The organism is Pseudoalteromonas shioyasakiensis (assembly GCF_024518675.1).
Lineage (GTDB): Bacteria > Pseudomonadota > Gammaproteobacteria > Enterobacterales > Alteromonadaceae > Pseudoalteromonas > Pseudoalteromonas shioyasakiensis_B.
The window spans coordinates 403,700-461,370 of the sequence record NZ_JANIGL010000001.1; the positions used below are offsets into that span (position 1 = coordinate 403,700).

The 57,671-nt window shown below is 37.8% G+C and carries 57 protein-coding genes (2 of these 57 running past the window's edge); 13 read left to right on the plus strand and 44 right to left on the minus strand.

Annotated features, from left to right (window positions below; genetic code table 11):
• Both NQT69_RS01765 and NQT69_RS01770 read right to left on the minus strand, forming a co-directional pair.
• Positions 1 to 836 carry the 5' portion of an ATP-binding protein gene (locus tag NQT69_RS01765; RefSeq protein ID WP_256825991.1) on the minus strand. Its footprint begins 2,221 nt before the window's first position, so 836 of the gene's 3,057 nt are visible here — the first part of the coding sequence; it begins with the start codon at positions 834 to 836; its stop codon lies off the left edge, out of view.
• A gap of 173 nt (positions 837 to 1,009) precedes the next feature.
• Entirely contained in the window at positions 1,010 to 1,789 is a 780-nt protein-coding gene (locus NQT69_RS01770) for a hypothetical protein (protein WP_256825992.1), read from the minus strand.
• Positions 1,790 to 2,986: 1,197 nt separating this feature from the next.
• Here NQT69_RS01770 and NQT69_RS01775 point away from each other — a divergent pair.
• Positions 2,987 to 6,067: a VWA domain-containing protein gene (locus NQT69_RS01775; RefSeq protein WP_256825993.1), complete on the plus strand. Its 3,081-nt coding sequence runs from the start codon at positions 2,987 to 2,989 to the stop codon at positions 6,065 to 6,067.
• A gap of 171 nt (positions 6,068 to 6,238) precedes the next feature.
• On the opposite strand, the gene NQT69_RS01780 is transcribed toward NQT69_RS01775, so the two are convergent.
• Together NQT69_RS01780 and NQT69_RS01785 are read right to left on the minus strand one after the other, a co-directional pair.
• Positions 6,239 to 6,679: a hypothetical protein gene (locus NQT69_RS01780; RefSeq protein ID WP_256825994.1), complete on the minus strand. Its 441-nt coding sequence runs from the start codon at positions 6,677 to 6,679 to the stop codon at positions 6,239 to 6,241.
• A gap of 25 nt (positions 6,680 to 6,704) precedes the next feature.
• Positions 6,705 to 7,010: a hypothetical protein gene (locus NQT69_RS01785; RefSeq protein WP_256825995.1), complete on the minus strand. Its 306-nt coding sequence runs from the start codon at positions 7,008 to 7,010 to the stop codon at positions 6,705 to 6,707.
• A gap of 357 nt (positions 7,011 to 7,367) precedes the next feature.
• Here NQT69_RS01785 and NQT69_RS01790 point away from each other — a divergent pair, with 357 nt between their 5' ends.
• Complete coding sequence (locus NQT69_RS01790; protein WP_256825996.1) at positions 7,368 to 8,576, plus strand: IS256 family transposase; 1,209 nt, start codon at positions 7,368 to 7,370, stop codon at positions 8,574 to 8,576.
• Positions 8,577 to 8,632: 56 nt separating this feature from the next.
• Here the strand turns inward: NQT69_RS01790 and NQT69_RS01795 are convergent, their stop codons facing one another.
• The 23 genes from NQT69_RS01795 to NQT69_RS19565 all read right to left on the minus strand — a co-directional run bounded on the left by NQT69_RS01795 (position 8,633) and on the right by NQT69_RS19565 (position 30,420).
• Positions 8,633 to 9,052: a hypothetical protein gene (locus NQT69_RS01795; protein WP_256825997.1), complete on the minus strand. Its 420-nt coding sequence runs from the start codon at positions 9,050 to 9,052 to the stop codon at positions 8,633 to 8,635.
• A 253-nt stretch (positions 9,053 to 9,305) separates the two neighbouring features.
• A complete protein-coding gene (locus NQT69_RS01800; RefSeq protein ID WP_256825998.1) occupies positions 9,306 to 10,280 on the minus strand; it encodes a transposase in 975 nt (324 codons plus the stop codon).
• 798 nt (positions 10,281 to 11,078) lie between these two features.
• Positions 11,079 to 11,600 (minus strand): hypothetical protein, encoded by a 522-nt coding sequence (locus tag NQT69_RS01805; RefSeq protein WP_256825999.1) that lies wholly within the window; start codon positions 11,598 to 11,600, stop codon positions 11,079 to 11,081.
• A 4-nt stretch (positions 11,601 to 11,604) separates the two neighbouring features.
• Positions 11,605 to 11,979: a tetratricopeptide repeat protein gene (locus NQT69_RS01810; protein ID WP_256826000.1), complete on the minus strand. Its 375-nt coding sequence runs from the start codon at positions 11,977 to 11,979 to the stop codon at positions 11,605 to 11,607.
• A gap of 353 nt (positions 11,980 to 12,332) precedes the next feature.
• On the minus strand, positions 12,333 to 13,511 hold the full coding sequence (locus tag NQT69_RS01815) for a hypothetical protein (RefSeq protein ID WP_256826001.1): 1,179 nt from the start codon (positions 13,509 to 13,511) through the stop codon (positions 12,333 to 12,335).
• An 80-nt stretch (positions 13,512 to 13,591) separates the two neighbouring features.
• Entirely contained in the window at positions 13,592 to 14,029 is a 438-nt protein-coding gene (locus NQT69_RS01820) for a hypothetical protein (protein ID WP_256826002.1), read from the minus strand.
• Positions 14,026 to 14,451 (minus strand): hypothetical protein, encoded by a 426-nt coding sequence (locus NQT69_RS01825; protein ID WP_256826003.1) that lies wholly within the window; start codon positions 14,449 to 14,451, stop codon positions 14,026 to 14,028. The genes NQT69_RS01820 and NQT69_RS01825 overlap by 4 nt, the downstream gene beginning before the upstream one ends.
• A 50-nt stretch (positions 14,452 to 14,501) precedes the next feature.
• On the minus strand, positions 14,502 to 18,704 hold the full coding sequence (locus NQT69_RS01830; protein ID WP_256826004.1) for an IPT/TIG domain-containing protein: 4,203 nt from the start codon (positions 18,702 to 18,704) through the stop codon (positions 14,502 to 14,504).
• Between the two features lie 29 nt (positions 18,705 to 18,733).
• Positions 18,734 to 19,501: a TadE/TadG family type IV pilus assembly protein gene (locus NQT69_RS01835; protein WP_256826005.1), complete on the minus strand. Its 768-nt coding sequence runs from the start codon at positions 19,499 to 19,501 to the stop codon at positions 18,734 to 18,736.
• Positions 19,502 to 19,513: 12 nt separating this feature from the next.
• The gene (locus NQT69_RS01840; protein WP_256826006.1) at positions 19,514 to 19,963 is read right to left on the minus strand and encodes a tetratricopeptide repeat protein; all 450 of its coding nucleotides are present in this window, start codon (positions 19,961 to 19,963) and stop codon (positions 19,514 to 19,516) included.
• Between the two features lie 11 nt (positions 19,964 to 19,974).
• Complete coding sequence (locus tag NQT69_RS01845; protein ID WP_256826007.1) at positions 19,975 to 20,325, minus strand: DUF192 domain-containing protein; 351 nt, start codon at positions 20,323 to 20,325, stop codon at positions 19,975 to 19,977.
• Positions 20,315 to 21,175 (minus strand): type II secretion system F family protein, encoded by an 861-nt coding sequence (locus NQT69_RS01850; RefSeq protein ID WP_256826008.1) that lies wholly within the window; start codon positions 21,173 to 21,175, stop codon positions 20,315 to 20,317. The genes NQT69_RS01845 and NQT69_RS01850 overlap by 11 nt, the downstream gene beginning before the upstream one ends.
• Before the next feature lie 8 nt (positions 21,176 to 21,183).
• A complete protein-coding gene (locus NQT69_RS01855) occupies positions 21,184 to 22,032 on the minus strand; it encodes a type II secretion system F family protein (RefSeq protein ID WP_256826009.1) in 849 nt (282 codons plus the stop codon).
• Complete coding sequence (locus NQT69_RS01860; protein WP_256826010.1) at positions 22,025 to 23,746, minus strand: ATPase, T2SS/T4P/T4SS family; 1,722 nt, start codon at positions 23,744 to 23,746, stop codon at positions 22,025 to 22,027. The genes NQT69_RS01855 and NQT69_RS01860 overlap by 8 nt, the downstream gene beginning before the upstream one ends.
• Before the next feature lie 10 nt (positions 23,747 to 23,756).
• On the minus strand, positions 23,757 to 25,052 hold the full coding sequence (locus tag NQT69_RS01865; RefSeq protein ID WP_256826011.1) for a type II and III secretion system protein family protein: 1,296 nt from the start codon (positions 25,050 to 25,052) through the stop codon (positions 23,757 to 23,759).
• A 24-nt stretch (positions 25,053 to 25,076) separates the two neighbouring features.
• The gene (gene cpaB / locus NQT69_RS01870; protein WP_256826012.1) at positions 25,077 to 25,958 is read right to left on the minus strand and encodes a Flp pilus assembly protein CpaB; all 882 of its coding nucleotides are present in this window, start codon (positions 25,956 to 25,958) and stop codon (positions 25,077 to 25,079) included.
• Between the two features lie 15 nt (positions 25,959 to 25,973).
• Entirely contained in the window at positions 25,974 to 26,213 is a 240-nt protein-coding gene (locus tag NQT69_RS01875; protein WP_256826013.1) for a hypothetical protein, read from the minus strand.
• On the minus strand, positions 26,203 to 26,877 hold the full coding sequence (locus NQT69_RS01880) for a hypothetical protein (protein ID WP_256826014.1): 675 nt from the start codon (positions 26,875 to 26,877) through the stop codon (positions 26,203 to 26,205). Before NQT69_RS01880 ends, NQT69_RS01875 begins: the two co-directional genes overlap by 11 nt.
• A complete protein-coding gene (locus NQT69_RS01885) occupies positions 26,874 to 27,791 on the minus strand; it encodes a hypothetical protein (protein WP_256826015.1) in 918 nt (305 codons plus the stop codon). Before NQT69_RS01885 ends, NQT69_RS01880 begins: the two co-directional genes overlap by 4 nt.
• A 6-nt stretch (positions 27,792 to 27,797) precedes the next feature.
• Positions 27,798 to 29,177 (minus strand): Tad domain-containing protein, encoded by a 1,380-nt coding sequence (locus tag NQT69_RS01890; RefSeq protein WP_256826016.1) that lies wholly within the window; start codon positions 29,175 to 29,177, stop codon positions 27,798 to 27,800.
• Positions 29,178 to 29,227: 50 nt separating this feature from the next.
• Complete coding sequence (locus NQT69_RS01895; RefSeq protein ID WP_256826017.1) at positions 29,228 to 29,521, minus strand: Flp family type IVb pilin; 294 nt, start codon at positions 29,519 to 29,521, stop codon at positions 29,228 to 29,230.
• Between the two features lie 17 nt (positions 29,522 to 29,538).
• Positions 29,539 to 29,817: a Flp family type IVb pilin gene (locus NQT69_RS01900; protein ID WP_256826018.1), complete on the minus strand. Its 279-nt coding sequence runs from the start codon at positions 29,815 to 29,817 to the stop codon at positions 29,539 to 29,541.
• 84 nt (positions 29,818 to 29,901) lie between these two features.
• A complete protein-coding gene (locus NQT69_RS19565) occupies positions 29,902 to 30,420 on the minus strand; it encodes a response regulator transcription factor (protein ID WP_256826019.1) in 519 nt (172 codons plus the stop codon).
• A gap of 146 nt (positions 30,421 to 30,566) precedes the next feature.
• Between NQT69_RS19565 and NQT69_RS01910 the strand changes: the two genes are divergently transcribed.
• Positions 30,567 to 31,391 carry an OmpA family protein gene (locus NQT69_RS01910; RefSeq protein WP_256826020.1) on the plus strand — a complete coding sequence of 275 codons (825 nt, stop codon included), beginning with the start codon at positions 30,567 to 30,569 and terminating at the stop codon, positions 31,389 to 31,391.
• A 23-nt stretch (positions 31,392 to 31,414) separates the two neighbouring features.
• Here the strand turns inward: NQT69_RS01910 and NQT69_RS01915 are convergent, their stop codons facing one another.
• The 3 genes from NQT69_RS01915 to NQT69_RS01925 are packed head-to-tail and all read right to left on the minus strand — an operon-like array spanning position 31,415 to position 34,210.
• The gene (locus NQT69_RS01915) at positions 31,415 to 32,620 is read right to left on the minus strand and encodes an ABC transporter permease (RefSeq protein WP_256826717.1); all 1,206 of its coding nucleotides are present in this window, start codon (positions 32,618 to 32,620) and stop codon (positions 31,415 to 31,417) included.
• Entirely contained in the window at positions 32,613 to 33,401 is a 789-nt protein-coding gene (locus NQT69_RS01920; protein WP_256826021.1) for an ABC transporter ATP-binding protein, read from the minus strand. The genes NQT69_RS01915 and NQT69_RS01920 overlap by 8 nt, the downstream gene beginning before the upstream one ends.
• Entirely contained in the window at positions 33,398 to 34,210 is an 813-nt protein-coding gene (locus NQT69_RS01925; RefSeq protein ID WP_256826022.1) for a DUF3025 domain-containing protein, read from the minus strand. Before NQT69_RS01925 ends, NQT69_RS01920 begins: the two co-directional genes overlap by 4 nt.
• Before the next feature lie 108 nt (positions 34,211 to 34,318).
• On the opposite strand from NQT69_RS01925, the gene NQT69_RS01930 reads away from it, so the two are divergent.
• Together NQT69_RS01930 and NQT69_RS01935 are read left to right on the plus strand one after the other, a co-directional pair.
• The gene (locus NQT69_RS01930) at positions 34,319 to 35,944 is read left to right on the plus strand and encodes a M28 family metallopeptidase (RefSeq protein ID WP_256826023.1); all 1,626 of its coding nucleotides are present in this window, start codon (positions 34,319 to 34,321) and stop codon (positions 35,942 to 35,944) included.
• Between the two features lie 69 nt (positions 35,945 to 36,013).
• On the plus strand, positions 36,014 to 37,186 hold the full coding sequence (locus NQT69_RS01935; protein WP_256826024.1) for a putative manganese transporter: 1,173 nt from the start codon (positions 36,014 to 36,016) through the stop codon (positions 37,184 to 37,186).
• A gap of 58 nt (positions 37,187 to 37,244) precedes the next feature.
• Here NQT69_RS01935 and NQT69_RS01940 read toward each other — a convergent pair whose 3' ends face one another.
• The 6 genes from NQT69_RS01940 to seqA all read right to left on the minus strand — a co-directional run bounded on the left by NQT69_RS01940 (position 37,245) and on the right by seqA (position 44,632).
• Positions 37,245 to 38,795 (minus strand): dihydrolipoyllysine-residue acetyltransferase, encoded by a 1,551-nt coding sequence (locus NQT69_RS01940; RefSeq protein ID WP_256826025.1) that lies wholly within the window; start codon positions 38,793 to 38,795, stop codon positions 37,245 to 37,247.
• An 8-nt stretch (positions 38,796 to 38,803) separates the two neighbouring features.
• A complete protein-coding gene (locus NQT69_RS01945; RefSeq protein WP_256826026.1) occupies positions 38,804 to 39,781 on the minus strand; it encodes an alpha-ketoacid dehydrogenase subunit beta in 978 nt (325 codons plus the stop codon).
• The gene (locus NQT69_RS01950) at positions 39,781 to 40,995 is read right to left on the minus strand and encodes a thiamine pyrophosphate-dependent dehydrogenase E1 component subunit alpha (RefSeq protein ID WP_256826027.1); all 1,215 of its coding nucleotides are present in this window, start codon (positions 40,993 to 40,995) and stop codon (positions 39,781 to 39,783) included. Before NQT69_RS01950 ends, NQT69_RS01945 begins: the two co-directional genes overlap by 1 nt.
• Positions 40,996 to 41,270: 275 nt before the next feature.
• Entirely contained in the window at positions 41,271 to 42,323 is a 1,053-nt protein-coding gene (gene astE / locus NQT69_RS01955; protein ID WP_256826028.1) for a succinylglutamate desuccinylase, read from the minus strand.
• Positions 42,324 to 42,398: 75 nt separating this feature from the next.
• On the minus strand, positions 42,399 to 44,036 hold the full coding sequence (gene pgm, locus NQT69_RS01960) for a phosphoglucomutase (alpha-D-glucose-1,6-bisphosphate-dependent) (RefSeq protein WP_256826029.1): 1,638 nt from the start codon (positions 44,034 to 44,036) through the stop codon (positions 42,399 to 42,401).
• Positions 44,037 to 44,053: 17 nt separating this feature from the next.
• Positions 44,054 to 44,632 carry a replication initiation negative regulator SeqA gene (gene seqA / locus NQT69_RS01965; protein WP_256826030.1) on the minus strand — a complete coding sequence of 193 codons (579 nt, stop codon included), beginning with the start codon at positions 44,630 to 44,632 and terminating at the stop codon, positions 44,054 to 44,056.
• A gap of 129 nt (positions 44,633 to 44,761) precedes the next feature.
• Here seqA and NQT69_RS01970 point away from each other — a divergent pair, with 129 nt between their 5' ends.
• The 5 genes from NQT69_RS01970 (at position 44,762) to fur (ending at position 47,301) form a co-directional block, all read left to right on the plus strand.
• Positions 44,762 to 45,529 carry an alpha/beta fold hydrolase gene (locus NQT69_RS01970; RefSeq protein WP_256826031.1) on the plus strand — a complete coding sequence of 256 codons (768 nt, stop codon included), beginning with the start codon at positions 44,762 to 44,764 and terminating at the stop codon, positions 45,527 to 45,529.
• Between the two features lie 95 nt (positions 45,530 to 45,624).
• Positions 45,625 to 45,846: a DUF2788 domain-containing protein gene (locus NQT69_RS01975; protein WP_256826032.1), complete on the plus strand. Its 222-nt coding sequence runs from the start codon at positions 45,625 to 45,627 to the stop codon at positions 45,844 to 45,846.
• Between the two features lie 6 nt (positions 45,847 to 45,852).
• Positions 45,853 to 46,131 carry a LexA regulated protein gene (ybfE, locus tag NQT69_RS01980; RefSeq protein ID WP_058558703.1) on the plus strand — a complete coding sequence of 93 codons (279 nt, stop codon included), beginning with the start codon at positions 45,853 to 45,855 and terminating at the stop codon, positions 46,129 to 46,131.
• Positions 46,132 to 46,145: 14 nt separating this feature from the next.
• Positions 46,146 to 46,673 carry a flavodoxin FldA gene (gene fldA, locus NQT69_RS01985; RefSeq protein ID WP_256826033.1) on the plus strand — a complete coding sequence of 176 codons (528 nt, stop codon included), beginning with the start codon at positions 46,146 to 46,148 and terminating at the stop codon, positions 46,671 to 46,673.
• Between the two features lie 187 nt (positions 46,674 to 46,860).
• The gene (gene fur / locus NQT69_RS01990; protein WP_256826034.1) at positions 46,861 to 47,301 is read left to right on the plus strand and encodes a ferric iron uptake transcriptional regulator; all 441 of its coding nucleotides are present in this window, start codon (positions 46,861 to 46,863) and stop codon (positions 47,299 to 47,301) included.
• A 71-nt stretch (positions 47,302 to 47,372) separates the two neighbouring features.
• Here the strand turns inward: fur and glnS are convergent, their stop codons facing one another.
• On the minus strand, positions 47,373 to 49,034 hold the full coding sequence (gene glnS / locus NQT69_RS01995) for a glutamine--tRNA ligase (protein ID WP_256826035.1): 1,662 nt from the start codon (positions 49,032 to 49,034) through the stop codon (positions 47,373 to 47,375).
• Positions 49,035 to 49,386: 352 nt separating this feature from the next.
• On the opposite strand from glnS, the gene NQT69_RS02000 reads away from it, so the two are divergent.
• Positions 49,387 to 50,457, plus strand: coding sequence for a DUF3083 family protein (locus NQT69_RS02000; RefSeq protein WP_256826036.1), 1,071 nt, complete (start codon positions 49,387 to 49,389; stop codon positions 50,455 to 50,457).
• Positions 50,458 to 50,545: 88 nt separating this feature from the next.
• Here the strand turns inward: NQT69_RS02000 and trhO are convergent, their stop codons facing one another.
• Complete coding sequence (gene trhO, locus NQT69_RS02005; protein ID WP_256826037.1) at positions 50,546 to 51,553, minus strand: oxygen-dependent tRNA uridine(34) hydroxylase TrhO; 1,008 nt, start codon at positions 51,551 to 51,553, stop codon at positions 50,546 to 50,548.
• Between the two features lie 196 nt (positions 51,554 to 51,749).
• Here trhO and NQT69_RS02010 point away from each other — a divergent pair, with 196 nt between their 5' ends.
• Positions 51,750 to 53,075 carry a DEAD/DEAH box helicase gene (locus NQT69_RS02010; protein ID WP_256826038.1) on the plus strand — a complete coding sequence of 442 codons (1,326 nt, stop codon included), beginning with the start codon at positions 51,750 to 51,752 and terminating at the stop codon, positions 53,073 to 53,075.
• 2 nt (positions 53,076 to 53,077) lie between these two features.
• Complete coding sequence (locus NQT69_RS02015) at positions 53,078 to 53,914, plus strand: CvfB family protein (protein ID WP_256826039.1); 837 nt, start codon at positions 53,078 to 53,080, stop codon at positions 53,912 to 53,914.
• A 9-nt stretch (positions 53,915 to 53,923) separates the two neighbouring features.
• On the opposite strand, the gene NQT69_RS02020 is transcribed toward NQT69_RS02015, so the two are convergent.
• The 6 genes from NQT69_RS02020 to rpsA form a co-directional block, all read right to left on the minus strand.
• A complete protein-coding gene (locus tag NQT69_RS02020) occupies positions 53,924 to 54,298 on the minus strand; it encodes a hypothetical protein (RefSeq protein WP_256826040.1) in 375 nt (124 codons plus the stop codon).
• 83 nt (positions 54,299 to 54,381) lie between these two features.
• A complete protein-coding gene (pyrF, locus tag NQT69_RS02025) occupies positions 54,382 to 55,089 on the minus strand; it encodes an orotidine-5'-phosphate decarboxylase (protein WP_256826041.1) in 708 nt (235 codons plus the stop codon).
• Between the two features lie 34 nt (positions 55,090 to 55,123).
• Positions 55,124 to 56,260, minus strand: coding sequence for a lipopolysaccharide assembly protein LapB (gene lapB / locus NQT69_RS02030; RefSeq protein WP_256826042.1), 1,137 nt, complete (start codon positions 56,258 to 56,260; stop codon positions 55,124 to 55,126).
• A gap of 2 nt (positions 56,261 to 56,262) precedes the next feature.
• Positions 56,263 to 56,544 carry a lipopolysaccharide assembly protein LapA domain-containing protein gene (locus NQT69_RS02035; protein WP_256826043.1) on the minus strand — a complete coding sequence of 94 codons (282 nt, stop codon included), beginning with the start codon at positions 56,542 to 56,544 and terminating at the stop codon, positions 56,263 to 56,265.
• 20 nt (positions 56,545 to 56,564) lie between these two features.
• Positions 56,565 to 56,852: an integration host factor subunit beta gene (ihfB, locus tag NQT69_RS02040; RefSeq protein ID WP_256826044.1), complete on the minus strand. Its 288-nt coding sequence runs from the start codon at positions 56,850 to 56,852 to the stop codon at positions 56,565 to 56,567.
• Positions 56,853 to 56,914: 62 nt separating this feature from the next.
• Positions 56,915 to 57,671 carry the final stretch of a 30S ribosomal protein S1 gene (gene rpsA / locus NQT69_RS02045; protein ID WP_256826045.1) on the minus strand. 911 nt of this gene lie beyond the right edge of the window, so only the last 757 of its 1,668 coding nucleotides appear in the window; its start codon lies off the right edge, out of view — the gene reads right to left on this strand; its stop codon occupies positions 56,915 to 56,917.

A 57,671-nucleotide genomic window follows, 5' to 3' on the forward strand; every position in this document is an offset into this window, starting at 1 on the left:
GATGATATCTCTTGGCTTTGTAAAAATAACTTTGACCATGTTACATCTTGACCAAATTCAAAGCCAAATTGCATACTCTCATCCGGATGATAAAGAAACTGGCTTTTGTTATTTAATAAATAAACGCTGACTCCATTAGCAGTATTTTTAGGCAAATTTTCCAATAAAGGCTGGGCAAAATAGTTAGTCACTAATACTGCAAAAACGAAACCTTGAGAGTCAAACACAGGTTTTGCCACCCGGTAAGTACTGGTATAAGGCTGCTGAATTTCACCATTTTCTCGGTTGTAGTTAATTGGCGAGATATAAACGCTATTTACACCCAACATGCTTGCTTTAAGCATATAATCGCGTTGGCCTTTTTGCTGCAGCGCATCACCTTCAATACGTGTTATCTCATTAGCAACCCGATCTACCCTGATAAATTCTTGGCCTTGATTGGCTAATGTAATATAACGGGCTTGAAATAGGCTTTCATCAGTACGCATGAAACCGCTAAAAATCCCTGCCAAACGGGTTTGCCAAACAAAAACAGGAATATCAAATTCAGGGTCTACACCATTATTATCATTAGCACGGCGAATGCCAGCAACAGGAGGGGTTGAATCCAAAAAATGAACAGATGAAACACTATTATGTAACTGTACTTTGAGGTACTGCTTTTTAGTTTCAAGTGTATGTTTAAGACCAACTTTGGCATTATTATAAACGTCACTGCGGGTTTTTAATTCAAATACATATAGACTGGGTAGCGCTAGCAAAACAGAAATGAGTAATGCTAATAAAAAAATTTTGTTGCTTTTAAACAAACTCGTCAGTGAGCGTGGGCTTTGCATGAAATCAATGCCATATCATTAATTTTGTTATCAACGAGTATAGATCATTTATCCATTTAATTAATCGAAATTTGTAAATTATTTTTCTTATATATTTCCTTTATCAATTCTACAGCAAGTAAATATCATATTGAATAGGCTCAAATTAGCTTATGACGTAATAGCTCTATATTTTATTGCGTTGAGTGTTTTGAAATATTATTAAGAAACTGAATAGAAGAGTGAGTTATATCAGTTTGTAAAATACCCTTTGCTATTTCGAGCTCACTTTGCTCAATAAAATTAGCATCGACAGACTTTAAGTTTATTATATATTCATTGCTTTTTAAATGAACTGGGAAAACAGCATGTTGATAATTTAACCTACGCATCATCTCACTAAGAGGCTGCTCTAAGATAGCTACAAAGCCTTGCCCGAACTTACGATCTTCTTTTGTTCTTTCCATCAACCAATCATACTGCTTCTTGTTTATATATTTATTAGGTAATTCAAGATACTCAATTTCATGCACAACATCACCATCATGTTTGCCAACAAGCATATTATTACCTACTTTTTCATAGCTAATAAATTCGTTTTCATCGTTAATAGGGTCAATACTCATTTCAAAAATTTGCCCAGCAGTTATATTAGGTACCTGATCCGCCATTTTTTTTAACGCTTTTTCCGTCCTTTCGCTAGTTACCTTGTAATCAAGTAAGTATGCACGCTGCTCATTATGCTTAATAATGTATTGCCCTTTCCACTTAACCGTCATCTCGGTAAGCTTTTCACCTTTAAGCAGGTAATCAGTGCGTAAGTAGGTGTCGTTAATTTTAATGGTAATATCAGCAAAGTGATCAGCCTCTTTTATAACTTCATATTTTAACGTTAAATTGTTATATGACGCTAGCGCCTGGCCCGCTGTAAGAACAGCAGCTAATAATCCAATTGACTTTATTATTATGTTCATCGATATCCTTATTGTGAATAATGTATGAGTTTAATTTAAAGGGTACTACTGACTAAAGGCTTTCTCAACAAACAAATTGTTATCAATATATTTATTTCTAACACTGAGCATTGTTCCTTCGAGCAATAAGTGCGAGTATTAAATACATGAAGCTATCTACACCTAAGTTACAGTCATCTGATTGCTAGAGTGTAAAAGTGATAGTTTGACCTACTTTAGCGACATACTTAATACTTTTTGTCGGTACACTAGATTTTTTGTATCTAACAAACTTACGCCATATAAGGGTGCGCTTTAATGATAGAGTGCCAATATGTAACGATAAATAGACAGCAGTGTAACTAAATCGGTTGTAAATAATAACTCCACTGTAAAAGACAAAGGATAGAAAAGACCTAATAAAGGAAAATCAACTTCACTAGTAGAGTTTATGGTAGTTCCCGCTTTAGAATAGTCACCCAATGTTATTACACATCTAAAAATAACTTGTAAGTTAATGACTTACCACCAAACTCATTTGTATTACTTCTAAACAAACCACCTCCAACTTGATTGCTACTTATAATGCAATATTTAATAGGCTATTTTATTTTAAATTAATTTTTGCTAGAGTGAATGTATTTAAAGGCGGGAATTAGTCATGGATGATGAATGACATACTAAGTTTTAAATTTTTTATGAATTTCAAAGTTATTTCAGATTCTACATCTATTTTTCGTAGATTTTTTACCCTCAACGCTACTTTTTATGCAGATAATAAATGAACTTCCTAATATAAGTTTAAAATGATTGAGTTTAATTCAAAATCTCATAGTTTATTACACTATTACACTATTACACTATTACACTATTACACTATTACACTATTACACTATTACACTATTACAGTGAGTATATTACATGATAAAGCAATGTACCAAAAACCTATCATTTAAGCCTAGCGCACAATATCATAATACATATAAATAATGGGCAAATGAGTTTCCATTTGCATCTTTCAGAATATTTGTTAAGACCTTTTCGATAATTAAAAACAATATAAAAAAGGTCTCTAAGCCCAACGTGACAATTTTGCCAAATTTAGCAGCATAAAAAACGGATTTATATAGATAAGAGTAGAACTTCAACACATTCATCACATTAGCATGTTTAATGATGAAAATACCACCCGATTATTTTTTAAAAAAGGAATTGATAGTGCAAAAAAGTAAATTAACTAAAAGTGCAATTTGTATAGGGCTAGTTTTAGCTTCGAGTCCAGCCATTTCGGCTAACAGCTGGTTGTCAGGTGTAAACTCGAATGAACTTAGTCAATATCAAAACGTACTCGCATCATCAAAATCTCAGTATATATCAGCTTTAGGCACTGATTCATCTAATGCTGTTTTTGATATAACAGTATCTTTACATAATAACCCTCAAGGAGCAGATAAAGTTGTTTATGAACAAATATTTTCTCACTTTGCAAATTCTGTTTGTGAGCAAACAAATGGTGAGCACAAACTTGGTAAAATAAGAGTATTTAGAGAAAATAAGCATCGTTCTAAGTCTGATATTATCTGGGGTGAAAGAGAGTGGCCACGAGCCAATGTCTCTGGCTTTGGCGCTAATGGCATGCACATTTGGTTTGGCGATGTTTTTCCTAATGGCTCAGGGCCAGGAAAAGACCATGATATGTTACAAGACCCTGAGGGAGCAGGATATACTTTAGCGCATGAATGGAGCCATTATGCATATGGTCTATTCGATGAGTATAAGGGGACAACTGATTCAGCAGAGCCTAACACACCTATTAAGTCTGATGCACCAACAACCTCTATCATGAGTAATCAATGGCAAGCATTAACGGCTGGTATGCAATGGTTAAATCATTCGACTAAGGACACTATAGGTAATATTAACAGTACAGCACAAGGCCGTATATATGGCAAAAGTGCGTGGGAAGTTTTGCTGCAAGATGTTAAAGATGATCCTAAATCTGGACGTAAAACAGCACAACCAAGCCGAACACGCTATTTAACTTTGGCAGATAATGCCCCCGATTCAAATACACCATTAAAGATCGAATTACCAGTAGAGCAAGACTCCTGCCAAAATCAGCTTGAAGTCGTTTGGGTTGAAGGTGATATAGACATGCAAATTGTGATAGACCGCTCTTATAGTATGTTAGGTCCAGCAATGAGTAATGCCAAACAAGCTGCCAAAGTGCTTGTTGATGCAACTGCAGAAGGCAGCACATCAATGGGGCTCGTTTCTTTTTCAGACAAGGAACTTGTTAACCAAGATTATCCGATTACAAAAATTGGTAGTCCTAACTCAAATGTTAAAACGGAACTAAAAGCAGCAATAGATGCTATCTATGAAGATGGCTCTACTGCACTTTACGACGCTTCTCAGCTGGCGTTAGATAACATAACCCATTATCAGCAGAGTGAAGGCAGTAATGCACCAGGCGTTGTTTTTCTTTTGGCTGATGGCTATGATAATGATTCAAGCTACACACAAGAACAAATTATCGCCAATTATCAAAATAATGACATTGCTATTTTTAGTTTAGGTTATGGTTTTGCATCACCTACAGGGCCATTATTAACACTTGCTAGTGAAACTGGGGGGAAATACTTTTCCTCACCCACCACACTTTCAGAAATTGTAGATGCTTTTTTACAAGCTAATGCTACTGCAACAGATAACCAAAATTTAGCATCGACAACTTTTGTTATAGATAGTTTGCAAAGTGCAACTCAAGTTATTGCTGTTGATACAGGGTTGGATAACGTGAATGTATTTATTAACCACAATGCTAACCTTGATGATGTACAACTTACTCTTATAGATAGTACAGGTAGTGAAGTAAGCGATGTGGTTTTTAACTGTAATGATGCTTCAGAAGCGTTGACTTGCAGTGCTTATATTACTAACCAACACATATCATCGAACGGAACTGGTGAATGGCAGTTACAAGTTACTAATTTAAATGATACCAATAGCGTAAGTGCTACTGTTAATGTAAGTGCAGAACCTACCTTATCAGGTAGCTACACATTAAGTGTTGAGGGCTCTCAAGGAAACTCTGTCACCTACCCCAACCCTATGATTTTAACTGCAGCGATTACTAAAGACAAACTAATCACGGGCGCTAATGTGCTAGCAACCATTACCGATCCTGATCAAAAGTCAACTAATTTAAAAATGTTTGATAATGGCTTAGAAGGCGATGCCGTCGCGGGAGATGGTATCTACTCGGTAATAGCACCTTATAATGAAAATGGCATTTATCAAGTAGAAGTACATGTAAATAATCAGGATAGTAATGCCATTTATACTACAACAGGTCTATTAACGCCAACACTTGACGGCTCCATACCTGAGATGGAACCTTTACCAAGCATAGATGAAAACTTTGTACGTATTGCTAAAACCTCATTAGTTGTAAGTGATGTGCCACGATCAGACTATAATGATAAGTATTATTTAAGCACTCAATTGGCTTCAAATAATGCGTACATAAATGGGGTGATCAACACCAAGGGCGATAAAGACTTTTATGAAATAAATGATATAGATATGACTAAAGAGCTAGTCGTTCGTGTTTCTGATATGAGTTTGGGGATGGTGCCTAACCTTAGTATATACAAATCTGATGGTACAACTCCCATTCAAGAAAATATCACTTTACAGAGTAATCCATCCAACACGGATTATGTATATTATAAACTTGATAAATCGGAACTTGAATCAAAAGTTTATGTAAAAGTTAAGCATCATGATGAAAATGCAAGCATGGGGGGATATCAAATAAGTGCCGGAGAGCCTATTTATACAGATGCACCTGTAAGCAATATACCTTCTAACAATGCGCCCGAAGTGAAGGCTGATAACATATCTGTGATGTCTGGAGAAAAAACAGTTATTAAGCCATTAGAGAACGACTCTGATTCAGATGGTGATACTTTGCTGATTGATAGTATACAAACTGATGGGACTATCGGAACAGTTACTTTAGAACAAAATGAAGTTACTTATGATGCAACCTCTGCATTCTCCGACCAAGCTCCAGGAACGGTTGTAACCGATTCTTTTACTTATACAGTAAGCGACAATAACGGTGCTTTTGTTGAAGGGACAGTAACTGTTACAGTGACAATTCCTGATGAAGACTCAGAGCCGGTAGAAGAACCAGACGAGGTTAATTCACGTAACGATGATAGCGGTAGCCTATTTTGGCTTACATTGATGTTAACACCACTTTCGTTATTGAGGCGCCTAAAAAAATAACTTAACCTAAAGCTTTATTAGTTTTAAAAAGGCCTTCGCAATTTATTTTACGAAGGCCTTTTCTTTATATTAATTCACTTTTACTCGCTATGTTAAAAGCGAAATGTAAAATAGAGGTATTTTCAAGAATCCATCCTTGTTGGTTAATCCTATTTCTTGTGTAAATATTATTTAGAGCGTGTATTCAAACTCAACAGGCTTAATTGTTTTCACTTCAATCGATAAATCTTCTTTTCGCGTATACAGCACTACATTTAACGATAACGTGGCTTTGTTGTCACCTAAATGGTGTAACTCGGCGTGTTTATACTCATGTGTATAACCCGTGCCATAACCTTTAACATCATCATAGCTACAACGCATTCGCAGTTCAGAGCCGGTGCCTTTAATCGCTCTTTTACTTTTTAGCATACCTATTGGAAAATCAATCTTGCAGGTACCCGTTTTCCCATCACCTTCTATTTCAACAACCAAAAAAGGCTGTGTTTTAGCATTCTCACGCATAAATTTTGATGGCTCAAAACTAATCACTTTTGTTATTACAACATCTTGGGTGCCACACCCAGTTAACACACTGGCAAGTAGTGGGATTGATAGATATATTAATTTCATGTCTTTCCTTAGTTTTTTAAGTAAATTAAACAATAAAGCCCAATAAAAACCCGAGTGGGAAAAGGGATAAGTAGGTTAATATCCACCATGAAAAACGGTGTTTAGTTTTGACGTTATGCACTTGCGCTAGGTAATTAACAATTACTCTATAGTCACTTAAATTAAACGTATGTACCCCATAACGCTCTCCATTGACTGATTTAATCGCTAAATGCGTACTTATGTAAGGACCAAACCACAACAGCGGCGTCAACGGGAAGTAATTAATATACATTGCCTCTATATCTTTAAAGGCGATAAATACTTCACGCTCGCCTTTAAAATCTGGCATGGTTAAACCTTTGCGCGTGATAAATACATCGGCGTTGTAAAATGTTTTTTGTAACGAGGATTGCAATAGCACCAACCCAAAAAACAAAAACGGGGTAACCACAAACATAGTATTCAATGTTTGGTCAGCGTTTGAGTAACTTGGTTGGCCATTAACAAAAAAGGAGGCGACAAAAGCGCCCAGTAACATACCTAAAAACGATTTTATTCGCGTATAAAGCACCCAGCGCTTGTGTGCAAAACAGACTTGGAATGTATGTTTAAGTTTTTCAGATATAAAATTCGAGGATGTAACTAATTTTGTGTAAATGCCTATCATAATTTACTCTATCAAGAGTTTAAGGATTAGGCGATGAACATGAATAAAGAAGAACTCGAAGCGTTTGCTAAGGAAGCGTCAAAAAGCATTAAAACACCAGACGATTTAAATCAATTTAGTCAGATGTTAAAAAAGATAACCGTTGAAGCAGCACTTAATGCAGAAATGGATGAGCATTTAGGCTATCAAAAACACAGTAAATCCACGAGTGCTAATAGCCGCAATGGTAAAACAAGCAAGCGTATTCAAACAGAAGATGGTGAATTTGAGCTTGATACGCCCCGCGACCGTGAAGGCTCTTTTGAGCCGCAGCTTGTTAAAAAGCATCAATCTCGATTTACCTCAATGGATGATAAAATATTATGGTTGTACGCCCAAGGAATGAGCACCCGTGATATCGTAAATGCATTTCATGAGTGGTACGGCGCTGATATTTCTCCTACATTGGTGTCACGTGTAACCAGTGCTGTGATGGAGCAAGTTACAGAATGGCAATCTCGACCACTGGATGCTATTTACCCTATTGTTTATTTGGATTGCCTAGTTGTAAAAATACGCCAAGATAAGCGGGTTATCAAAAAGTCTATCTACCTTGCCTTAGGTATTAATATTGACGGCCATAAAGAACTGCTTGGCATGTGGATTTCTGAAAATGAAGGCGCTAAGTTTTGGCTAGGTGTACTCACTGAATTAAGTCAACGGGGCGTTGAAGATATCTTAATCGCGTGCGTAGACGGCCTAAAGGGATTTCCTGATGCAATTAATACTGCTTACCCGCAAACACATGTTCAGTTGTGTATAGTGCATATGGTTCGCAACTCATTGAAGTATGTTTCATGGAAAGATTATAAAGCCGTCACGGCTGATTTGAAGCTGATTTACCGCTCGTCGACAGAGGAAGAGGCACTGCTAGAGTTGGATCGGTTTGCAGAGAAATGGGACAATCAATATCCGCAAATAGCGAAGTCATGGCGTGCGAATTGGGATAATTTAAATACGTTATTTAATTACCCTGACGCAATACGAAAAGCTATTTATACAACGAATGCTATTGAATCACTCAACAACGTTATTCGCCGAGCGATTAAAAAACGTAAGATATTTCCAAATGATGATTCTGCAAGAAAAATGATTTATTTGGCAATAAAAGAGGCATCGAAAAAATGGACGATGCCAATTCGAGACTGGCGTAATGCAATGAGTCGTTTTATCATTGAATTTGAGGAACGCCTCAATAAACATATTTAAAATGTAAAAACGGGCAGTTACACAGAATCCGTTACAGGCTCTAAAATTCATAATAATCAAAGTAGTCTATGATACATATACCATTCGTTATCAAACTCTAAAAATGAGCATGATTTTCTCCCGTTGCGCTCTTTATTTATAAAAGTGTAAAATAATGTGAATTCACGAGTGGCTTCAGGGTAAAAACGAGCCATTCGTTTATCTACTGAAATCTGTAAGCCTGATACTAATTTATTACCATTAGGATCTTCTCCGGCGGTATCTAACAACGTTATTTTCAAATTATTTAAATTTAATTGTTCCCAATCCTCTTTGTAGTTTTTTATTGCTTTATCAACCTGATTCCACGCTGTTTTACCTTCATTCCAATTTTGTAATTTTGGTGGTAACTCTGCAAATAAAGCCTCTCGGTCTCCCTCTTTAATGCTTTCCCATGCATCCATACAGCGTTTATTAAAATACTCTTTAGCTGGCACTTCGCTAGCCATTGATAAAAAAGATGAGCTGACTAAAAAAAAGTAAACTAAGTAAACTAGACACCCATTTTAATTTAGTAAGCCTATAATACATATTAAAGTATATATTTAGGCTAAAATTCAGCTTTTATTATCTGACAACTTTCTTATAATTCACTAAATATATAGTTACCACAGCAAAATCCAAATTTCATGCATGGCAATGTATGTACAGTACAGTCGTACCATGAGTCTTTCTTTAATTTTTTAACCTCTATGCGAATAGCTTCTCACTATTACTTATATTTGCTCGTCGTTTTCTGCCTAAGTGTTCACAGTAACTCGCTTGTGAGCTGACTTTCCCTACTGCGCCATGAAACACACGCGTAAATTGCGTGGTTAGTTTTAACCAGTTTTCAGGAGAAATATTTACACGTTTTAATAACGGTAAAATAGTCTTTTCTATGTGTCCTCGCTTACCTTCGCGAATACAGCGCCCTGTTAGGTCAACAAGCTCAAGATACGATTTAAGCTCAAACGGTAGCCCTTTTGGCATAATTTGACGTGGTCTACCTGCAAAGCGTAATAGCTGTTTAGGTTGCTTACCTATCGTTGCGCTATCTACTCTTTTTTGTACGCTGGTGTGGTCAGACTCTTCTGGTGTTTTAGCCATTTGAGCTCTAATCGGGTTTAAATCAACATACGCCATACACGTTGCTAATGCCGCTTCATCTAACAAAGCTTGTGATTTAAAGCGACCTTCCCAGAACCGACCTGTACACTTATCTTCTTTGTTTGCTCTTCGTGCAATGTCTTCATTTAACAAGCGCATAAACCAGCTTATACTGGATAACCGCTCACGGTATTGTTTCACTGTTTGATTAAAAAAGATAAGCTCTGCTTTACTTAACTTTTCACCTTGTATGTATTTTTGCGTGAGTAACGTGCCTTTACACAGTTTATGCCAGCGAATAACAATTGCTTTGTCATTCAAACGATTCGCTTTTTCATCATCTACGTAAAGTACTAGGTGAGTATGATTACTCATTACCGCATACGCACATACATCAATACAAAATATCTTGGCTAATTTAAGTAGCTTATCTTCAACCCACCCTCTACGGTGTTCGTAAGACTTACCCGTAAAGCGGTCTGCACCACATAAAAATGCACGCCTAACGCAACGTGATATACAGTGGTAGTACTTTGTATCAATCAAGCTTATTTGACGCTTTCTTGCGACTGCCATATGACACCCCGACTAATTTTTAAACTAATTAAAACGTAGCCTTTAATTTCATAAAGTACAAAATTAAAATGGGTGTCTAGTTTATTCCCAGTTTATTCCCAGTTTATTCCCTAACCTAAGGTATTTTGTACATCCTTGCTTATAATTTTTAACTGTTTATCGTTTTAACGCCTCAACCGAAAAACTTTTTGATATCATCTACAAAAGGCTTATCAATGTGATCTGCTAGCTCTTTTGCGATATTTCTAACATTTTTATGTGCGCGACTATGACCTAAAGTAACCCTAGATAAATTTTCAAACTCAACATGGTATTGAAAAAACTCTTTTTTTTATAGGGTGGCGAGTAGCTATTACACTAGTGATATCCTTCAATTGATAACGCACAGTCCTAATTGGGTAAAGTGAGCTGGCTTTAAATTCAAGCACACTATCACTTGGCGGTACTATTAAGCGCGATTTTAAAAAAAGCAAATGCCAACACAATGTAGAAACACATGCCCACGCAAATAAGTTAAAATCGGCTGTATCGTAAGAAAATACTAACTGAGCAATACAGATAAGCCCAATAATGAAACCTGTCGCTCTAAACATCCCCATATCTTTGTAAATATAAAAGGTGCCATCTGCTGATTTACGGGACTTTGGCTTCATAGTAACCTCAGTATATTTGCAAATAAAAACAGTACAAAAAAGGAAGTGTAAGCTTTGCGTAATCTTTTATTCGCCATAAAACCGGCGAATGGTCGTTTGGTAATGGTCTCATCTTGAAAGTGTCCTTATTAATAGCTTGGAAGTTTTACTCAGTGATTAGCGCAAGGTTTGCGCCACTGTGTGTTTTAATGTAAGCATTTGTGTTTAGCCATAAAGCTAACATTAAAGCCAGTGACTCAGCATCGCTTCGGCTATTTAGTAAATAGCGTTGATTAGCAAACACTAGCCACCACTTATTTTGTAAGTCAGTATCGGGCTCAACGATGAACCCTTTACTATGTAAATAAGCATGTTGTTTGTACTTTATACCGAGTATTGAAATACTGTAGTAACAACCTTTGCCTGCAGTTGTAAATACAAGTAGCACTTGGGTGCTGAGCAATAATAATGATAAAAACACAAACACCGCCGTTGCCCATGCGTAAAATACAAACAATAGGCTTTGTACACTTGCACCTAAAGCCAACACAGCAAAGATCCCCCCTAAGGTACGAGTTATGACCGTTGCTTTGGTTTTAAATGCTATGTGATTTTTATCGCTAGCCTTATCAAATATGTGAGAGTAAGTTGCCAAGCTCTGTTTAAGTTTTTTATCATTCAATGACATGGTATTATTTATTTTTATTTAAGTTACCTAAAACCCTTTTTAAGTCAGAACAAAGTGACCCGCCTTTTTCTGCGCACTCATCCAACACTTGTTGTGCTTTTTCTTGGTCTGCTGCAACTCCCTTTCCATCGCGGTAGCCCTCATATACAAAGTACATGGCAGTCATGTTTCCAGCGTCTGCACCTTGTTGATAGTACTCAAACGCTTTAACAGGGTCTTTTTTACCAAAGGTTCCCTTTTCATATAACTTTGCGTAATAGTAAAAAGCGTTAGTATTCCCCTGCTCAATAGCTTTGTCTAACCAGTATCGTGCCTTATCAAAGTCTTGCGGATACTCTCTCCCTGAACTTTGTGCATAAAGCCGACCTACTCTCGCCATCGCTTCAGCATCTCTTTGTTTTGCTTTACTAAGCTGTATGTCAACATTGCGCTACTCTTCGGTTGAAACCGTTGCGTATAGCGATTTATCGGTCTCTGCTTGCAATTCAAGTGACGCTATACTGCTGGCTAAACCAAGTACAATCGCTAAAGATAATTTTTTCATCTGTATAATCCTGATTATAAGCGGGCTATATAGGCCCGCCGTTCAATTTTTTTATTCAATTACATCACATTCGGTCTGCATTTCGGCCTGTTCAGAATGGATAGCGAAAATTAGTTGACCATTACACTTAAATAAACCAGCGTAACTACTATATTTACCGCGGAGTTACTATTACAACCAACAAAATATTACAAATTAAAAGAGCTTATAAAGTTTGGTAAATTACTCGCATTGATAATTACTATCACGATAAATAAGCCGACCATCAAGCCAATGTGCAGCTTAAATGGGTAAACCATTTTAGTCGTTCTATCTAATGACACTGGGTATTGGTATTTTAGTAACGAATATACGAGGGCCTCACTATCAACACTCCAGTGAGAAAGTGCTATGCTCTGCCCTTTTGTAGTATTAAAAACAAGCGATATTAAGTGTGATCTTTTTGTAGTTCTGCCAATAGAGTCATCAATTGTGTCGTAATTGTAATTCCATTTAGCCTCGATGCTGATAATATCCTGTTTAGTTAATGTGCGCGGCTTTTTGTCGGTAAATAGTAGCGCCGGCAGATAAAGCTCATCGCTATTTATTTTAATATCAATAAATGGAGATGTTTTTACTAAATAATAGTTATGACAAACAAATGCTCGTGCAAGCCAATAACTAAAGTACGTTATCACTAAAAAAGCCATTGCAGACTTCCAGTTTTGTGACGAAAAAGCTATAAATACAGTAAGCAAAGTAAAGCAAGCTACGGTGAGATAGACCGATTTTTTCTTACTATCAGGAAGTGGCAGCGCACACCTTAAAATAGAAATATTATTTTTAGCTTCAGCATTACCTAAAATAGTATTTTGCGGGAATATTTTTGAAAACTTATTTACTGTTGCTGAGTTTGTTTTTTCAGCCTCGGCCTCTTCACGTTTAGCTGTATAAACGCGCTCAACGGTTGACAGCTTACTCACCACTAACTGCGCTTGTTTGGCTTGCTTAAAACACCTAAACGTGTAATTGCTCAATTTGCCTTCTGCTGAAGTGTAATTAATATCAATCACGCTAATGGCTTTATTATCTTGGCATGAAATTGTTTTAATCGTGCTAGTATCAATGGTGTGGTGACTATACGTGAAGATTTTTTTCTTAAAAAAATAAGCCCCCAACTTTACATCTATTTGATTATTGTGCTCATCAAATTTTAATCGATGTTGAAACATCAAAAGTGCAATAATTAATAAAACATCAAGCCCATCACCTGTATCAACAATCAAGCCTTGACTTAAAACACCTAGCACAAGCCCTGCTACCGTTAGCCAAATGAAAAGCCATTTAATCGTTTCTAATAGTGATTTTAATATAATTGAATTAGCCAAAATTCCCTCTTTAAACAAAAAAAGTATGCTTAGTTACATACTCTAATAACATATAAATACTTAAAGTAGTCAAAAGCTAATTAACTAGACGCAATAATGATTATCCAACCATCTTCTTTGGTAAGTTCAAATACACAGCCGTCAGACACGAATTTTTTTTCACCATACTGGGCTCTTATATCAACCTGTGCATAATTAGATTTCGATTCAGTTGATAATTTTTGAGATAAAACCTCGAATTCAGGGCTTGTTACATACTTTTGAAACTTTTCTGCCTTTTTATTCAAGTATGCAATAGCGCGTTTTTTTTCGTCTTCCGTATCTTTAAAATGCTTTGGTACAAAAGACATCAAGGTATCAATGTCTTTATCAGCTTTTGCTTGTCTAAACTCTTCGCATTTTTTTATAAATAATGGGTCTTGATTATCCTTGGCAGGAAAATTCACATTTGATTCATTAGCAAATGCTGCTGTACTTAAAAATATGATGCTAGAAAGCGCTATTAATTGTGATTTCATTTCAAATCCTTTGTTAACGGAACAAATAAGGGGGATGTTGTGTAAATATTGAGTTTTTCACTTTTATTGTTTTGCTCTGTAGCAGTCGCGTTCATAGTAAATTCAAAGCCGCCCTCCACTGGTTTCCAAGTAAAACTATCTACTTCTGGAGGACCAGATAAAATTCGACCTTCTTTATCTATACATGCTACCCCCCCTAATAAGGTATCTTCGTTTTCTAGCGCCCATAAGTCCTCTCCCATTACAGCCAATAGAATGGTACAGCTATGCTTACTACCCTCAATACTTACATCATAGATTAACATGCCATCGCCAGATTCAAACTTAATTGAATCTTCAATAACCCCCGTCACTGAATGGGAGTCTACACACCCTTGCAAAGCTAATGAGCTGAGCAATACACAAATTGTTTTTTTTAACATAGCGTTCCTTTTTATTGTAGAGCCTTTGGTAAAGGCTCTACATAATATATCTAATCAATTGTTAACGTGGAATAAACACCAACAGAGTTATCAAAAAACTTACAACCTACTGGATTGGAGGTTGGTGTATTGTTCACCTTTATTTTTAAGTTTTTAGAGAATTGGGTACCTACAGCAAAGTCAATTTTGCCATTAGTTTGGCCAGAAATCACATCAACATTGTTTGAAAAACAAATATAGTAAGTTGCTCTTTGGTCTGGAACCGTTATACCTGTAATTGTAATATCATGCTCACCCAACTCAGTTGTTAATGTATTAGTCTTCTTTCTTTGTCCTGGGGTGGTTTCATCAATTATTTCACCGTCTACACTTACCTGAAAACTATCGTCAATTACATTACCGTTATCACCAAAAGTAAAAGTAATTGTGGATTCAGAAATTACTATAGCACTTGAATCTTCATCATCACCTACTTTAACAGTAACAGGCCCTGTTACAGCGCCGTTAGGTACTTTTACTTTAATTTGTGTGTTGTCGCCTGATAGGACATCACTTTTTAAAAGTTCGCCATTTTCTGAGGTGAAATACACCTCATTGTTTGTTAATTCAGTAGTATCAAACCCTACTCCCGTTATTGTAACAAGCTGTTCAGTAAGTGCTGGATCTGGATTGATTTTGTCAATTTTTAAACCATCTGCAAATGTTAAGTATTTAGGTGAGCTATTTTGCTGGGCTGAATTAGCTATATTATCGTCAAAAACCACCTCTACCTCAATCTTAGAGTCTAAGGTAGCCTGAGTAATTATTTCTTGCGGGATATATACAATTACTTCATTGCATGCTGCATTAGGCGTATAAGAATTATCTAATGATCCTCTATTTCTAATAATTACCTCTTCTACTTTACCTGTCGTAGTATCTTTGTAGTTTATTACTGGGTATATCGGAGAATTAAAAGCAGATGTTTGCGGGCATAAGCCAATACCGGTAATGGTTAAAGCCGGCATAAAGTTATCTTTAGATATAATACCTGGGCTTAGTTTTAAAATTTTCAAACCCCAGTTAATTCGGAATTCATACACCATGTCCATATTTATAAAATCATACCAATTTTCAGCTAAATTAGCGCCGCCACTTAATAGAGCTAACCCATCATAAACTTTAAGAGCTTGACCAATTCCAGGCGCAAAGGCTATTGCTATTTCTTTTGCTACCTTCTCTTTTAAATCATTTAAGAAAGCAGATAACCCGTATCCATAATATTCAACAATCGCAGAAAGAACTGGGCCAGGCTTTAACAGCAAAATAGACTTTTGCTCATTATCCATCATTTTGTGTATTTCTAAAACAATATCTCTTCGCTCTTCGATAGTAACTTCCCCATCGAGAAAAGCATCATCAATAGAGTCAGCTATTCCTGGTAAGGCTTTCCAGATAATGGTAATGAGCATTTCCCCTGCAGTCCCTCGATCTTCTTCACTTATAATGTAACCTTTAGGATCGATTGGATCTTTTAAATTATTTTTCTTTGCTGCAAGTTCTGTTACATACGAAAAAGTTGGTAAAATAATTGCATCCACTAAATTTTTTATAAATAGGTTCTTTGAAACTTGTAACTTATCGCTATCAGTAGTTGGATTATTTCTAATGCCTGGGGTAATGACTTCTACTAAGCAATTTTGGTATTGGCATGCTTTTAGAAATATATCTTTAGACCACAAAGAAACGGCAAAAACTCGATAATCAGTTGGGGCAACCATGTCACGGTCTATAAATGATGTAATATGTGAATATGTTTTTGGTTTCTTATTATCTTTATCTGATGGATCCAAACCAACCTCCGGTTGTTCTGAAACAACTAATTCATCATTCATTTTATAGACTGCAGCACTCAAGTACATAGGTGAGCTATTTTGCAACTCTGAAAATCCATCATAATCAAATAAGTCTAAAATACCTTTTTGTGTTGGTTCTAACCTTATACCGCTTTGGATTTCGTCTGGTGAAATTGTAGGCCTTTGATCTTCACTTGAACTAGATTCTACAGTCGCCGGTGTATATTTCAGCCTGTTTAAAAGCTTTACATGGCTACGTTTACTTTGATCTAGAGTTTCATTTTGTGATTTACTTAACTCATCTGCCACAACAGCTGCTTTGGTAACAATTTGGTAAGATTCATCTTCTAAAAACCCCCTTATATTATCACTCTCTAAACCATCAATGTACCATTGCTTAAATTCAATAAATGATGGGTTTTGCAACATTTCATTAAGTAACAAATCATAATTTTCAATCTTATTAATAAATGTATAAGCATTTAGAACGTGTGAGATAATTGTACTTTCCACCGTTAGTGTTACTTCGTCATCACCGGAAAGAAAAACTTGTAAAAATCTAGTGTTATTCCAAAATAAAGTAATATATTGAATGCTCGGAGAAACGATTACCGATTCATTTTTTATTTCACTGATATCTGAAAAGTCTTTGTCTAAACCACTCAAAAAAAATGTTCCCTCAACGTTGAGGTAAGAAGGTACATCTATATTCACTTCGAGATTTTTGCTTATTGATACACTCGAATAATTACTTTCCCCAAATACATTTTGTAAGCTAAACGAACCGGTTCCAATATTTTCAGGCACAATAAAACTAGCACTTGTATCGTCTATATAATCTAACTGGATTGTCGGGCCATCTGCAAAGACTAATGAAGTACCACTCTCTAAGTTTTCACCGATTATTAAAGCCTCGTCACCTTCGACTACATTTCTAGATGGGATGTCTGTAATAATTGGTGTTTTTGGATGTAGTAATGTGGCATCAATACTATTGGTTTTATAGTCATCTATAGCTAGAAAAAATGTAATTGGTTCACCACCTAGGGCAATCTTTGGGTAGTTAGGTATAACAAATTCAATTTTATTTTCTGACGTAATCGCCACTGGTAAATTAACGACTGGCTCTTTGTCATCCCCTTTTAACATTACCAAATGTGCCGCATTACCTTTTAGGTTTTCTGCGTTTAAATTAGCAGGATAAAAAGGCCTAACTTTGTTAATAAATACTGCTTGGTCACTATGAGAATATGTTGCAGAACTTATGACTGGGGTATTTGATGGGTATAAGTTATTTATATCAACTAATTTTTCTAGTGGCTGCGGATCGTTTACATCAAACAAAAAGTCGCCATCATCGTCAGTATCTAAAAAATTAGGGATGCCATCACCATCTAGATCATAACGGATAAACTCAACTAAGTTTAATTCTTCTGAATCTAAAACTGCATTATTGTCACTATCTAAGTCTATAAAGGCTGGTTTTTTATCGCCATCTAAATCGTAGGTTGATTCTATATCATCAGTAATACCATCATCATCACTGTCTAAATCAAGCCAGTTTGGAATACCATCGCTGTCTACATCATGACTAAAGCTGAAGTTAACTGTATAAATATGATACTCATTTCCATCGGGTATTTTGTCATCATCGGTATGTTGCCCGAGATGGTTCATTCCCAAAGCAAGCTCTTTGTTTGTAGGAACGGCATCTTTGTCTATATCAATAAATGCATGTACTGTATACGTAAAGCTATCTGCACCTAAGTTGTTTCTATCGGTAATACTTAAGTTAAATTCACCCGCTTGCTTAGGTGAGAAAGTGATAGCTTGACCTACTTTACCGACATGCTCGATGTTTGTTGGTATAGAAGAAATAACATCGCCATTATTATTAATGATGGTTAAAGACGGTGTAAAACGCTTATCATCTTTAAAAAGAACAAACGTCACTGAAAAGTCTTCAACTAGCATTGCGCTAGAGATATTAAATTTAAAATCATCAATATCGACATTTTCAGAAATACCGCCTGTAGCTTTAAAAGGTATACTCCCAACTGGGTTTGCTTCGGCAACGTTATTATTAAACTCTTCTTCTTGGACGATAGTAATTGTGGTTTTACTCGCATCAAACGGATAATCATCTTGTTCATCAGGCACGCCATCGCCGTCTTCATCTTTGTTTTCCCAGGTACCCACGTATTCAATAGGTTCGCCGCCGTCACCTGAACCGTCATCACCATCATCACCTGAGCCGTCATCTCCACCATCACCTGAGCCGTCGTCTCCACCGCCATTACCATTATCTGGCTCGACTGGGTTTTCGGTTGTGTTGTCTTCTAGTGGCTCGTTACACCCTACGAGCGTAAAGCTTAATGTGCCTGTTAGAAGCAGTATTAAAAGTTGCTTTGCTTTCATATCCTTTTCCTTTAACTGTGTTCTATCCTTTACATCCGATATGGCGTTTGCATTCGGATTAATGCATAAGATTTAATAGTAATATAATAACCGCTGTAACGTGTTTCACCGGTCGATGATGTGGCGGCGCCTAGTGCTGAGCATGTTAGTTGCTCTTGGTTTGGTACATAATTTACAAATTTATCTGAGGTTGGATCGGGGTCAACGTCCGTTAAGGTTATAATTTTACCTATTAACCAATTAGCTAATGGCACCTCTAGGCGTTTACACCAATCAACTTCTATTTGTAGTAAGTTGGCATCTTGTATATTAAGTTTTTTGTCCGTTGATATCGTTTCAACCTGTGGGTTTCTGTACATCAAGTTGTCGTTCGGTATTTCGTAAACTGTGGGTCCGTCTTTATAGCGCCTACGTTGTTTAAACTTATTAAACACATCACTTGTAGGATTAAGCACCGTGATGTTAGAGGCGATTGCGGTATGTGCTTTAGATTTTGCAAAAGCGGCAGCTACATCAAGTCCATTTGGATCATCGCCTGAGTCAACCATAAATAATGGCATCATTCCTTGTGCAAGTGCACTTTGCATTTTAGACATGCTGCCATGGTTTAGTGCCCCAGCACGCGCTGCATCAAATGTTGCGGCATTTAGGGTTATTTTATCTTTGTATATCAATACCCATTGTATAAGCAACATGATAAGCACTAACACCAACGGCGCTAAAAATGGCAGGGTTATTGAAAACTCCACCATTGATTGCCCTTGCTGCTTTTGTAAACTCCTTTTTTGCTTACTCACACTCACTATTCCCTACTCTTTTTTACCGGTTTGTAGGCGCATTAATTGAATAAAAAGCTCATCCATTTGTGCTTTACCAGCTGAGTTCTCTTCAAGGTGTTTTTGCGCTTCTATTAAAACCTCTGTTGCTTGTCGCATTCTGGCAATAGCCAAGTTATACCAAGCTTTATCGTGCTCTACATCTAATTGAATGCAGCGTTGATAGGCACTAATTGCAGCGTCTAAACGGTTAGTTCGGGTATAAATATTACCGAGCCTAAACCACGCTGGGGGGTAGTTATCTTTTAATTTAATTAATTGCCTATATAAGCCTTCTGCCATATCTAAGTGCCCTGCCAAATAGGCAGCTTCAGCTCTATTTTCAATTTCAACCAGGTTTACTTTTGATTCTGGTTCTTGTTGTGGTGAGCTACTACAACCAGAAAAAAGTAAAATGAGTAATGCGATATATATAGTTTTCATGAACTTCTCAGTTATTCTATTATTAAGTTGTCGCCAACTTTGAGTGTTTTTGTATTACCATTTTTTATTGATAACTCAATGACTTTGCATGCTTTACCGCACGCACTAAATTGCCAGGGGCGTAAATTTTTTACAATTTTTATGATCGTGTTTTGCTTATTTAAATAAATAACGTCTATGGCGTATCGCATACCCAACATATGCACTGAGTTACACGGCGTAATCAGTAATCCATCATTTTCACTAAGCGTTCTGCCCAGCAACCCTCTTAAACGTAACCACCAAGTATTTGCAATAAATAAATTACAAACGGTGTGCCCTGCTGTTGTTTTTAGTTGATGATTAAATACGCTACAGGTCATACATAAACTTCATTACTATTGGGAAAAACAGAATCATAAACGTAACAGGGAAAATAAACATGATTAGTGGAAATACCAGTTTTACTGGTGCTTCAAGTGCTTTTTTCTCCGCACGTTGAAAACGCTCTACACGGCGTTGATCAGATTGTATTCTTAAGGTTGACCCTAGGCTTGCCCCCGTTTTTTCGGCTTGTGCTAGAGCACTAACAAGGTTGTTTACTTCGGAAGTTTGTACACGCTCTGCCATTGCTCTAAACGCATCAACTTTATTAACGCCGGCTCTTAAGTCTCTAAGCACTTTACCAAATTCGACTTTCAAAGGCCCTTCAGGTCCTTTGTCAACCGCTTGGCTAAGGCCACCTGTTAAGTTTAACCCGGCTTCTACCGACATGGTTATAAAATCCAGGTAAACAGGGAGTGACTTTACTATTGCCAGTTGACGCTTCTTTTTAAGGTCGTTAAGTGTTAACAACGGTAAAAAGTAGCCAAATATAGCACCGTAAACTAAAGCCATAAACGTAACTGCATCAAGCATGGCACACACTAAAAGCGTAAACGCGGTACAACAAAGTGCAGATACAATTCTTACACCAAAATACTCTTCAGCAGTTAATACATAAGAGAGCCCTGAAATTTGTAGTTTTTTTCCTGTTTTCTCTAGGTAGTCAATAGGTAGACGTTCGCCAATGTAAAATGCAGCTAAACGAACAAATGGCCATATTAATTTTAATGATGGAGGCAGAGGATCCATAAAGTCACGTGTATCTTCAGTGAGCCCTTGTTTAATTTTATAAGCACTATAAAAAAGTAAAAATAGTGACAAGCCTGCGGTTAGTAATATTAAAAGCATCTATTCACCTATACATCTATATTTACGATTTTACGGATAAATATATAGCCAACATAAAGCATTATTGCGGTCACTGCGCAAACAGCCCACCCCATTGGCTCTGTAAAAAGTCGCATCATGTGTATAGGCTCCATGTGGTACAAAATAAAGCCTATAAATATGGGTAAGGCGGTCATCACTATGCCTTGCATTTTACCTTGCCCTGTTAATGCATCTATTTTACCTTCCATTTCTAGTTTTCGTCTGAGTGTGTCCGCCAGCCTTTCAAGGGTTTCTGCAAGATTCCCCCCAATTTCCTTAGAAATTTGCATGCCAGAAACCACTAATTTGAAGTCAAGCTCAGGGATACGCGTTAGCATGTTATTTAAGCCATCATTAAAATCTACACCTAGGCGCTGCTCTCTTAAAAACAACGAAAACTCTTGGCTAATTGGCGCAGCTTGTTCCTGTGCCATGGCTTCTAACGCATTGGTTAGACTTGATCCTGAGCGCATCGAGGCACACACCATATTTAATGCATCAGGCAACTGCTTTATAAACAATTTACGTCTACGCTTTTGTAAATATTTATAAAAATAAGGCGGTAAAAAAGCAACTATGCTCACCAATATAATGGCCAATAAAACCGCACCTGAGTAAGCCCAAACCACTAAGAAAAATACAAGCATGCCTACCATGTTTAAAATAAAGAGTTTTTGTGGCTCTATAAATAAAAACATGTCTGATAGGTTTACTTTGGCAGCATGAGTAAATGTTTCTCGGTATTTTTGCGCAAGTTCTCGCGATACAAAGTTGCCACCATAAATAAGTAAGGTTACGGTTAACCCAACTAACGTCATTATTACTATACTACTCATGATCTGAACCTGTTTTAAAAATACCTAGGTCAACATCAACGCCTCTTTCACGAAGTTTTTCGTAAAATTCAGGGATCATACCTGTAGGCAAGTAATCACCTTGTACCTTTCCGTCTGAACCGTAACCTGTTTGCTTAAATTTAAATATTTCAGAAAGCTGAAGTACATTACCTTCAACACCTGTTACTTCACAAATGGAAGTAACTCGCCGTGAGCCATCACTAAAGCGTGATTGCTGAACAATCATATTAACTGCTGAACCAATTTGTTCCCGTATTGCTTGGATAGGTAAATCCATTCCAGCCATCATAACCATAACTTCTAGACGGGATATACAGTCTCGCGGGGTGTTGGCATGAGCTGTTGTTAGTGAACCGTCATGGCCTGTATTCATCGCTTGAAGCATATCAAGTGCTTCACCACCACGGCACTCACCAACTACAATTCTATCAGGGCGCATACGTAGGCAGTTCTTTACTAAATCACGAATCTCTACAGCGCCCTTACCCTCTTGATTAGGGGGCCTTGCTTCTAAAGAGACTAAGTTAGGTTGATAGAGCTTTAATTCAGCGGCATCTTCAACAGTAATGATGCGTTCGTCATCTGGAATAAAATTAGATAAAACGTTAAGCAATGTTGTTTTACCTGAGCCGGTGCCCCCTGAAATAACCACATTACGTTTATTCACTACGGTCATTTGCAAAAATTTAACCATAGCTGGAGACATCGAACCAAAATTCACTAAATCTTCGGCTTCAAGCTTTTTTGCCATAAATTTACGTATAGTGATGCAAGGCCCTTTTAACGCTAAAGGCGGAATAATAGCATTTACACGGGAGCCATCTTTTAAACGCGCATCAACCATTGGTTGACCTTCATCAATTCGACGACCCAGTGGTGTTACTATTCGTTCAATTGCACTCAATACTGCTTGGTCATCTGTAAAAGCAATGTCAGATAAAAATAACTTACCGGCTTTTTCGTAAAAAATTTCATCGTGGGAGTTAACCATAATTTCTGAAACATCTGGATCGCTTATTATATTTTCAAGCGGCCCAAGTCCGATGGTTTCATCTAGAACCTCTTTACAAAGCTCATCAAAATCTACATTTACCGGTATTTGTAGCTTGAATATGATTGACTCAATGAGCACTTTACTTTGCGTTCTAAGCTCTTCATCTGACATCTCTGATACGTTGACTCGGCGAAGATCTATTTGTTTAATTAACTCTTTGTGGACTTCTTTTCTGAGTTCATTGCGTTTTTTTATCCTTTTACGGGTTTTAATTTCCTCATCACTGGCTTCGTTATGTACTTCAACAGACTGGCTGCTTTGTGGTGTTAAATCATCAAAGGTTACTTCAGCATCCAGCTTAGCTTGCTTTTTTTCAGGTTCTTTTTTCTTTAATGAGTCAAAATTTTCGTTAAGTTCAACTCTAATATGGTAGCCACCAATTTCTATTAAATCCGTTTCAGTTAAAGGTCCAGCTGATTCTACCTTATTACCATTGACCTGAGTACCAGTACGGCTTGCTCGGTCTTCTAAAAAGATACCCTCATCATTTAGGTAAAGTTTTGCGTGCTCTTTTGATACTTTAAAGCCATGTAAGCTCACCTTGTGGTGTTTATCTTTACCAATAACACAGGTTTTTTCATTGCATTTTATTCTATTTACCGGTGTGCCTTTGGCGGTTTGGACAATTACATCAAACATAGTGCTATCCTTAGTCTAAGATGTAGAAAGCTTCAAGCTTTTGTGCTTCATCTATCATATCGCGGGCACGCTTAAGCCTGTTTTTATGGCTTTCACCTTGTAAAGAGACTATGTGAGGTGTAACTAAAATCACCAGTTCAGTTTTATTATCAGCAAAATCTCTGGATTTAAATAATTCACCAAGAACAGGGATAGAGCCTAAAAAGGGGACTTTATTTACTGCTTTAGACATTTCACTTGAAACTAAGCCTGATATGACTATTGTATCGCCATTTTTAACATTAACTACCGACTCAGTTTCACGTGTTTTAAAGCCAGGTATACCAAGGACTTGAACTGATGGGTCTACAGAACTTACTTCTGCACTAACATACGATACAATATTACCTTCGCTATCAGATACAGGTTCAATCTCTAGCTTAATACCATACTCTTTAAATTCAACATTTGGTGCACCATCGGCTGAAAGTAAAGGAATTGGTATTTCGCCACCGGCTAAAAATCTTGCCTTTTCGCCACTACGTGTACTGAGTGTAGGCTGGGCTAACATTCTAGCGTCACCTTGCTCTGATAAAAGCTGTATTTGTGAAGTAAGCCCTGTGACGATACCAAAGTGTGAAAAACTATTTGAGCCTATTAAAACATCACCAATTTGATCAACTATTGAGTCTGATACAGCACTTGGTGAGTAAACTGAAAATAAATCATTACTTGTCCAATTACTTACAGCACCAAAAGCAGGACCCGCAGCAGTAGAACCCCATTTAACACCCAAATTTTTAAGCGTTTTTTTACCTATTTCAACAATATTTACATCCATACGGATCATTTGCTTTACTTCAAGATCTTTCGTTGTTACCAAAGACGTTAAATTTGGAACAAGCTTTGCTATATTGTCTACTTTTGCTGAAGTGGCTTTATCTACAGTGCCTTCTAATACAACTAAGCCACCGACTTCTCTCACTGATAACCCTGGTAGACCTGTTATTAGCTCTTTTACTTTATCAACTAAGGCTGAATTATCTATTAAACTAACTGTTATATTTAGCCTACCTTTATTGTCATTTTTATCCCATATTTGTAACTGTGTCTCACCCGCTGACTCAGCAATAAGCAGCACACTTTTATTATCAATCACTTTCGCACTAACAACTCCAGGCTTTGCAACAGCTATTCTTTTAACGTCCTCAATAGGGAGTAAATTTAAGGTTCCAACTTTCATTTCTATATCACTCGACATAAGTGCGTAAGATTTAGATGAAAAAAATATCAAAGCGATAATGCAGTACTTAATTACACGATACATAAATGTATTCCTTTACTACTATTTTTATAATTTATTATTTGATTCTGAAGCAAGTTCAGTCTTGTTTGATTTGTTTATATAGGTTGTAACTGATTGCGCAACAGCACCCGAGCCGCCAAAGATCATTTCAACTTCATCTTCTCGCGCTGATGATTTGAACAGTGATGATGAATCTATGAGACGATCAGTTACTATTTTTTTATCTTCTCTATTTCTTAATAATGCAACAAATTTTCCATGCTCTTTAGCAAGGCTAACTCTAGCTGCATTTAATACCGAAACGTCTAACGTTACAGTGCTGTAATTTGTTGGATCATTATATACTTCATCAACAACATCTCTGTGTTTATCAACTGTAATTTGCCCTGTTGCAAGCACATTCACTCTTTCAATTAATAAGTCTAACTGCGGTTTATCTTGCTTTTTTTCTGATAATAAATACAAATCAACTTTATCACCGGCAACTAATAAGCCTGCCGTTGAATTAGTTTCATCTATTTGTATTGTGACGGCTCTTCGCCCTTCAGTTAAAATATCAGAAAACTGCTGTAATCCTTTTCCTGGCAAATATGCTGTTAATAAAGGCTGTCCAGTAGATACATCCTCAAGCAACATTTGGCCATCAATCTCAGCGAATTTGCTAGGGTGTATGCTTCCTGCAGGTAGGTAATCTGTTGGGATTTCTCGTACCGCTACAGATCCTTTATCAATAACTGTACCTTTAGTTAATGGCCTTGTTACAACAATAACGGGAACCTTTACAACGTCACTCTTTGAATAGTGCGTTCTTAACTCATCTTCTTTTGACTCTATATACTGCCCAACAGACCATGCAGCTATGCCGCCCAGTAATAAAGATATAATTAATAAAACCCAGTTTTTGTCTAATAAATTTTTTATTTTCACTTGTACGTCCTTGCGTTATAAACTTTCAAAATCATCAGGTAATGGTGGTAAAGCTTTAGCATAACTATAATTGTTGTATGCCCTTTTAAATTTATCCGCTAAAATTTCTACAACATTTTTACCTTGATATTGTGCTAACCAATTATTGTTTGTTAATTCATTGTCAGGAACTGGCATTAATAACGCAAAAACCATTGCAGAGGTAATCACTAAGTATTCAACGGAAGACTGGCCTTTTTGTAAATTATTTAACATCTTCTCTTACCGCTGTAATAAAAGTTCTTCCTTGTCTACGCATAAATGTAATACTCACATTATTCGGGCCATTTCGAGCAATAAAAACGCCATTATCAAGCTTTTTGGTATATACGGCCTTGTCTACTGCCCAGCTATGCTTTGTAAAATATTTTTTATAAAAGCTTAAATTACCTTTCACTGATAACGTATTATCTAAAATCATCGTGCTTGACATTTTTGCACCATCTGCTGATTTTATTTCTCTTACCAAAGTTGTACCACTTGGCATAGGGAAATCTTGTAGCGATTTGTCTATTTTACTTAAGCGTTGATCTGGCTTCGCTGACGTCGCTATGTATCCGAAGGTAAAATCCTTCCCAGCTGCGCGAAGCTTCGCCGTATAGATCACACCATCAATTAAAGCGTTCAATACTTCCCATTCATTTAATTGTTTGTGGGTAAACTTATCGCTTTGGGGTTGCCACTGTTTGGTAAAATATTGAATGTTTTTACTCAAATTATTTTTGCTTTTAAACTCCCAAGCCTCCATATTTAAGCCATCAACAAGCATCCCATCTGAGACAACTACTACTGTTGAGTTATCAGGAAACTTGATATTTGCATTCGTTTTAAAACTTATAAATAGAATTAAAAGGATATTGATATAAAAATATTTCGTCATTTTTCATTTCCTTGTATGCTTGTACTTCCCTTTCGAGAGCTTGGCAGCTCATCCATTTTTATATAACCAAATTTGAGCGAACTCGAATTTAATTTTTTAGCTATAGGGACTTCAGATATACCATCGCGTAGTGTGTTAATAATTCCAGCGTCTAGTAAATTAGAAGGCACCAATGATTTAACACGGTTCTTGTTATGCATCTCGCCACCAGCATTCCAACCATTTGCAACTAGATATGTTTTTGATTCAATCGGAAATTCAAATTGATGTGGCCGCTTATTCTCTTCATCAGCATTTTCATTTGCAGGGTTTTGCTCTTCATCTTCATTAATGAACTCTAACAATTTATGACTGGTTATTTGTATTTTGTGATTTGCCTCGTAGTAACCCTTTTTTTCAACGCTAAAATTACCGATTTCTAAAACTGATAATGCACCCGAAATTAATGATGACATAGTACCTGGAACATTTTGTTTACTTAATTGGGGATCAAAAAATAGGTGATTACTGCTATCATCTTCTTCTGGATTGAACTCAGCTAGCAAAAACTCTTCATTATTTTGCGAAGCTTGGTTAAATTGTAAGTACACTGCTGCGTCTTCTTTTTGCCATTCATCAGCTGGAGTATCTGAGAAAACAATTGATTTATGGCCATTGAGTATTCGCCAAGGAACTTCTTTATGAACTTTGTCGGAGTTTTTTATGGCTAATGTGGTTATACTCCCACTCCAGTTACCTGGTGCCCGCTCGAGCCATGCTGTTCTTTCCCACGCAATATATCTGGATGACATATCTGAATAGTGTTTTGCTTCAATGATTTTACTAAAGTAAGGTAATAACAACATCAAAGGTGCAGCAATAAACGCGATAAATACACCTAATTCAACTAAAGATTGGCCTTTTTGGTATTTCATAATTCCTCACAAGGCCAGTGCAAGAGCAGTTAACAAAACTCTTTCACTATTTTCAGTTTCATTTAACGTCACCTGCCAATATGGATTATAAAGGTTGCCATATTCCCACTTGGAATCACTGCGCCCCCATAAGGACTGATCTCGATAATAATAAATTTTTGCTTTGCTTAAAACCGTTAGCTTGTCACGTGGTAACTTAACACTTTCTTCAATATCTATTAATCGGGTTGAATCTGAGTTTTCTGTGCCTATATTTAATGAGCTAGATGTGGTTATATCTGATTTATCTTTAGACACTGCTAAAGTAAGCATAGGCGCGGTGTTTGTTTGTTCGACTTGAGAAATATCATAAAAACTTTGCAACCCTGAATACGATGAATTTATATCTTCTTCATTCTCATGAGCAAAGCCTGACGCTGTTCCATTAATATCTCTAGAACGGCCATAGTAACTATCACTTGTATAATTTGTTGTATCTTCATCGCTGCCTGCGTGACTAGCTCCCCAGCCAACAGGGACCTCTCCTGGAGCGCCTCGCCATTTACAACCGCTTGTTAACTTACAACTAAAGTAATAAACATGAAACCCTAGTGTATCCATGGCACTCCAAACTTCAGCATTATTGCCATTCTTGAAAAGCTCAGTACCTCCAGCCTGCCTAGTATTAACTTTATCTGGCCCAAGTGTTTGTGAAAAAGGAAATCCCCACTTAAAACTGCGGTTTTTGGTGAAGGGATCTACAGAATTAGTTATTAAGTCAAAGTGCTCTTGATAACGACCTGTATCATCTTGCCTATCATAGCTGCCCTGAAAATTAACCCAATCATATAAAAGAAACTGGCCCACGCCTACAGCTGAAGCTATATCAACATAAGCATCACTATCATTCGCCTCTAGTACATCGTTAGATGTCTCAACAAGAGCTACCATAGTCGCTGAATTCATTAAATCTTGTGATATCGACAAACCAGTATTAACAATGTCTGTCGCCAATACTGCACCATTCATTACAGGTTGCAGTACTTGATTTATCGCAGTTAATACTCCCTCGACAGCGGAAGTAATTTGCCCTACCAAGGGTATCCAAGAAGTTACATCCGCTATGTTTTCACCTGTTTTCTCAGCTAAATTCCCCCAAGATGAAAGACCAACATATTGCGCAACTGCAACATGGTTAGCAACCATAGCGCGATTGGTATACGCCTTAAAGTTTAAATCTCGAGCGAGTAAGTTGGCACCACTTATGACCGTAGCGTCAGCACTATTCTGAAGTTTTGTTTTATTTAAGTTTTGCTGAGATACATTGAAGAGGTAGAGAACTGAAGCAACAATAGTTGCTAAAAACACACTCCCTAATACTAATGATTGCCCACGTTCCTTGTGCATATTACTACCTTAAAAAAGGCCATAATTGAAACTCAACTATGGCTTTTATATTAATCTACAGTGCCTGAACCGCCGCTAGAGCTACTTTCACCTTGCGCTGCACCTTCATTAAAGTTACCAAGATTGTAATCTTTGTTAGCATTAGTCTCAGCTGCATTTGCTGCAGTCTGAGAATCACTAATATTTTGACTAGAATCTTGGCCTGATACTTCAGAAGCAAGTGCTGAAACCTGATTACGTACAGTTTTACCAAAAAAACTATATACACCAATCGCAGAAACAGCGATTAAGGCAACAATGATAATGTACTCGGTCATACCTTGACCTTTTTGACGAGTATACATAGAGCCTCCTTGATTAATTAGCTACCACCAGAGCCACCTTCACCCTGCGCTGCACCATCATTAAAGTTACCAAGATTATAATCTTTGTTTGCGTTTGTTTCTGAATCATCCGCAGATTTTTTAGCCGCATCAATATTTGTTTTAGAATCTTGACCTGAAACTTCAGAGGCTAATGCCGATACTTGGTTACGAATGGTTTTACCAAAAAAACTATATACACCGATTGCAGAAACGGCAATCAAGGCAACGATAATAATATACTCCGTCATACCTTGTCCGAGTTGTCGTTTTTTCATGTCCTTATTTCCTTGTTTGTTAATAGAAACTGGATAATACCCAATAAGAAAACAAAAAAAACCCTCCTTTTGGAGGGTTTTTCTTTATTGAAAACGTAATTTATTAACTAAAGCTGTTCGGTTTTTAACATCTGCTTTCGCTAAAATATTTTTAAGGTGGGACTTAACCGTCGTTTCAGATATACATTTTTTCTGAGCAATTTCACGGTTTGATAAGCCAATAACAACAAGTTCAGCTATTTCGAACTCCCTTTTTGTTAATGACGTGGTTAGAACTGGATTAGAAAAATTTAGGTAAGTAGAGTCGTTTGAATTGTTTTTAATTTTTTTAGACATTGTAAGTCTATCAAACCAAAGGCCTCCCATATTTAAAGTTGTGATTAACTCATCTATTAAATATAACTCTTCTGGTAACCAAAAAGCTCCTTTAGCGCCAAAGTCAAACAATTCCAGCTCTAGTTCTAAATTTTTAACCGAATTTATGATAAATAATGTGCCTTTGTTAAACTCAGTATATGAATCCACATGCCCTTTAAGCTCTTGGCATAAGACATAATCTATATTGTTTTTCAAAAGTTTAGTTTCTAATTGTCCTTGAGTCACATTACCTCTCCCTAGATTTCAATGCAAGGTAGATACGATCCTAAATCATTATGTACTTACTATGCAACTTTTTAAGGGACGCTTGAATTTCAATCTAAATAAAGCTACCATTCAGAAAAGGATGTAATTAGATAAGATAGGGAAATATGAAGCGTTATACTTTTGGTTTATGTACATTAATAGGAAGTGCATGCTGTAACCTATACTCACAGGGTATATATGCTAAAGGGATTTTAAGTCAACAAGGTCCAAGCACTGCCCCCATTATTAGCAATAAACAGGACACAAATTTCAGTCCATCTAATCTTAAAACATTAACTAAATACTCAGAAATAACACATAAATCCGACTATATTAACTTGAAATTTGATAGTTATATTTCAGCAAGTGAAACACTGACAAACACAAAAAAAAATTATTTAAAGCGCGGCTTCAAACTATTATCAGAATGTGATGGTTTAGCCTGTGGGAATTCGCTACAACTAGCAAAAAATATAAATTCAATAAACTTTATAAGCGAAAAACGAAAACAAAGTTATAGCCTGTTATACATAAATTATAATTGGCTTTCTATACACTTAAGCTCTTATGAGAACAATCACTTTGTTTTTTTGCGTCAAATAGAAGGAAATTTTTTAAAAAATTCAATTAAACGCCTTTTATTTAATAGAGATAGTTACGCCCTATCTACAAATGTTAAAAAGAGTCTAAATAGTCTTATTCCAGCAATGAAAGGCAGTGAGTATGATTTTTATATTATCGGCCACTCTGATAATTCAGGTAGTGCTGAGCATAATTATAAGCTAGCAAAACAACGTGCTTTAAGTGTTTATAAATACCTAGTTAGTAACGGAGTAAGCAAGAATAAACTAATTGTTGAGTCAGCCGGTGAAAATACACCCTTATATCCAAATAGTACACAAAAGAATAGGATACTAAATAGAAGGGTTGAACTTATAGAGTCTTTATAACTATAAGTTCAACTGAAATGATATCATCTAAAAAGTACACTTTCTTTTTTAAACCAGTGAACACAAAATAAAAGTGTAGTAACTCCTATAAAAACAGTTGATAATAATATTGTATACACAAAGTTATAATCAACTGTCCCCTTTAAAAGCTCTTGAATTGCTAAAGAAATATTGACTATTGGTATCAGTGATGTTTTTAAGGTTAGCTCCATGTTTGGCATCATAGAAATTGCTAATGGTACAAATACAATTATTGATAAAGGGCCCAAATAGTTTTGAGCCTCTTTAAAAGTACGAGAATAAATTGATATAGCAAGCACTACACTAGAAAATATACATGCAAGAGGTAACAATAAAAGTAAAATTAAAAATAAGTCATATGCACCGATAATAGCTATAACATCTATTATCGTTTCAGCAGAAAATATACTTTTAGCAATAACAATCCATAAGCCTAAGCTGGCTACAGTAAATAATGATGTAGCTATTGATGCGCTAAAAATAGTTAAGAACTTACCAATCACAATTTGAGTACGAGTTATAGGTGTAAGCAATAGAGTTTCAAGCGTTCCTCGTTCTTTTTCACCGGCACCTAAATCTATTGCAGGATAAGTTGCTCCAGTTAATACCAGTGGAATAAGTAAATAAGGTAGTAACATTCCCAATTTTTCCCCAATGCTTTCTCTTGCATTAGCCGTATCTGTTTCTATCAACTTTACAGGGTCAAGAATTAGTTCCTTATCCTTACCATTCGCAATACCGTATATACTTAGCTTTTTTAATTGTTCAACATGTTTATATTCAGAGAATATTTCTGTCAACTTTTCAGATATATAATTAATTCTACTTGCATTATTAAATAATATTTCTATTTCAATTGGTGCATCATGGCCACTACTTCCAGCAACAGCACCCGTTGTGTATATACCTACATCTATATCTTCATCTTTAACTGCTTGTATCAATTCATCACGAACTGTATATTCAGCCTCCACAAGGTTAAAATTTTTATGATAAAAAACCTTATCACTAAACTCTTTTATATCTTGCCTAGCTATAATTGCATATTTATGTACTTCTTGATCAGCTTCTACTTGTGCCTGAACCATAAAGTAACCTAAAACACCAAAAATAAGAGGGAAAATCAATAAGGGTAATGCAATAATAAACAATAGCGTCTTTTTATCACGAAGTAGTTCTTTTATTTCTTTTTTAAATACCTCAAACATCACGCTTCTCCGTTAAAATATTCATAAATGCTTGGTTTAGTTCTTCGCTTTTTCCGACTTGTTTAAAATCTGCCACAGTGCCATCAAAGCAACTAGTGCCTTCATTAATAACCGCCACACGGTCACATAGAAGTGCGACTTCATCTAAATGGTGAGTTGAAAATATAACGGGAGTGCCCTGCGCTTTGAGCCCTTTGATAAATGTGATCACGGTTTGTGTTGTCATAATATCCAAACCAGTGGTTGGCTCATCGAGTACAACAACAGCTGGCTGGTGCACAACGGCGCGGGCAATATTAGCTTTTTGTTTCATGCCTGTTGATAAATTATCTGCTCGTTTATCGATAAAACTATGCATATCTAATAAACTAAATAACTCTTCACAACGACTGGTGATTGCGGCTTTTTTCATACCGTGTAGTTTTGCAAAATACTCGATGTTCTCTTTTACTGTAAGACGACCATACAGCCCAGTGCTACCAGATAAAAAGCCTATTGACTTACGCCCGTATAATGGTTTCTTTATAATATCGTGCCCAGCAATAGAAATACTGCCCTCATCAGGAGTCAATGCCGTAGAGATCATTCTTAATGTGGTTGTCTTACCGGCACCATTTGGCCCAAGTAAACCAAGCACTTCGCCTTTATTACAATGAAAGCTAACATTACGAACCGAATGAAAGTAGTCTTTATCTTCTCGGGGATCGGTTTTATCGAGTTTATTTTTTTTATGATCTTTGGTTAACTTAAACTTTTTTTTAAGCCCTACGACTTCTATCATTTTCGTGTCCTTCGTTTAGGTCTAAAGTAATCCGTATTACTATAAAATTCCACATTCTGATTTTCATCATACCAACCAGGCACCCCTAGTAATGGCAATGGCGATAATAAACTATTATCACAAAGACAATCATGCTTAGCTATCATCTCATAAAGAACAGTATCTAGGTACGCATATTGCTCTGCTAAATCTTTACAAAATGTGTCATCTGGAACTTTCACAAAGAATGCTTTTCCTGTCAGACCTATATAAGGTTTAGTCAGCATTTCATAATTAGCATGACCAAAGATATAAGCATTAATGCTCTGCCCCCATTGAGCGCGCATATCAACAAAAGCGCTGTGCCATTGATGTTCGCGTAGTATGTTTGGCCATTGTGAGTCGGTCACTGCTAATATAACACCACACTCGTCAAACAATGTTAACGCATTACGGTGTTTACTCCGATGCTTTGTACCATGTACATTAATTTCATCTACATGGCGCTTATTGAGTAATGCTTTGGTTTTTGGAAATAAACACCAAATTAGGCCACCAAACAGATCGTGCCAGTTTTGTTGTCGAGTAGGTACACAACCTGTTTCAAAAATAATCTGTTCGTAGTAACGTTCTTCTTCAGTAAATAAAGCGTCATCTTTAAAAACGATCGGTCTATTATTTTCATTTACCGGAGTTAGAAAAGGACTGAACCAATCGAATTTAGGCCAATCTGATTGCAGGTTTAGATTAAATAGCAGATTTAAATGTTCAAAGGCACCACCACTGACCAATTGTGGGTGCCATTGCTCATAAGGAGTGAACCGCTTCATGAGTACCTTTAGCTTTACAAAATTATTCTTTCAGTTTACCGCAAAAACTGGTTCTCTTTAATATAAGTTCTTATACTATGAGCACTTAAAACAAAAAAAAGAGCGACTATGAAACGTTATTTTCCTCTTACACTATTAGCAAGCGCTGTTCTTGCTGGTTGTGCAGCAACAAGTCTCACCTCTGAAGATGTTGAAAACGCTTATCAATCTATTAATGCTGAACAGCTTGCTGAGCATGTCAAAGTATTAGCGTCCGATGAATTTGGTGGCCGTGCCCCTTCATCTAAAGGTGAAGAGTTAACCCTAGCTTATTTAACAGAGCAATTTAAAAACATAGGCTTTCAACCTGGTAATGGTGACAGTTTTTTACAAGAGGTCCCGCTGGTATCTCTAGAAGCTGATCCAAACATGGTTTTAACAATTGGTGGCAAAGACTACCAATACAAAAAAGACATGGTCATGGGTAGTAGCCGTATTAGTGAAAACGAAAGCATTAAAGATTCAGAGCTGGTGTTTGTTGGCTACGGTGTAAACGCACCTGAATACAACTGGAATGACTACGAAGGCCTTGATGTTAAAGGCAAAACGGTAGTAATGCTGGTTAACGATCCTGGTTTTGCCACAAAAGATCCAGCGCTATTTACTGGCGATGCCATGACTTATTATGGTCGCTGGACCTACAAATACGAAGAAGCAAGCCGCCAAGGTGCCGCTGGTGCAATTATTATTCATGAAACCGCACCTGCCTCTTACCCATGGTCAGTAGTTGAGAATTCTTGGAGCGGTGAGCAGTTCGGTTTCCAAAAAGAAAATAACAACATGGACCGTGTGACTGTTGAAGGCTGGGTCACTACGGATGTGGCAAAAGAGTTATTTACAAAAGCGGGTCTTGACTTTGATACTGCCAAAGAAAGCGCAGCTAAAGGTGCTTATAATGTCGATATGGGTGATTTAACAGCATCAGTTGCCATTAAAAATACCATTAAGAAATCGATCTCTTATAACTTCATTGCCACATTACCAGGTAGTGAGAAACCTGATGAACACGTTATTTACTCTGCTCACTGGGATCACCTTGGTACAGATAAAAACCGTAAAGGTGACCAAATTTATAATGGTGCCCATGATAACGCAACGGGCACAGCAGGCATGATTGAAGTAGCTGAAGCATTTGCTCTGCTACCTAAACACCCTAGCCGCTCAATGACTTTCTTAGCGGTAACCGCGGAAGAGCAAGGTTTACTCGGCTCTAAATATTATGCAGCTAATCCTGTGATCCCTGCAAAACAAACGGTTGCTAATATTAATATGGACAGCCTTAATTTATTAGGGAAAGTTAAAGATATTAGCGTTGTCGGTATTGGTAAATCTGAAATGGACTCGTTGCTCGCGAGCGCAGCGAAAAAGCAAGGTCGAACAGTGTCTGGCGACCCTAAACCATCTTCAGGCGGTTACTACCGTTCAGATCACTTTGCCTTTGCCAATATGGGCGTGCCAGCCATGTACGCTGGTGGTGGTAGTGAAGCGTTTGATGAAGAAACTGCAAGCTATCGTAAACGTATGAGTTTAGTGTTGCGTGGTTGTTATCATCAACCTTGTGATAGATACCGTGATGAGTGGGATTTATCAGGTGCTGTGCAAGATTTACAGCTATTCTATCAAGTGGGTTTTGATATTTCAGAACAACCACAATGGCCAAAATGGAATGAAAATTCAGAATTTCAAAGAAAATAATGTAAATGATATTGATTTTCATTTAATTTAAAACTAAAGTGCAACTTAATAACGTTTTAGGTTGCACTTATGTTTACTCTCACATTACCAAAATTTATGTCATCAATCAGCGCACGGTCATTTATCGAAAATAAACGCCTGTTGTTACCCTTGGTTTTATTCGCCTGCCTTTTATACGCGCCAATCCGTGAAATCACTTTAACTGCAATGAGTGATGCGTTTTTCCAAGTGAGTGTGTTTGTAGCCGCTACTTTATTTATTTATTACTACCTTATCGATCGCTTGCCGCAGTTAGAGCTCGCTTACCTCAATGCAAAATCTCCGCTATTAGAAGTCAGTTTTGCTTCATTTCTTGGTGCACTGCCCGGCTGTGGTGGCGCCATCATTGTGGTAACCCAGTTTACTAAAGGGCAAGCAAGCTTTGGCTCGATTGTAGCCGTGCTAACAGCAACCATGGGTGATGCCGCCTTTTTATTATTAGCAACCAAACCCACTGAAGGGTTATTAATAATGCTGATTGGATTAACGATCGGCGTAGCCAGCGGCAGTTTAGTGAATGCTTTGCATAAAAGTGATTTTTTAAAGCCTGAAGAAAAAAACGTAGAGCAAGAATGCGAATGCCAACCAAGCAAAGCAATCATTTTTAGTAAGTCAATTTGGCAAGTAGTTTTAATACCAAGCCTAATTATAGCGGTGCTTATTGCACTTAATGTAGATTTACAACAATTCGGTGTTGGCACCGATAAAACGATTACTTTTTTTGGTGCCGCAATGGCCTTATTTGCTGTGATGACGTGGGCTTTATCCTCAAAAGGTAAAAGCTACCAAGACATCACCTGTGAAGAAGAAGCAACACAGCCGCCATCAAAGCTTTATAAAGTATTACAAGACACACACTTTGTCACTGCGTGGGTCGTTGCCTCTTTTATGTTATTTGAAATACTAGTGACCTTTGCGGGTGTCGACCTAAAAGCATGGTTTTCCCACTACGCTTACTTAGCACCTATGATAGCCGTACTGATTGGTTTTTTACCTGGCTGTGGTCCGCAAATTATAGTCACTACCTTGTATATTCAAGGTATCATTCCATTTAGCGCACTCGCTGCGAATGCAATATCAAATGATGGTGACGCCCTATTCCCCGCCATTGCCATGGCGCCTAAAGCAGCTCTGATCGCTACCATTTACTCTGCCGTTCCTGCTGTCCTCGTAGGCTACGGTTTATATTTTTATGGTGTCTAAAAGTTACTGACACAAAAAAGCTCAGCAATCGCTGAGCTTTTTATATATTTAATAAGCGTTAGCTCATTGCCATCATCATTTTAGCAGGATCTTCTAAGTATGATTTCCATAGATTGTTAAATCGGGCAATAGTACCACCGTCGATAACACGGTGATCACCAGACCAACTGACCTGCATTATTGCTTTACTCACCACATTCCCCTGTGCATCAAAGCGCGGTAGGTGTTGAAGTTTTCCGAGTGCAACAATGGCGACTTCAGGCTTATTAATAATTGGCGTTGCAATTGTGCCACCAATAGCCCCAATATTTGAAATACTGATTGTGCCACCTTTTAGATCATCAGGACTAACACGGCCATCTCTAGCGGCATCTGTTAAGCGTGTTACTGCATTTGCCACATCAACGATGCTTTTATTTTGGCATTGCTTAATATTTGGCACCAGTAAGCCAATTTTAGAGTCAACCGCCATACCAATATTATGATCGTCAAAATACGTTAATTCAGTACAATCATCGTTAACTTGTGAGTTCAATACTGGAAACTCTTTCATTGCTAACGATAGTGCTTTGATAAAAAATGGCATCATGGTTAATTTAATGCCTTGTTGCTTATATTGCTCTTTTAAAGAGCTGCGCAAAGCGATCAGCTCTGTTAAGTCAATCTCATCGCAAAATGTAAAGTGCGGAATGGTACTAACAGAAGCAACCATCTGTTTTGCCATGGCAGCTTTAATACCTTTAATTGGCTCAACACGATTACCCTGTGTAACAGCCGATTTATTTTGCGCAACAGGCTGTTGCAGTTCAGAGGTATCAATCGTATTTGGTACTTCAGCATTGACGAATCGTTCAATATCTTCTTTATAAATACGACCATTTTTGCCACTACCTGGAACACAGGTTAAGTCAATATCCATTTCTCGCGCTCTACGACGCACGGCAGGTGATGCCACTGCTTTTTTATTTAGCTGTTGCGAGTGTTCTGTTGCAGCGGGTGACACTTTTTGCTCTTGTGCATTAGATTGCGCTTTAACAACGGCGTCATTCACGTCAACCTGAGGTTGGGCCGTACCTACTATACGCATTTGAAATAATGGGCTATGAACTTGTGCTACGTCGCCTTTAGCATAATACAGCTTATGAACAGTGCCCGTGTACTTAGCGGGGATCTGAACTAACGCTTTATCTGTCATTACATCACAAACAGCTTGGTCTTCTTCAATATGTTCGCCTTCAGCGACAAGCCATTCGACAATTTCACACTCAACAATCCCTTCACCAATGTCAGGTAAAATAAAATCTTCTAATTGCTCAGACGCACTGCCAACTTCACTTGTTGCCTGTTCAGCGGGTGCGGCTTTTACATCACCTGCGACTTCCATCGCGAATAAAGGTGCATGTACCGCGGCTATCTCCCCTTTTTTATAATATAACTGGGTAATTACACCATCATGCACTGCAGGTATTTGTACTAGTGCTTTATCTGTCATTACGTCACAGATAGGTTGATCCTCAGCAACTGTATCACCTTCTGCTACAAGCCACTCAACGACTTCGCACTCAACAATCCCTTCGCCAATATCGGGTAAAATAAAATCTTTAGCCATGTTAACTCCTAAAACTCGACCGATTGCTTAATAGCAGCAAGGACTTTTAATGCATCTGGCACATACTCTTTTTCCAGTGCTAGCGGGTACGGTGTGTCTAATCCACAAACACGTAAAATTGGCGATTCTAAATGTAAAAAACAGGTTTGCTGAATTGTTGCCGCAATTTCACTACCAAAACCATTGGTGATTGGCGCTTCATGACTTATGACTAAACGCCCAGTTTTAGTGACTGATTCAGCAATCGTTTCAACATCCCAAGGGAGGATGCTACGTAAATCAATCACTTCACAGCTAATTCCTTGTTCCGCAGCTTGCTTGGCGGCATCTTCAATAATTTCCATTTGTGCACCCCACGCTAATAAGGTTACATCACTGCCCTGTTGTACTACTTCGGCTTTACCAAGCTCAATACTGTAATCTTCTTCAGGTACTTCACCTGTCGATGCGCGATATAAACGTTTAGGCTCAAAGAAAATAACCGGATTATTATCTTTAATTGATGCACGTAGTAAGCCTTTAGCTTGATATGGGTTACGTGGTACCACAATTTTTAAACCCGGTGTATGTGCGAAGTAAGCTTCTGGCGATTGTGAATGATATAAGCCACCAGCAATACCTCCACCATATGGCGTACGTATTGTTAAGTTACCAACATTAAATTCATTACCACTACGATAGCGAAATTTAGCAGACTCATTCACTATTTGGTCAAATGCAGGAAAGATATAATCAGCAAATTGAATTTCAGCAAGCGCGGGGGCGCCAAACGCCGCTAGGCCATTAGCAAAACCCATAATGCCTTGCTCCGTCAATGGCGTATTAAACACTCGATGCTGGCCATACTTTTCCTGTAACCCAGATGTTGCTCTAAATACACCACCAAAATAGCCTACGTCTTCACCAAATATACAGGCTTGCGGATGTTCTGCCATTGTAATATCAAGGGCTGAATTAATTGCATGTAACATATTCATTTTAGCCATTACTTAATTCTCCCTGCTGTGACTGGGTAGGCATCAGGATGTTGCTTGATATGCGTTTTTAATTCCTCATATTGGCGTTGCAATGATGGAATTGGTGTATCATAAACATCTGAAATTAGTTCTTCTAGCGCAGGTTTTTCAACCACCTCTGCACGTTTTAATGCAGCTAAAATATCTTCACGGATCAGCTCTTTAGCTTTGATGTCGTCTTCATCATTTAACCATTCTTTTTTGATTAACCACTTGCGAAAACGCTCGATCGGACATGCTTGGTAATTTGCTTCTTCCGCTTTTGAGCGATAGCCGCTGGGGTCATCCGAGGTCGAGTGAGCACCGAGACGATAGGCGATAGACTCGATTAACACCGGCTCACCTGTTGTTGTCGATATTTCTCTGGCTTTTTGCGTTGCAGCGAATACAGCTAATGCATCGCCGCCATCGACACGAATAGTTTTAATACCATAGCCAACACCGCGAGAAGCTATACCATCGCCTTTAAACTGTTCATCAGCTGGGGTAGAAATTGCATAGCCATTATTACGAGCGAAAAAGATAACAGGGGCTTTATGCACCGCCGCCATATTTAAACCCGCATGAAAATCCCCTTCTGAGGCAGCCCCTTCACCAAAATAACAAATGGTCACATTGTCTATATTACTGGCAAGTTCACCAGTGCTTGCATCAATATGCTTAATTTTTTGACCATACGCATAGCCGGTTGCTTGTGGTATTTGCGTTCCCAATGGCGATGATATGGTCATATAATTTAATTCAGCACTGCCATAATGAATGGGCATTTGCCGACCTTTACCTAAATCAAGCTCGTTTGAAAACATTTGATTCATAAATTGGTCAAGGGTGAAACCTCGATAGTGTAACGCAGCTTGTTCACGATATTGCGCCATGATCATATCATCTTGATCAAGTGCAGCAGCAGACGCTGTAACCGCGGCTTCTTCACCTAAACATTGCATATAAAAGCTGACACGGCCTTGACGTTGTGCTGCTTGCATACGTTCATCAAGGGCTCGAATGAAGCGCATAGTCTCGTATAAACGGATTGCAGTGGATTTATCTATATCCGGTGCGCTGGCACCGCTGTGAATATCGCCATCCTCGTTTAATATACTCAAGGTTGGAATATTTAAGGCATGACCATCAATAAATTCAAGTTCATGGCTAATATTCTGCGATACGTTATTTGGGTTACTCATAACCTACCTTCTGTTGTTGTCGAAAAATACAGTGCTCAATGAGTTAACCTTGATTCAGGTTAGTTATTATTATTAATCATTTTTGCTAGGTTAAACTTTGCAAAAACTGCACTGTAATTAAATTAAAGCTGCCAACACTTTACGTTAACGTAAATTGTTATTCAACTAATGATAGACGAATGAGTGCGAAATGACGAGACAGGGACTGGAAAGTTAACTATACAACATAAACAGTTAATTTAAATCATATAGTTAACGATAAATCGAGGATGAAATTATTTAAAATTATCATTAATTTCAAGAGGAACAACCGTTAATAAAGCCCGCTGGCCTATTGCTACATCCGCATTGGGAAAGATAATAGCCTCACCTTCTACATCGGCGTAATAACAGGTCTGACCATCCGTTGCGAGTAATTCACCTTTAGCAAAACCTGTGAAGTTAACCGCATCATCAGGGAATGGAAACGAAAAATCCTGTTGTGTTCGATTAATCGAACGATGTACAGAGAATAACTCAAAGTCATCTGCATTAAATTCTTTATATTGCACATCATTTTGAGTAATTAATGCAATCAAGGTTTCTTTCGTTTTGGCAAACTTCGTCATATCGTTTTCACCGAATGGTTTAACTTGACCAAGCTCAACAGTAAAAGAGTCTGCTCCATGTACATAAGAGGAATAATAACTAAAAGTTGTCGCTGCGGACTTCATCATTAAAACAGTATTAACGCCACAACTATGTAAAAATTGCAATTGCGACTTTTTCCATGGTTTACCATGTAAATAGGGATAAACGGCAAACTTATCGTTTTTAGACCCTCGTATAGCAGTATGTAAATCGTAATGACAACGTGCACTGCCAGCTTCGCCACGGGCAAAAAAGTCGCTGACATAATGCTCCAATTTCGCTGCACGATTACGCTCATTATTCATTGCTAAGCCATCCACTGTGTGGTGACCGTTAAATAATCGATTTAAATTTTCTTCAACGAAGCGTTTATCAATATTAATAGATTGCGGGTTACCGTAGATAAACATCACTCTTTGCGCGAGCTCAAGCTCTCCGCTAAAAATAGCTTTTATCAACTGATCGCAAATCTCAATGGGTGCTGTTTCGTTACCATGAATAGCACTTGATAACACGATGTCTTTGTTTGTTTTAACACTAGGTTGAAACTCAATAACCCCGGTATCATGTACCGAGACCTTAGTGCCATTTGCTAACTGACATTCAGATGCATCTAAGTGCCACTCATTGGCTCTACTTAAAGAGAGGAAATCGCCGTTTTTTTTAAGATTATCGATATAATTGGGTGTGGCTGACATGTTCATCGCCTTTTGTATGGAGTAAATACAAAAACGGCTGAAATAATCAGCCATTTTTTAAAATTATGCGCAATATTAGCTAATCACAGAATCAACTAACTTTTTAGCTTCTTTTTCTAGTAGCGCTAAATGTTCTTCACCTTTAAATGACTCTAAATAGATCTTATAAATGTCTTCTGTGCCTGAAGGGCGCGCAGCAAACCAGCCATTTTCAGTGACAACTTTAAGACCACCAATAGCAGCGTTATTTCCCGGTGCGTGAGTCAATTTTTGTAAAATTGGTTCGCCCGCCAGTGTATCGGCTGTAACATCATCAGCACTTAATGCTTTTAAACGCTGTTTTTGTTGTGATGTTGCAGGGGCATCAATCCGTTTATACAAAGGGGCACCAAACTCTTGCTCAAGCTCTCTATAAAGTGCAGAAGGTGTTTTACCCGTTACCGCTAATATTTCAGCAGCGAGTAAACCCATAATAAAACCATCTTTATCCGTGTTCCATACACTGCCGTCTAAACGTAAAAATGAAGCCCCTGCACTTTCTTCGCCGCCAAATGCAAGCGAGCCTTCATTCAGCCCTTCTACGAACCATTTAAAGCCTACGGGCACTTCTTTAACTTGACGATTATTACGTGCAACTACACGGTCAATCATGGCACTTGATACCAATGTTTTACCGATTTGAACATCTTTAGACCAGTTACGGTGATTAAGTAAATAATCAATCGCAACAGCTAAAAAATGATTAGGGTTCATTAACCCATCTGGAGTAACAATACCATGGCGATCGTAATCAGGATCATTGCCGATACCGATATCAAATTCGTCTTTGAGTGCAATTAAATTAGTCATCGCATAAGGGGAAGAACAATCCATACGAATTTTGCCATCTTTATCCAATGGCATAAAACCAAAACGTGGATCAACAGACTTATTTACGACCGTTAGGTCTAAATTGAATTTATCAGCAATAATTGGCCAAAAGTTAATACCTGAACCGCCTAGAGGATCAATGCCGAGCTTAACTTTTGCTTGCGCTATTTTAGCGACATCCACTACATTAACTAAATCAGCAATATAAGGTGTCATCAAATCTTGATATTTAATAAAACCAGAACGAGCGGCTTTTGCAAAAGGAAATAATTCAACTTCAACAAGGTCTTCAAGCAAAAGTTTATTAGCTCTGTCTTCAATCCATTTTGTTACATCGGTATCAGCAGGACCGCCATTAGGTGGGTTATATTTAAAGCCGCCATCTTCAGGTGGATTGTGAGAAGGTGTTACAACAATACCATCAGCTAATTCATGAGGATGCGCTTTATTATGACAGACTACTGCGTGGCTGATCACCGGCGTCGGTGTGAAGTCATCATTTTCTTGAGTGATGACTTGTACTTCATTGGCTACTAAAACTTCTATCGCAGAGTTAAACGCCGCTTCACTCAAGGCATGGGTGTCTTTACCTAAAAATAGCGGACCAAAGATATTGTTTTGTTTTCTATAATCGCAAATCGCTTGGGTAACGGCGAGTATATGCGACTCGTTGAATTTCACATCAAACGAGCAGCCTCGGTGGCCTGATGTACCAAAAGCAACGCATTGCTCTGGATTTTGTTCTAAATCAGGCTCATTTAAATAATAAGCCGATACTAACTTTGGTACGTTTACTAAATCAGATTGCGTTGCAGGTTTGCCTGCACCAGGATGGATCGCCATTACATTTCCTTATTAAATTATAAGTAGTCTCTAATTTGTTCAGCTTGCTCTGCATTGTAGCCCAAACCTAGCGCCACTTCATGCAACATCATTTTCTTTCGTGTGGTATTAGAATTAGTCATCACCCAATATTCACTATCAGTGATATTTTTGGGGTTCATACTGCTTCCGCTATTAACCAACGCTTCTTTACTAGTCGCAAAATAAACGCGATCACGACCTTGCACATCCAGTACAGCAGAAAAATCTTCTTTATGTGTACGATGTAATGCTGACAGAATAAATAAAAACCGCCCTACCACACCTTTTTGCATCGCGAGTTCTTCTTTATTAAGTACATTAAAGACACTAACGGTTTTTTGCTTCTTTTTTGTGACTGGCTCAGCAGGTTTTTCTGTTTTTGAATCCACAGGCTCATCAGTGACAGTTACGTCAATACTTTCAGGTGACTGCTCAACAATTGCTGTAGCGGGTTGTTCAATATCGCCGTTAAGATTTAATAAACGACGCAATATAGTTGAAGCGCTTTCGCCAATACTTTGCGTATTACTCGCAATGTATTGATACAACTCGTCGTCTATGTCGATTTTTTTCATGTTATTCCTGTCGTTACGGGTCATATTTGTTTACTCAAGTTGATTATACCCAAAGCGGATTTAATTCTCTATGTTTTGCAATTTGTTATTTCACTAGGCAAACTAAGCACACTTTTAAAGGAGACCAGCATGCTATTAAATTATAAACAATTAGGGCAAGGTTCGCCTGTCATTCTTATTCATGGTCTATTTGGTTCACTTGAGAACCTTAATGTAATTGCCAAGGCACTGGCAGAAAACTTTTTAGTCATCAATGTAGATTTGCGCAACCATGGCCGCTCACCACACAGCGAGACTATGGACTATGCTAGCATGAGTGAAGACATCATAGCGTTAATGACACATTTAAATATCACCAGCGCTCATTTTGTTGGCCACTCTATGGGTGGCAAGGTTGCCATGCAAGTCGCCCACTTGTTTCCTGACAAGGTCAACCGTTTAGTGGTTCTTGATATTGCCCCTGTCGCCTACCAAGCACGCCATACAAGCATTTTCAAAGCACTTAAAAATGTAGCAAGTCAGCCAATAGCGGATAGAAAACACGCTGATACCCTTATGCAACAAGACATAGCAGAACTCGGTGTACGACAATTTTTACTGAAAAGTTTAGCTAAAGATCAAGCAGGTGAACTTACGTGGCGTTTCAATTTAGATGTGCTTAGTAACTGCTATGAAAATATTTTATCAGATATTAAAGCAAATGATTCTTGTTTATGCGATACTTTGTTTATCAAGGGTAATGACTCTGATTACATATTGCCTGAATATAAAGAGGCAATTATGACTCGCTTTAAAAACGCAAAAGCGAAAATTATTCACGGTGCAGGCCATTGGCTTCATGCCCAAAAGCCCCAAGCGGTGAATAAATCAATCAGTGATTTTTTACTTGCTGACTAGCCCTAAATTTAATCGCGGTTTTTGCTAGTGCGCACTAAATTATTAATTTTTATTGTGCTATAGTACGCGCCGTTTAATTTAAAGGTTATACGTTGATGGTCAGTCAGTTAATTAACGAATTTGATACCCTTGGGTTGTATTTTGGCTTAGCCGGTGTGTTCTTTTTTATCGGCATGGCTATTCAAGATGTACTAAAACGTGGCAGCGTGCCTAAATTTGGTCGTTACATAGTATGGCTTGTACTTTTTTTAGGCTGTTCTGGTTTTATAGCTAAAGGACTTATTCAAGTGTTTTGGCAAGGCGCAGGTGTAGGATAACTAACCATGGCGAAATCAGAAACAGATAGAACAACACTCGATTTATTTGAATACGAAAAGCGTCCCGGTAGACCTAAGACAAACCCGCTTCCTCGGGATATTCAATTAAAGGTTAATAAACGTAATCAAATAAAAAGAGATAAAGCACGTGGTTTAAAGCGTGTTGAATTTAAAGTTTCATCGCAGTTATATCAAGCATTAAGCGATATGGCCGATGCACAAAATATTAGCCGTAGTGCGCTGATTGAAACGATTTTACAAGAAAGATTGGCTATTGATAGATAAAAGGTTTTAAATCCATGGCAAGTGTAGGTATTTTTTTCGGAAGTGACACAGGTAACACAGAACACGTAGCTAAAATGATCCAAAAAGAATTGGGTAAAAAGTTAGTGGCTGTGCATGATATTGCGAAAAGCTCAAAAGAAGAGATCGCTGAATTTGATTTAATCTTATTTGGTATTCCTACTTGGTATTATGGTGAAGCGCAATGTGACTGGGATGACTTCTTCCCAGAACTTGAAGAAATTGACTTTGACGGCAAACTCGTTGCTATCTTTGGCTGCGGCGACCAAGAAGACTACGCTGAGTATTTCTTGGATGCAATGGGTATGATCAATGACATAGTCACTGAGCGCGGTGCTATTGTTGTCGGTCATTGGTCTACTGAAGGTTACGACTTTGAAGCGTCTAAAGGCATGGCAGATGACACTCACTTTGTTGGTTTAGGTATTGATGAAGACCGCCAACCTGAGCTAACCGAGCAACGTGTAAAAGCGTGGGCAGCACAAGTTTATGACGAAATGTGCCTAAGCGAACTTGCTGACTAACAAATTGAAAAAGCATCAAATGATGCTTTTTTATTGTTGTTTTGTTTAGCTTTTAAGCTTTCAGTAGGTTTATTTAAATTGTTCTTTGCACTTAGACTCTTTGCGCGTTATTCTTAACGTTGCTAATGTGTCGTGCACACCTATTTAGGTGTACTAGTATAACCAAATTAAAATTGAGACAGATTTAATGACTGATCACAACTTGGAATTAAAAAAAGCCGGTTTAAAAGTAACTTTACCGCGTATCAAAATTTTAGAGATTTTACAATCTCCAGATAACCAACACATCAGCGCTGAAGATGTTTACAAAATTCTTTTGGACCTAGGCGAAGAAATTGGTCTTGCAACAGTATACCGTGTTTTAAACCAATTTGATGATGCGGGTATTGTAACACGTCATCATTTTGAAGGCGGAAAATCTGTCTTTGAACTATCAGGTAGCACTCACCATGACCACCTAGTTTGCTTAAAGTGTGGAAAAGTTGTTGAGTTTGAAGATGACTTAATTGAACGTCGCCAGATTGAAATCTCTGAAGCCAATGGTATTAAGCTAACAAACCACTCTCTTTATCTTTACGGCGAGTGTACTGACACTGAAGCCTGTAAAGCTTTTGCTGACAACCAATAACATTGGATTTATAAGCAAAAAAAAACCTGCTTAAAGCAGGTTTTTTTGTATCTATTATTTAAAGAGCAGAATTATTTCTGCTCTATTTTTGCCCATGAATCACGCAGACCCACAGTTTGATTAAACACGACTGTGTCAGATTTAGTATCGCGACTAAAGTAACCTGTGCGTTCAAACTGAAAACCTTGAGCTGGTGCCGCTTTTGCAAGTGATGGCTCTAGTTTTGCGTTCGGTAAAACTACTAATGAATCAGGATTCAGTGTAGCAGCAAAATCTTCTGCAGCAGCAGGGTTTGGTACATTAAATAAACGGTCATATAAGCGTACTTCAGCTGTCAGTGCATCAGTAGCTGAAACCCAATGAATAACCCCTTTTACTTTACGCCCATCGCTTGGGTTTTTACCAAGTGTTTCTGGATCATAGGTGCAATAAATAGTGGTAATTTCACCTGCATCATCTTTTTCAACACGATTAGCTTTAATAACATATGCACCACGTAAACGTACCTCTTTATCAAGTACCAAACGTTTAAACTTGTTATTAGCTGACTCGCGGAAATCTTCACGCTCGATATAAAGTTCACGAGTAAATGGTACATCGCGACGCCCCATCTCTTCTTTATTCGGGTGATTAGCAACAGATAATGTTTCAGTACCTGAATCAAAGTTTTCTATCACAACTTTAACAGGATCAAGCACAGCCATTGCCCGTGGCGCATTTTCATTTAAGTCTTCACGGATACATGCTTCAAGCATCCCCATTTCAACCATATTCTCTTGCTTAGTAACACCAATGCGTAAACAAAACTCACGAATAGATGCTGGCGTATAACCACGACGACGTAAGCCTGCAATAGTCGGCATACGGGGATCGTCCCACCCTTCTACATGACCATTTACCACTAAGTCATTTAGCTTACGCTTAGACATAATCGTGTATTCAAGATTTAAGCGAGAAAACTCAATTTGCTGTGGGTGGCATTCTAGGCTTATATTATCAAGTACCCAATCATATAGGCGGCGATTATCTTGGAACTCGAGTGTGCATAATGAATGGGTGATACCCTCTAGCGCATCAGAAATACAGTGCGTAAAGTCATACATCGGGTAAATACACCACTTATCACCGGTTTGATGATGATGGGCAAAACGGACGCGATAAATAATCGGATCACGAAGCACCATAAATGAGCTTGCCATGTCAATTTTAGCACGTAAAACACACTCACCTTCTTTAAACTCACCATTGCGCATTTTCTCAAATAACGCCAGGTTCTCTTCAGGTGATGTATCTCGAGTTGGACTATTCTTACCCGGCTCTTTTAGTGTACCACGGTATTCACGAGCTTGATCTGCTGTTAGAAAGCAGACATAAGCAAGTCCTTTTTCAATTAGCTCAACAGCGTAACCATACAGTGCATCAAAGTAGTTAGATGAGTAGTTAATTTCACCATCCCATTGGAAACCTAACCATTGCACGTCTTCTTTAATAGAGTTTACATAATTGATGTCTTCTTTTTCTGGATTAGTATCATCAAAACGTAAATTACAAAGACCATTATAATCTTGGGCAATACCAAAATTTAAACAGATAGATTTTGCATGACCAATATGTAAAAAACCATTAGGTTCTGGTGGAAAACGAGTATGCGTTGTGGCATGTTTACCAGATGCTAAATCTTCATCAATACGGGTTCTAATAAAATTACTTGGGCGATTCTCAATTTCCGCCATAGGAGTACAATCCTCACATAAGTGCATGGTAATAAAACTACTGCATTATACCCAAACCTTACCAATATGCGAGTACCGTCTACATTAAAAGCAATTTAGCAAAGCATTATTTTTATGCTGGTTAGTGAAAAGGTATCGCTCACTATTAAGTAGTCCATATTAGCACCCACTGCTCTTTTAGAACGCATGACTAAAATCCAACTAATTAACCTACATAAAGCTATTTTTAAACATTTAAGTTAGCCATTAAATAATTTATCAACAATACAATAATTTTGTTCTAGCGCAATAAAAGAGTCATTCAAACACGCTACAGTGGCGCCAGAAACGAAACATTATTAGGGAAATAAATATGGCTTCACTATCACAACACCGCGTATACATACCAACCACAGCCAGAGCAAATCAATATATATTGGCTGAGTTTAAGCCCAGTGATTCATTGTATGCACAGTTTGAAAACCCTGGGCAATGTTATGAACGTCTTGCAAGACAATTGTTTGCACTGTGCGATGAATACCAGTTGCATAACGTGCATCTGATTGCCAATGATAAATTACCGATTGTCAGGTTCCATGAAGAATCCTATTGTTTACAAACCAATAAACAGATTTTGTTTTTTTATAATCCACGCTACCATGAAGCTCATAAATGCTTTTATGATACTGAGCAAGCGAGTAAAAAAATTCGTTTTCTATTTTTAGCAACAGGCGATGACTTACGCGCTAATAGTGCAATATTTCACGCCAATTTTAAAAAGGTGCTTGCTTCTTTACAGGACACTCTTTTAAAAGATGAGCAGCAATTCAAATTACGGGATCATCAACACCTCACTTATGATCTTTTTGCTAAGGCAAAGGGAACAAAAGAAAGCTATGGATACAAACTAAGAGGGTTATATCAGCGCTATCAAAGCCGCCAATGCACTTTACCCGAGCAACATAATGAAATGACCTACGCGACTTTTAAAATCCCGGTAACGCGCACAATCAAAACCCAGTTCCAACACTTGCTTAATAAGCATAATTACTCAGAGTTTTATCAGCATTTTTATACAATGTTGATCAACCAATGTGAAACAAAGCAACTACAGATTGCGGCCATGGTGGCTAATGGCTGTATGCCAATTATTCGTAATAGCAAAATAGACAAAAATGACGTTAACAGTGAGCTGCAAAAACTTAGCTTTGCAACAAATGAATCAACAACTCAATACAGTCATCATTTTGATGATCAAAAACTGGTTGAGACCATGCATTTCATTATTGTAGCGAATGAAAATGATGAGCAAGGCATAGGCCATGGTCGCTTCATGAATAAAGTGGAAAGTGTTATCCGCAACATGGTCGATCCCCTTGCCATAAATAAAGAGCGTCAAGATATTACCGTGCGCTTCTTTCAGCATATCAGTTACTACCACTAGGGATTTGTTCATTAAAACTCAGATAATAAAAAACCCCAACTACTTGGGGTTTCTTATAAATTCTTAAAGACGCTAACAAGGTTACACTTTATTTATTACGCTGAGCGTCTTTTTGCGCTTTTTTAGCTTCTTTACGCTTTTGTAACACTGCTTGTGCTTCATTACCTATATGTCCCTCACCTCGTGCTTGGGCAAGTTCAATTTGCTTTTGACGCTCAGCAAATCGTGCACGCTGTTCATCAGTCACATCATCGATACAATGGTGGCACGATACCCCTTCCATATACTCAGCTTTTAATTTCTCTTCTTCAGTGATAGGCATACGACAAGCGTGACATTGATCGTAAGAGCCTTTTTGTAAATCGTGATCAACCGCTACACGGTTGTCAAAAACAAAGCACTCGCCTTTCCACATGGTGTCTTCTTTTGGCACTTCTTCTAAGTATTTTAAAATACCGCCTTCCAAGTGGTACACATCATCAAAACCTTGCTCTTTCATATACGCAGTTGATTTTTCACAGCGAATACCACCGGTACAAAACATAGCTACTTTTTTATGTTTACTCGGATCAAGATTTTCTTTTGCCCACTGCGGAAATTCTCTAAAAGTTTTTGTATTCGGATCAATGGCATTTTCAAAAGTGCCAATTTCAATCTCATAATCATTACGGGTATCAACTAAGATAACCTCAGGATCTGAAATTAACGCATTCCAATCTTTAGGTTTAACATAACTGCCCACCACTTTAAGTGGATCAACCCCCTCAACTCCCATAGTGACTATTTCTTTTTTTAACTTCACTTTAGTACGGTAAAATGGGCATTCGTCATCATAAGATTCTTTCGTTACTATGTTGTCTAAATGAGGTTGACTATCCAGCCAAGCTAACACGTTATCAATACCTTCTCGCTTGCCTGAAACCGTGCCATTAATGCCTTCAGCAGCAAGCAACAACGTGCCGCGTACTTCGTTCTTTTCCATTACAGCTAATAACGGTTGGCGAAGTGCTTCAAACTCAGGTAGCGAAACAAATTTATAAAGAGCACACACAACAAAGTGCGCACTGGTGACATTATCTTTATGAATGGCAGTCATGGAGGTTCCTAATTTTGCTTTTTAAAAAAACCGAATCGTAAATCCGGCGCATTGGGGCGCATATTTTACGCTTTTTCAATTTAAATGCAAAAAAACTAATGATTAGCGGGTTTTTACTGTGAGCAACCACCTTGACTAAGCTATAATAGCCCTCAGATTTATGAAGATTTAAATTACTCATTTGGAGATACACACTTTGCACTTTACTGATCTTGGCATAGATACGCGCCTTGAAACTCAACTTGCCCATCAAGGCATCACTCAGCCAACTGATATTCAGGCACATGCAGTGCCTACCGCATTGGCAGGCCATGATATTTTTGCTCAATCTAAAACTGGCTCTGGTAAAACCTTAGCGTTTTTATTACCAGCAGTTCAACGCGTAATGAAGCAAAAAGCGCTCAGTAAACGTGACCCTCGTGTTTTAATTGTTGCTCCAACTAGAGAGCTTGCTACACAAGTTTTTACTCAACTGAGATTACTTATCGCCGGTACCAATATCAAAGCGGTTAAGATACTCGGTGGTGAAAACTTTAATGACCAAATAAAAGCACTGCGAAATGACCCCCATTTTGTTATTGCCACACCGGGCCGTTTAGCCGATCACTTAACCCAGCGCTCACTGCAATTAAGTGGTTTAGAGTTATTAATTTTCGATGAAGCTGACCGTATTCTTGATCTTGGTTTCACAGAACAACTTAAAATGATTAATGAGTTGGCTAATCATCGTTTACGTCAAACGTTGTTATTTTCTGCAACGCTGGATCATGCACAAGTTGATGCCTTATCACGTAATTTACTCAAAAAGCCAAAACAAATATTACTCAGTGCCGCCAATGAGCAGCACTCTGATATTAAACAAAGCCTATATTTAGCTGATCACTTAGATCACAAAGAAGCGCTATTAGAGCACTTTGTTAAACAAGAAGAGGTTGGTCAGTGTATTATTTTTACGGCGACTCGCTCAGACACAGCACGATTAAGTGAGCTGTTAAATAGTAAAGGGCTAAAAGCACAGGCGCTTGCTGGCGATTTAACACAAAGTAAACGCCTTGAAATCATGGATGCCTTCAGCAGAGAAAACTTTAAAGTGTTAATTACCACGGATGTTGCCTCGCGTGGTTTAGATTTATTAAGCGTCACCCATGTGATTAATTTTGATTTACCCAAACACGCGGAAGAATATGTGCACCGTATTGGCCGTACTGGCCGAGCTGGATTTAAAGGCACAGCCATTTCTCTAGTGGGTCCAAAAGATTGGCCTAGTTACAAAGCAATTAAGTCATTTTTAAATGATGAATTAGCATTTCATACTGTTGAAGGTCTAACGGGTAAATTTAAAGGCTTGCGAGATAAAAAACCACAAGTACTGAATAAAGTTAATGATAAAGTAAAACCAAAAGCTAAAGCTGCACCTAAGCGTAAAGCTAAGCCGAAAAAACCACAAGCACCAATTAAAGCACCTTTAAATATTGATGGTGATGCTCCAATGCGTCGTCGTAAAAAGCCAGAGCAGGAATAATTATGAGTTACCTTGGTACAACCCAAACTTTATTTGTAAACGAAGTGAGTAATGAAGGTGCTTACCTTGATGGCCATGATCTAGGTGAAGTTTTTTTACCTAGTCACGAGATTAAACATGAACTAGAAGCTGGTGACAGTATCAGCGTATTTATTTTTCTCGATAATGCTAATTTGCCAACTGCGACTACTAAAAAGCCCCATGCACAAGTGGGTGAATACGCCCTACTTCGCGTTAAAGAAATTAATAGCATTGGTGCTTTCTTAGATTGGGGTTTAGAAAAAGACGTACTTGCCCCATTCAATGAACAAAAACCACGCATGCAAGAAGGCCACTCTTACTTAGTTCGTCTTTACTTGGACAATGCTAGCTCAAGAATTTGTGCCTCAAGCAACTTTAATCGTTTTCTATCAAAAGATGAACCACAATACACTGCCCTTCAGGAAGTTAATTTAATTGTCGCTGGTAAAACAGATATCGGCTACAAGGTATTAATTGAAGAAGCCCATTTTGGTGTTGTGTTTTATAACATGGTATTTAAGAACTTATTTGTCGGCCAAAAATTAAAAGGCTTTATTCAAAAAGTCAGAGAAGATGGCAAAATTGACGTCATCTTAGAAAAACCTGGTATGGATAAAGTCAGTGAGCTTGGTGAGAAGATCATGGAAAAGCTTAAAAACGAAGGTGGTATTCTCGCTATAGGCGATAAATCAGATCCTGAGCTTATTAAAAAGGTCTTCTCTACCAGTAAAGCAAACTACAAAAAAGCCATTGGTGGTTTGTTTAAGCAAGGGTTAATTGATATTGAAGCTAAGTCTATTCGACTAAAAGAGCATTAAACTTTCCCGTTACCCTACAATACTTAAATATGGCAAGGTACACTCTTTGTATTCTTGCCAGTATTGAATCAATTCATCGCGACTACTTAATTTCATTGGTGCTAAGCGAAAAACCTTAACTGTACAGGCTTGCTTGGCTTTAGCGTGACTATTGATACAATCACTGACATCCTTATCAAACGCTTTGAGAGTCTCTTCATTTTCCTCACAAACGTGTCGAACATAATCCACGAGTGTTAACTTAAAATCAATTAAATCCACAGGGTACTCGTTATATGCATCACTAATGTGCGTGGTTTCATCAAAGTGACTTTCAGCAAACCCGTATTTTGTTACGATAAATACAGCAACAGATAATAAACTAGTGATAAAAATGTACTTCATAAATTTTTTACAACAAAAAAGCGCGTTCCTAATATAGCAAAAAACACGCTTTTGTAAATAATTTATAAATAATGTAACTTACACTATCCTGCAATAGATGAGTTAATATCACTAAGCACTGACACTGGATCTGCGGCTTGAGTGATCGGACGGCCAACAACTAGGTAGTCACTGCCATCATCAATGGCTTGTTTTGGTGTCATAATACGCTTTTGGTCACCCGCATCACTGCCTGCAGGGCGAATGCCTGGGGTTACAAGTTTGAAGTCTTCACCTAGCTCTGCTTTTAATTGCTTGGCTTCTTGTGCTGAGCACACTACCCCGTCAAGGCCTGACTCTTTTGTAAGCTTAGCTAAATAGATTACTTGCTCAGCAGGTGTTTTCTCTACACCTAAACGCTTAAGCTCTGTTTCATCCATGCTGGTTAAAACGGTCACGGCAATTAATAAGGGCGCTTTATCACCAAACTGTTCCAGCGCTTGCTTTGCCTTAGTCATCATTTCAACGCCACCACTGGCGTGAACATTAACCATCCATACACCCATTTTAGCAGCAGCAGTAACCGCTTTCGCAACGGTATTAGGGATATCATGAAACTTTAAATCTAAGAAAACATCAAAACCTAAATCAATCAATTCTTTTACAAACGCCGGGCCAAAGTACGTAAACATTTCTTTGCCAACTTTAAGGCGGCACATATCAGGCGATAATTGCTTTACAAACGCAAGTGCAGTTTGTTGATCATCATAATCAAGGGCGATAAGAACTTTTTTTGATTTCTCGAGAGACATAACTTTCCTAAAAAAAATGAAAAAATAAGTAAAATTAAAAACCGTCTATGCCACGGCTTGGTATTATAGTTTCCCAATGCTTACAAGACGGACACACCCAATATATTGTGTGGCTGGTAAAACCACAGTGCTGGCACTGAAAGTCAGGTTTAGTAGCAATATAAGACGTAACCAATTTATCAATTTGATCCAGTACTTCTCTAATATCTTGGTTTTGTTTTGCAAGAAGCTGTAATAAGAAACTAAAACCTCGAATGGTAGGTTGACGTTTTAAACTATCAGTTAGAAATTTAATTGCTTGCTCGGTATGCCCTTGCTCCAACAATGCTTGGCAGTGTTTAATTTTTATAAGTACACCCCCTTTATCTAATAATTGTTCGAGCAGTTCATGAAATTGATGGGTTAAATTTAACTGACTGTAACTATATGCTAAGTCGTCAATAAATAATGGAGCGAAAAAGGTAAAGTTCGTAATTAACTCACGCCAATAGTAAATAGCTTTAACATAATCTTCTTTCGCAAAAGCCGACTTTCCAAGTTCAAATAATGGCCTCATGGCTTTTTGGTTGAGGCTAATCGCTTTACGCATAATCTGCGGATCATTTTCAAGTAAGGCGGCTTCACAGTAAAAATTGGCAATCGCTTTGAAGTGCTGAGGTTTATTAAATAACTCGCCGTGGGCTTCGAACATATTGATGCCTTTTTCCCACTCACGGGTTTGAGCATACAAAGTGAGAATCGGCTCTAGTGCTTCACTATGATCCGCTTTGACAAGCCACACTAAGTGCTCTTCAGCGCCATCAAGTAGTCCTGCCATAATATAGTCTTCAGCAAGCTCCAAACGACTGGCAGCGGCTTGCTGCTCATTGAGGCTAGGATGCTTTAACAACAGTTCATGGATTTTAATTGCGCGATCTAACTCACCACGGCGGCGAAACATGGTCGCGAGAGTTGAATAATGCTCAACTGAATCGGCGGCAACTTCTAGTAAGTTTATGAGGTGTTCAAGGCCTTGATCTTCTTCTCTGTCGAGTAAGAATTTCAACCCTTTACTGTATTCAGAGGTGATCTGACGGTTTAATTGATGAGCTTGGTTTTTAGCACTGTTTTTACCCATGATCCAGCCATAACCAGCCGCAACAGGTAAAAGTAAAAACAAAAGCTCAATCATAGTTAGGTGTCTTTATTAGCAACAAGCTTATTATTGTGTTTTTCAGGCGCTAATTTCTTTTTCAAACGGTAATTTTGCCACTTTAATTGTGAAAACAATTTAAAGCTTATAAAACATCCAATTGCGACACCTAAAGCAAAGCAGATACTTATTATCATTGCGAGGGGTAACGTATTACTAGCAATAATATAATTGATTTGTACCAACTGCGGATTCTGCGAACCAAGTACAAATGCAAAAATTAAGCATATTGCTACCAGGATTACTTTTAATACCCGAAACAAGTAACTACTCCTACTGGTAACTAGGCAATGCTCGCGTTTACGCGATCTCTAAGCTCTTTACCAGGTTTAAAATGAGGTACGTGTTTGCCATCTAATTCAACCGTATCACCTGTTTTAGGGTTACGGCCAGTGCGTGGCGAACGAAAGTGTAATGAGAAACTACCAAAACCACGGATCTCAATGCGATCTGAGTTTGATAATGAGCCGGCCATTTGTTCTAGAATTTCTTTAACAGCATTTTCAACATCTTTCACTGGAATGTGTACATGTTGCTCGGCAAGTTGTTCTATCAATTCTGACTTAGTCATAACGTTTCCTTAAAAAAAGATAAAGGAAGGGCAACACTGCCCTTCCAATTAAGACTGATTAATTAGTCTTTTTGTGCATTAGCGAATGCAGCAGCCATTGCGTTTTCAAACACTGGCTCTTCTTTCTTAAGCTTTTCTAGTACTTCTTTCTCTTCTGCTTCGAAAAGAGCTTTAACTGAAAGGCTTAAAGTGCGGTTCTTACGATCAACACCAACATATTTCACTTCAACTTCGTCGCCTACAGAAACAACAGTAGTTGCATCTTCAACGCGCTCTTGAGCGATATCAGCTACACGGATGTAACCTTCAACGCCTTCGATAAGTTCAACAGTTGCGCCTTTCGCATCAACTTCAGTCACTTTACCTTTAACAATAGCACCTTTTTTGTTTGCATCAAGGTAGTTATTGAATGGGTCAGCTTCGATTTGCTTAACACCTAGAGAGATACGTTCACGCTCTGGGTCAACTTGCAATACGATAGCAGTGATTTCGTCGCCTTTCTTGAATTCACGTACAGCGTCTTCGCCAGGCGTGTTCCAAGAAATGTCTGAAAGGTGTACAAGACCATCAATACCACCGTCAAGACCGATAAAGATACCGAAGTCAGTGATTGATTTGATCTTACCAGTAACTTGGTCGCCTTTGTTTTGAAGACGAGCAAATTCTTGCCAAGGATTAGCAATACATTGCTTAAGACCAAGAGAAATACGACGACGCTCTTCGTCGATTTCAAGAACCATAACTTCAACAGTGTCACCTAGTGAAACAACTTTTGAAGGGTGGATGTTCTTGTTAGTCCAATCCATTTCAGAAACGTGT

Coding starts and splice junctions, on each gene's coding strand:
- NQT69_RS01770 (WP_256825992.1), bottom strand. CDS start 1,789: ATGAACATAATAATAAAGTCAATTGGATTATTAGCTGCTGTTCTTACA.
- NQT69_RS01780 (WP_256825994.1), bottom strand. CDS start 6,679: ATGAAATTAATATATCTATCAATCCCACTACTTGCCAGTGTGTTAACT.
- NQT69_RS01785 (WP_256825995.1), bottom strand. CDS start 7,010: ATGCCAGATTTTAAAGGCGAGCGTGAAGTATTTATCGCCTTTAAAGAT.
- NQT69_RS01790 (WP_256825996.1), top strand. CDS start 7,368: ATGAATAAAGAAGAACTCGAAGCGTTTGCTAAGGAAGCGTCAAAAAGC.
- NQT69_RS01800 (WP_256825998.1), bottom strand. CDS start 10,280: ATGGCAGTCGCAAGAAAGCGTCAAATAAGCTTGATTGATACAAAGTAC.
- NQT69_RS01805 (WP_256825999.1), bottom strand. CDS start 11,600: ATGTCATTGAATGATAAAAAACTTAAACAGAGCTTGGCAACTTACTCT.
- NQT69_RS01810 (WP_256826000.1), bottom strand. CDS start 11,979: ATGGCGAGAGTAGGTCGGCTTTATGCACAAAGTTCAGGGAGAGAGTAT.
- NQT69_RS01820 (WP_256826002.1), bottom strand. CDS start 14,029: ATGAAATCACAATTAATAGCGCTTTCTAGCATCATATTTTTAAGTACA.
- NQT69_RS01825 (WP_256826003.1), bottom strand. CDS start 14,451: ATGTTAAAAAAAACAATTTGTGTATTGCTCAGCTCATTAGCTTTGCAA.
- NQT69_RS01830 (WP_256826004.1), bottom strand. CDS start 18,704: ATGAAAGCAAAGCAACTTTTAATACTGCTTCTAACAGGCACATTAAGC.
- NQT69_RS01840 (WP_256826006.1), bottom strand. CDS start 19,963: ATGAAAACTATATATATCGCATTACTCATTTTACTTTTTTCTGGTTGT.
- NQT69_RS01845 (WP_256826007.1), bottom strand. CDS start 20,325: ATGACCTGTAGCGTATTTAATCATCAACTAAAAACAACAGCAGGGCAC.
- NQT69_RS01850 (WP_256826008.1), bottom strand. CDS start 21,175: ATGCTTTTAATATTACTAACCGCAGGCTTGTCACTATTTTTACTTTTT.
- NQT69_RS01855 (WP_256826009.1), bottom strand. CDS start 22,032: ATGAGTAGTATAGTAATAATGACGTTAGTTGGGTTAACCGTAACCTTA.
- NQT69_RS01860 (WP_256826010.1), bottom strand. CDS start 23,746: ATGTTTGATGTAATTGTCCAAACCGCCAAAGGCACACCGGTAAATAGA.
- NQT69_RS01865 (WP_256826011.1), bottom strand. CDS start 25,052: ATGTATCGTGTAATTAAGTACTGCATTATCGCTTTGATATTTTTTTCA.
- NQT69_RS01875 (WP_256826013.1), bottom strand. CDS start 26,213: ATGTTAAATAATTTACAAAAAGGCCAGTCTTCCGTTGAATACTTAGTG.
- NQT69_RS01880 (WP_256826014.1), bottom strand. CDS start 26,877: ATGACGAAATATTTTTATATCAATATCCTTTTAATTCTATTTATAAGT.
- NQT69_RS01885 (WP_256826015.1), bottom strand. CDS start 27,791: ATGAAATACCAAAAAGGCCAATCTTTAGTTGAATTAGGTGTATTTATC.
- NQT69_RS01890 (WP_256826016.1), bottom strand. CDS start 29,177: ATGCACAAGGAACGTGGGCAATCATTAGTATTAGGGAGTGTGTTTTTA.
- NQT69_RS01895 (WP_256826017.1), bottom strand. CDS start 29,521: ATGTATACTCGTCAAAAAGGTCAAGGTATGACCGAGTACATTATCATT.
- NQT69_RS01900 (WP_256826018.1), bottom strand. CDS start 29,817: ATGAAAAAACGACAACTCGGACAAGGTATGACGGAGTATATTATTATC.
- NQT69_RS01910 (WP_256826020.1), top strand. CDS start 30,567: ATGAAGCGTTATACTTTTGGTTTATGTACATTAATAGGAAGTGCATGC.
- NQT69_RS01915 (WP_256826717.1), bottom strand. CDS start 32,620: ATGTTTGAGGTATTTAAAAAAGAAATAAAAGAACTACTTCGTGATAAA.
- NQT69_RS01920 (WP_256826021.1), bottom strand. CDS start 33,401: ATGATAGAAGTCGTAGGGCTTAAAAAAAAGTTTAAGTTAACCAAAGAT.
- NQT69_RS01925 (WP_256826022.1), bottom strand. CDS start 34,210: ATGAAGCGGTTCACTCCTTATGAGCAATGGCACCCACAATTGGTCAGT.
- NQT69_RS01930 (WP_256826023.1), top strand. CDS start 34,319: ATGAAACGTTATTTTCCTCTTACACTATTAGCAAGCGCTGTTCTTGCT.
- NQT69_RS01935 (WP_256826024.1), top strand. CDS start 36,014: ATGTTTACTCTCACATTACCAAAATTTATGTCATCAATCAGCGCACGG.
- NQT69_RS01940 (WP_256826025.1), bottom strand. CDS start 38,795: ATGGCTAAAGATTTTATTTTACCCGATATTGGCGAAGGGATTGTTGAG.
- NQT69_RS01945 (WP_256826026.1), bottom strand. CDS start 39,781: ATGGCTAAAATGAATATGTTACATGCAATTAATTCAGCCCTTGATATT.
- NQT69_RS01950 (WP_256826027.1), bottom strand. CDS start 40,995: ATGAGTAACCCAAATAACGTATCGCAGAATATTAGCCATGAACTTGAA.
- astE (WP_256826028.1), bottom strand. CDS start 42,323: ATGTCAGCCACACCCAATTATATCGATAATCTTAAAAAAAACGGCGAT.
- pgm (WP_256826029.1), bottom strand. CDS start 44,036: ATGGCGATCCATCCTGGTGCAGGCAAACCTGCAACGCAATCTGATTTA.
- seqA (WP_256826030.1), bottom strand. CDS start 44,632: ATGAAAAAAATCGACATAGACGACGAGTTGTATCAATACATTGCGAGT.
- NQT69_RS01970 (WP_256826031.1), top strand. CDS start 44,762: ATGCTATTAAATTATAAACAATTAGGGCAAGGTTCGCCTGTCATTCTT.
- NQT69_RS01975 (WP_256826032.1), top strand. CDS start 45,625: ATGGTCAGTCAGTTAATTAACGAATTTGATACCCTTGGGTTGTATTTT.
- ybfE (WP_058558703.1), top strand. CDS start 45,853: ATGGCGAAATCAGAAACAGATAGAACAACACTCGATTTATTTGAATAC.
- fldA (WP_256826033.1), top strand. CDS start 46,146: ATGGCAAGTGTAGGTATTTTTTTCGGAAGTGACACAGGTAACACAGAA.
- fur (WP_256826034.1), top strand. CDS start 46,861: ATGACTGATCACAACTTGGAATTAAAAAAAGCCGGTTTAAAAGTAACT.
- glnS (WP_256826035.1), bottom strand. CDS start 49,034: ATGGCGGAAATTGAGAATCGCCCAAGTAATTTTATTAGAACCCGTATT.
- NQT69_RS02000 (WP_256826036.1), top strand. CDS start 49,387: ATGGCTTCACTATCACAACACCGCGTATACATACCAACCACAGCCAGA.
- trhO (WP_256826037.1), bottom strand. CDS start 51,553: ATGACTGCCATTCATAAAGATAATGTCACCAGTGCGCACTTTGTTGTG.
- NQT69_RS02015 (WP_256826039.1), top strand. CDS start 53,078: ATGAGTTACCTTGGTACAACCCAAACTTTATTTGTAAACGAAGTGAGT.
- NQT69_RS02020 (WP_256826040.1), bottom strand. CDS start 54,298: ATGAAGTACATTTTTATCACTAGTTTATTATCTGTTGCTGTATTTATC.
- pyrF (WP_256826041.1), bottom strand. CDS start 55,089: ATGTCTCTCGAGAAATCAAAAAAAGTTCTTATCGCCCTTGATTATGAT.
- lapB (WP_256826042.1), bottom strand. CDS start 56,260: ATGATTGAGCTTTTGTTTTTACTTTTACCTGTTGCGGCTGGTTATGGC.
- ihfB (WP_256826044.1), bottom strand. CDS start 56,852: ATGACTAAGTCAGAATTGATAGAACAACTTGCCGAGCAACATGTACAC.